The 57453-nt window shown below is 70.4% G+C and carries 45 protein-coding genes, 1 tRNA gene and 2 pseudogenes (1 of these 48 running past the window's edge); 25 read left to right on the plus strand and 23 right to left on the minus strand.

Annotation, left to right across the window (positions count from 1 at the left end):
* Positions 1-26, minus strand: the 5' end (the start) of a protein-coding gene (locus OHB41_RS24980; RefSeq protein ID WP_266700418.1) for a hypothetical protein. Its footprint begins 238 nt before the window's first position; the window shows 26 of its 264 coding nt (coding positions 1-26); it begins with the start codon at positions 24-26; its stop codon lies off the left edge, out of view.
* 630 nt (positions 27-656) lie between these two features.
* Between OHB41_RS24980 and OHB41_RS24985 the strand changes: the two genes are divergently transcribed.
* Entirely contained in the window at positions 657-860 is a 204-nt protein-coding gene (locus OHB41_RS24985; protein WP_010986199.1) for a cold-shock protein, read from the plus strand.
* Between the two features lie 222 nt (positions 861-1082).
* Positions 1083-1361, plus strand: coding sequence for an SCO5918 family protein (locus OHB41_RS24990; RefSeq protein ID WP_266700419.1), 279 nt, complete (start codon positions 1083-1085; stop codon positions 1359-1361).
* 137 nt (positions 1362-1498) lie between these two features.
* Here OHB41_RS24990 and OHB41_RS24995 read toward each other — a convergent pair whose 3' ends face one another.
* A complete protein-coding gene (locus OHB41_RS24995) occupies positions 1499-2344 on the minus strand; it encodes a hypothetical protein (RefSeq protein ID WP_266700420.1) in 846 nt (281 codons plus the stop codon).
* Positions 2345-2671: 327 nt separating this feature from the next.
* Positions 2672-3094 carry an ATP-binding protein gene (locus OHB41_RS25000; RefSeq protein ID WP_248002027.1) on the minus strand — a complete coding sequence of 141 codons (423 nt, stop codon included), beginning with the start codon at positions 3092-3094 and terminating at the stop codon, positions 2672-2674.
* Positions 3095-3409: 315 nt separating this feature from the next.
* On the opposite strand from OHB41_RS25000, the gene OHB41_RS25005 reads away from it, so the two are divergent.
* Positions 3410-4426 carry an FkbM family methyltransferase gene (locus OHB41_RS25005; protein ID WP_266700421.1) on the plus strand — a complete coding sequence of 339 codons (1017 nt, stop codon included), beginning with the start codon at positions 3410-3412 and terminating at the stop codon, positions 4424-4426.
* 21 nt (positions 4427-4447) lie between these two features.
* On the opposite strand, the gene OHB41_RS25010 is transcribed toward OHB41_RS25005, so the two are convergent.
* From OHB41_RS25010 to modA, 3 genes are read right to left on the minus strand one after another with little or no spacing between them, the layout of a single operon-like run.
* On the minus strand, positions 4448-5788 hold the full coding sequence (locus tag OHB41_RS25010; protein WP_266700422.1) for an ABC transporter ATP-binding protein: 1341 nt from the start codon (positions 5786-5788) through the stop codon (positions 4448-4450).
* A complete protein-coding gene (gene modB / locus OHB41_RS25015; RefSeq protein ID WP_451288789.1) occupies positions 5785-6684 on the minus strand; it encodes a molybdate ABC transporter permease subunit in 900 nt (299 codons plus the stop codon). Before modB ends, OHB41_RS25010 begins: the two co-directional genes overlap by 4 nt.
* Positions 6681-7505: a molybdate ABC transporter substrate-binding protein gene (gene modA / locus OHB41_RS25020; protein ID WP_266700423.1), complete on the minus strand. Its 825-nt coding sequence runs from the start codon at positions 7503-7505 to the stop codon at positions 6681-6683. Before modA ends, modB begins: the two co-directional genes overlap by 4 nt.
* Positions 7506-7680: 175 nt before the next feature.
* Here modA and OHB41_RS25025 point away from each other — a divergent pair, with 175 nt between their 5' ends.
* From OHB41_RS25025 to OHB41_RS25035, 3 genes are all read left to right on the plus strand, one after another.
* Positions 7681-8166, plus strand: coding sequence for a molybdopterin-dependent oxidoreductase (locus tag OHB41_RS25025; protein ID WP_266700424.1), 486 nt, complete (start codon positions 7681-7683; stop codon positions 8164-8166).
* Positions 8167-8273: 107 nt separating this feature from the next.
* Positions 8274-9209, plus strand: coding sequence for a LysR family transcriptional regulator (locus OHB41_RS25030; RefSeq protein ID WP_266700425.1), 936 nt, complete (start codon positions 8274-8276; stop codon positions 9207-9209).
* A 106-nt stretch (positions 9210-9315) separates the two neighbouring features.
* Complete coding sequence (locus tag OHB41_RS25035) at positions 9316-10512, plus strand: NAD-dependent formate dehydrogenase (RefSeq protein WP_266700426.1); 1197 nt, start codon at positions 9316-9318, stop codon at positions 10510-10512.
* A gap of 47 nt (positions 10513-10559) precedes the next feature.
* Here the strand turns inward: OHB41_RS25035 and OHB41_RS25040 are convergent, their stop codons facing one another.
* Together OHB41_RS25040 and OHB41_RS25045 are read right to left on the minus strand one after the other, a co-directional pair.
* Positions 10560-10952 carry a TOBE domain-containing protein gene (locus tag OHB41_RS25040; protein WP_266700427.1) on the minus strand — a complete coding sequence of 131 codons (393 nt, stop codon included), beginning with the start codon at positions 10950-10952 and terminating at the stop codon, positions 10560-10562.
* A gap of 186 nt (positions 10953-11138) precedes the next feature.
* Complete coding sequence (locus OHB41_RS25045; RefSeq protein WP_266700428.1) at positions 11139-11675, minus strand: universal stress protein; 537 nt, start codon at positions 11673-11675, stop codon at positions 11139-11141.
* Positions 11676-12054: 379 nt separating this feature from the next.
* Here OHB41_RS25045 and OHB41_RS25050 point away from each other — a divergent pair, with 379 nt between their 5' ends.
* Positions 12055-13533, plus strand: coding sequence for a glycosyltransferase (locus OHB41_RS25050; protein WP_266700429.1), 1479 nt, complete (start codon positions 12055-12057; stop codon positions 13531-13533).
* Positions 13534-13587: 54 nt separating this feature from the next.
* Here OHB41_RS25050 and OHB41_RS25055 read toward each other — a convergent pair whose 3' ends face one another.
* Positions 13588-14397 carry a L,D-transpeptidase family protein gene (locus OHB41_RS25055; RefSeq protein ID WP_266700430.1) on the minus strand — a complete coding sequence of 270 codons (810 nt, stop codon included), beginning with the start codon at positions 14395-14397 and terminating at the stop codon, positions 13588-13590.
* Between the two features lie 654 nt (positions 14398-15051).
* Between OHB41_RS25055 and OHB41_RS25060 the strand changes: the two genes are divergently transcribed.
* From OHB41_RS25060 to OHB41_RS25075, 4 genes are all read left to right on the plus strand, one after another.
* Positions 15052-15714 carry a fasciclin domain-containing protein gene (locus OHB41_RS25060; RefSeq protein ID WP_266700431.1) on the plus strand — a complete coding sequence of 221 codons (663 nt, stop codon included), beginning with the start codon at positions 15052-15054 and terminating at the stop codon, positions 15712-15714.
* Positions 15715-15996: 282 nt separating this feature from the next.
* Entirely contained in the window at positions 15997-16581 is a 585-nt protein-coding gene (locus tag OHB41_RS25065) for a sigma-70 family RNA polymerase sigma factor (protein ID WP_266700432.1), read from the plus strand.
* A complete protein-coding gene (locus OHB41_RS25070; protein ID WP_266700433.1) occupies positions 16578-17324 on the plus strand; it encodes an anti-sigma factor in 747 nt (248 codons plus the stop codon). The genes OHB41_RS25065 and OHB41_RS25070 overlap by 4 nt, the downstream gene beginning before the upstream one ends.
* Before the next feature lie 281 nt (positions 17325-17605).
* A complete protein-coding gene (locus tag OHB41_RS25075; RefSeq protein WP_323138397.1) occupies positions 17606-18637 on the plus strand; it encodes a chitinase in 1032 nt (343 codons plus the stop codon).
* Between the two features lie 125 nt (positions 18638-18762).
* Here the strand turns inward: OHB41_RS25075 and OHB41_RS25080 are convergent, their stop codons facing one another.
* Both OHB41_RS25080 and OHB41_RS25085 read right to left on the minus strand, forming a co-directional pair.
* Positions 18763-19155, minus strand: a complete 393-nt coding sequence (locus tag OHB41_RS25080) for an STAS domain-containing protein (protein WP_266700434.1) — start codon at positions 19153-19155, stop codon at positions 18763-18765.
* Positions 19137-19424, minus strand: coding sequence for a hypothetical protein (locus OHB41_RS25085; RefSeq protein ID WP_266700435.1), 288 nt, complete (start codon positions 19422-19424; stop codon positions 19137-19139). Before OHB41_RS25085 ends, OHB41_RS25080 begins: the two co-directional genes overlap by 19 nt.
* A gap of 381 nt (positions 19425-19805) precedes the next feature.
* Here OHB41_RS25085 and OHB41_RS25090 point away from each other — a divergent pair, with 381 nt between their 5' ends.
* The 3 genes and pseudogenes from OHB41_RS25090 (at position 19806) to OHB41_RS52055 (ending at position 20921) form a co-directional block, all read left to right on the plus strand.
* On the plus strand, positions 19806-20141 hold the full coding sequence (locus OHB41_RS25090; RefSeq protein WP_323138398.1) for a hypothetical protein: 336 nt from the start codon (positions 19806-19808) through the stop codon (positions 20139-20141).
* 401 nt (positions 20142-20542) lie between these two features.
* Positions 20543-20668: pseudogene (locus OHB41_RS52050) on the plus strand (DUF5994 family protein); the annotation flags it as partial.
* 97 nt (positions 20669-20765) lie between these two features.
* Positions 20766-20921 (plus strand): hypothetical protein, encoded by a 156-nt coding sequence (locus tag OHB41_RS52055; protein WP_323138399.1) that lies wholly within the window; start codon positions 20766-20768, stop codon positions 20919-20921.
* 127 nt (positions 20922-21048) lie between these two features.
* On the opposite strand, the gene OHB41_RS25100 is transcribed toward OHB41_RS52055, so the two are convergent.
* The 4 genes from OHB41_RS25100 to OHB41_RS25115 all read right to left on the minus strand — a co-directional run bounded on the left by OHB41_RS25100 (position 21049) and on the right by OHB41_RS25115 (position 27800).
* Positions 21049-22044 (minus strand): NAD-dependent epimerase/dehydratase family protein, encoded by a 996-nt coding sequence (locus OHB41_RS25100; RefSeq protein WP_266700436.1) that lies wholly within the window; start codon positions 22042-22044, stop codon positions 21049-21051.
* Between the two features lie 844 nt (positions 22045-22888).
* Positions 22889-24193 carry a HEAT repeat domain-containing protein gene (locus OHB41_RS25105; protein WP_266700437.1) on the minus strand — a complete coding sequence of 435 codons (1305 nt, stop codon included), beginning with the start codon at positions 24191-24193 and terminating at the stop codon, positions 22889-22891.
* A 359-nt stretch (positions 24194-24552) separates the two neighbouring features.
* Complete coding sequence (locus OHB41_RS25110; protein ID WP_266700438.1) at positions 24553-25326, minus strand: polysaccharide deacetylase family protein; 774 nt, start codon at positions 25324-25326, stop codon at positions 24553-24555.
* Between the two features lie 317 nt (positions 25327-25643).
* Positions 25644-27800, minus strand: coding sequence for a serine/threonine-protein kinase (locus OHB41_RS25115; RefSeq protein WP_266700439.1), 2157 nt, complete (start codon positions 27798-27800; stop codon positions 25644-25646).
* 587 nt (positions 27801-28387) lie between these two features.
* Here OHB41_RS25115 and OHB41_RS25120 point away from each other — a divergent pair.
* The gene (locus tag OHB41_RS25120) at positions 28388-28933 is read left to right on the plus strand and encodes a DUF4232 domain-containing protein (RefSeq protein ID WP_266700440.1); all 546 of its coding nucleotides are present in this window, start codon (positions 28388-28390) and stop codon (positions 28931-28933) included.
* 241 nt (positions 28934-29174) lie between these two features.
* On the opposite strand, the gene OHB41_RS25125 is transcribed toward OHB41_RS25120, so the two are convergent.
* Entirely contained in the window at positions 29175-32225 is a 3051-nt protein-coding gene (locus OHB41_RS25125; protein ID WP_266700441.1) for an FG-GAP-like repeat-containing protein, read from the minus strand.
* An 839-nt stretch (positions 32226-33064) separates the two neighbouring features.
* On the opposite strand from OHB41_RS25125, the gene OHB41_RS25130 reads away from it, so the two are divergent.
* Positions 33065-34027 carry an NADP-dependent oxidoreductase gene (locus OHB41_RS25130; protein WP_266700442.1) on the plus strand — a complete coding sequence of 321 codons (963 nt, stop codon included), beginning with the start codon at positions 33065-33067 and terminating at the stop codon, positions 34025-34027.
* A gap of 1222 nt (positions 34028-35249) precedes the next feature.
* On the opposite strand, the gene OHB41_RS25140 is transcribed toward OHB41_RS25130, so the two are convergent.
* Positions 35250-36776 carry an FAD-binding oxidoreductase gene (locus OHB41_RS25140; protein WP_266700443.1) on the minus strand — a complete coding sequence of 509 codons (1527 nt, stop codon included), beginning with the start codon at positions 36774-36776 and terminating at the stop codon, positions 35250-35252.
* A 505-nt stretch (positions 36777-37281) separates the two neighbouring features.
* Positions 37282-38160: an IS3 family transposase gene (locus tag OHB41_RS25145; protein ID WP_266700444.1), complete on the minus strand. Its 879-nt coding sequence runs from the start codon at positions 38158-38160 to the stop codon at positions 37282-37284.
* Between the two features lie 34 nt (positions 38161-38194).
* Here OHB41_RS25145 and OHB41_RS25150 point away from each other — a divergent pair.
* Positions 38195-38542 (plus strand): annotated as a pseudogene (locus OHB41_RS25150) (replication initiator); the annotation flags it as partial.
* 306 nt (positions 38543-38848) lie between these two features.
* On the opposite strand, the gene OHB41_RS25155 reads toward OHB41_RS25150, so the two are convergent.
* Positions 38849-38922: transfer RNA gene (locus tag OHB41_RS25155), tRNA-Gly, on the minus strand.
* A 514-nt stretch (positions 38923-39436) separates the two neighbouring features.
* Here OHB41_RS25155 and dcd point away from each other — a divergent pair.
* Together dcd and OHB41_RS25165 are read left to right on the plus strand one after the other, a co-directional pair.
* Positions 39437-40012 (plus strand): dCTP deaminase, encoded by a 576-nt coding sequence (gene dcd / locus OHB41_RS25160; protein ID WP_266700445.1) that lies wholly within the window; start codon positions 39437-39439, stop codon positions 40010-40012.
* Positions 40013-40022: 10 nt separating this feature from the next.
* On the plus strand, positions 40023-40532 hold the full coding sequence (locus OHB41_RS25165; protein ID WP_266706106.1) for a phosphoribosyltransferase: 510 nt from the start codon (positions 40023-40025) through the stop codon (positions 40530-40532).
* Between the two features lie 507 nt (positions 40533-41039).
* Here the strand turns inward: OHB41_RS25165 and OHB41_RS25170 are convergent.
* Positions 41040-43631: a helix-turn-helix transcriptional regulator gene (locus OHB41_RS25170; RefSeq protein ID WP_266700446.1), complete on the minus strand. Its 2592-nt coding sequence runs from the start codon at positions 43629-43631 to the stop codon at positions 41040-41042.
* Positions 43632-44173: 542 nt separating this feature from the next.
* Here OHB41_RS25170 and OHB41_RS25175 point away from each other — a divergent pair.
* Positions 44174-44911, plus strand: coding sequence for a hypothetical protein (locus OHB41_RS25175; RefSeq protein ID WP_266700447.1), 738 nt, complete (start codon positions 44174-44176; stop codon positions 44909-44911).
* 839 nt (positions 44912-45750) lie between these two features.
* On the opposite strand, the gene OHB41_RS25180 is transcribed toward OHB41_RS25175, so the two are convergent.
* The 3 genes from OHB41_RS25180 to OHB41_RS25190 form a co-directional block, all read right to left on the minus strand.
* Complete coding sequence (locus OHB41_RS25180; protein WP_266700448.1) at positions 45751-46779, minus strand: Yip1 family protein; 1029 nt, start codon at positions 46777-46779, stop codon at positions 45751-45753.
* Between the two features lie 317 nt (positions 46780-47096).
* Positions 47097-48602 carry an FG-GAP and VCBS repeat-containing protein gene (locus OHB41_RS25185; RefSeq protein ID WP_266700449.1) on the minus strand — a complete coding sequence of 502 codons (1506 nt, stop codon included), beginning with the start codon at positions 48600-48602 and terminating at the stop codon, positions 47097-47099.
* Positions 48603-48890: 288 nt separating this feature from the next.
* Positions 48891-51173 (minus strand): (Fe-S)-binding protein, encoded by a 2283-nt coding sequence (locus tag OHB41_RS25190; RefSeq protein ID WP_266700450.1) that lies wholly within the window; start codon positions 51171-51173, stop codon positions 48891-48893.
* A 233-nt stretch (positions 51174-51406) separates the two neighbouring features.
* Here OHB41_RS25190 and OHB41_RS25195 point away from each other — a divergent pair, with 233 nt between their 5' ends.
* The 5 genes from OHB41_RS25195 to OHB41_RS25215 all read left to right on the plus strand — a co-directional run bounded on the left by OHB41_RS25195 (position 51407) and on the right by OHB41_RS25215 (position 56694).
* Positions 51407-52426: an MraY family glycosyltransferase gene (locus OHB41_RS25195; protein WP_266700451.1), complete on the plus strand. Its 1020-nt coding sequence runs from the start codon at positions 51407-51409 to the stop codon at positions 52424-52426.
* 95 nt (positions 52427-52521) lie between these two features.
* On the plus strand, positions 52522-54363 hold the full coding sequence (dnaK, locus tag OHB41_RS25200; RefSeq protein WP_266700452.1) for a molecular chaperone DnaK: 1842 nt from the start codon (positions 52522-52524) through the stop codon (positions 54361-54363).
* The gene (gene grpE / locus OHB41_RS25205) at positions 54360-55022 is read left to right on the plus strand and encodes a nucleotide exchange factor GrpE (RefSeq protein ID WP_266700453.1); all 663 of its coding nucleotides are present in this window, start codon (positions 54360-54362) and stop codon (positions 55020-55022) included. Before dnaK ends, grpE begins: the two co-directional genes overlap by 4 nt.
* A 33-nt stretch (positions 55023-55055) precedes the next feature.
* Positions 55056-56243, plus strand: coding sequence for a molecular chaperone DnaJ (dnaJ, locus tag OHB41_RS25210; RefSeq protein WP_266700454.1), 1188 nt, complete (start codon positions 55056-55058; stop codon positions 56241-56243).
* Positions 56244-56247: 4 nt separating this feature from the next.
* Complete coding sequence (locus OHB41_RS25215) at positions 56248-56694, plus strand: heat shock protein transcriptional repressor HspR (protein WP_148012414.1); 447 nt, start codon at positions 56248-56250, stop codon at positions 56692-56694.
* Positions 56695-57453: the final 759 nt, after the last annotated feature.

Consider the following 57453-nt stretch of genomic DNA (forward strand, 5'->3'; position numbering starts at 1 on the left):
GACACCGCACCGGGCTCGCTCGTCATGCACTCTCCTGCGTCGTACGGACCGTCCCCCCGGCGTCCGAGGTGCGTCCCGTCTCGAACCCGTACGAGGTGGATCCCGTCGGCCGGGCGGCCGACGGCCGGTCTCCAGCGCACACCGGTCGTCGCGGGGCGGCAACTCGGAGCGGGGGCGCGGGCGGGCGGGACGGCACGCCACGCGATCTCTTCGGCCGCCGACCGCGACACGCCGACCGCGACACGCCGGGCGGGGACCGTCTGCCGCGTCGGTTCGGCGGCTGACCGCCTCGACGACGCGTCGTGCCGCAGGGCCCGCCTCACGAGCCGTCCGTAAGGGCGGCCCGGTCCCGGCACGGGGAATCCGGTGCGGGAGGGCGTGGAATATCTGTCATGGCCGCGATAGAAAATGGCTCGGCCGAGGGGGTGGTTCCTTATTCCCCGCAGTGCGGTGAGATAGTGCGCCGCCCTTCCGGGGCCGTGGCGTGCTAGTGTCGATATCAGTTGCAGTTGTGGTTCCCAAAGTCTTGGAGCGTCTTTCCGGTCCATACCGGTCGGCCGCTTCTGAATTTCCGGTTTTATCCGGAGGGGGCAACATCGCGGCGACGCGGACCCGCACAGTGTGGGTCCTCGAGCTTTGCCCCGAAGGAGATTGACATGGCTACTGGCACCGTGAAGTGGTTCAACGCGGAAAAGGGCTTCGGCTTCATCGAGCAGGACGGCGGCGGCGCCGACGTCTTCGCCCACTACTCGAACATCGCCACCCAGGGCTTCCGTGAGCTCCAGGAAGGCCAGAAGGTGACCTTCGACGTCACGCAGGGCCAGAAGGGCCCCCAGGCGGAGAACATCGTCCCCGCCTAGTCCGGGACCCGCTGACGCCTGACTTCTGAGTCGGCCGATGCTTACAGGTGGCCGGGACCTGCACCCTGAGGTGCGGGCCCCGGCCACCTGCTTTTTTGGTTTCGTCCCCCGGCTGGTTTCGTCCCGGATTGAATTTCCGGCGAATTTTCTGTCCGCCGTGCCCACTTTCCGGCCCGACTCGCCCACTTTTCGGGCCACGAAACTTCATCCCGCGGAGGCGCCATGCGTTGTGTGATCGCCCGTTTCCCCTTCGACCTCATCAAGAGCGAGGTCGAGCACTCGATGGCGGGCGTCGAGCCCGAGTCCGTCACCAGCGCGTCCGTGGTCGTCGGCCCGCACGCCTACCCCGTCAAGCAGGTCGGCGAGGTCATCACCAAGCAGGACCGTCGTGACTTCACCGAGGCCGAGGTGGCCCGTGCGCTCGTCCGGCTCGGCTTCGTGTGCCGGGCCGCCGCCGCGCCGGCGGTTACCGCCGTACCCAGCTGGGCCGAACCGGCCTAGCCGTCCCGGCCCCGTCTCCCGACGCCGGCACGGAGCCCGTCCCACCCGCGCGGTCGACTCCCCCGGTGATTCCTCCCGGGGCGTTTCCCCGGAATCCGGCGCGGCGCTGCGCTGCGCTGCTTCCCCTTCCCCGCTCCTCACTTCTTCTCCCAGGGCGTGCCCGGCACCCCTGTGGGCACCCTGGCCGCCACGAAGTCCACCGTCGCGTAATGGCCCGGGGTGACGCGGGCGGTGATGCGGCGGAGGTCGCCCCCGGTGCCGATCCAGTAGGTGAGGGGCGAGGTGTCGGCGGGCGAGGCCGTGGGGTGCGGGCCGGAGAAGACGTCGTAACCGTGGCCGTCGAGGTCCTCCTCGCGCAGCCACAGCGGACCCGACCGGGCGAGCCGCCGCGCGTCATCGGGACGGTCCGCGGCCACGGAGAGCACCAGGCGCAAGGCGCGGTCCAGCGGGCTGGTGGAGTAGGGGCGGCGGGCCCACCGGCCGGACTTCAGGGTGCGTGCCCTGCGGACGGCCTGCGCGGCGGTCGTCACGGCGTCCCGTTCGGGGGGCCGTGTCCTCCGTCCGGGTGCTCCGCCGGGCACCGGAGCCGGCGGCCGGGCCATGGCGACGCCGCCCGGGTCCCAGGAGAGCAGGCCCCGTAACGTGCGGGCGCCGTCCACCATTTCGTACGCGCCCACCGCCCGGCGTACACGATGGTCGACCACCGCGCGGACCGTCACGGTCCCCGTCTCCTCCCCCACCGGGGGCAGCCGCACCGTCACTTCCGCGGGGCTGGCCTCGTAGGCGCGGAACCGGGCCAGTGCCATGCGCCGGGCCTCGTCCGCCGAGAGGGCACGGGGTGTCGGGTCCTCGCCTCCGGAGGACAGGAGCAGCAGCAGAACGGTCAGGGCACCCGCCGCGATCGCCGTCGCGCCGGCGGCCGCGCGCCGGCTCCTCGGCGGCCTTTCGTGGGTGGGGCGCGGGGAGTCCGGGGAGAAGCGCATGGCACGTCTCTACATCCGGGCGGTCCGTCCGCCGGCCGACTCCTGAGGACGGGCCGCCCCGCGTCACCCTCCCGGCGGACCGCCCGAGGGGCAGTCCGTTTCCCGTTCCCGCTGAGCGGGCGCCGGCCGTGGTGCCCGCGCGGGCCTCGCCGCCCGTCGGAGAGAGGGGGACGGTGAGGGGCATCGCGGGGCGGGGCAGGAGACCGCGGTCACCGCTCGTCGCAGGGGGCGAAGACCGGGTGTTGGGGCGGACACCCGGGGGCGGTGCGGGTTGGGGTGGGACGGACGCCGTGGGTCGGGAACGGGCGCCGCGGGTCGGGAACGGGGCTACACGGCCAGGACCGCGCGGACCGTCTTGCCGCCGATACCCGTGCTCACGACCTCCAGGCGGTGGGCGAGGTGCTGCACCATCGCGAGACCCCGGCCGCTCTCCGCGTCGGTGTCCACCAGGCCGACCCGGGGCCGGCCCGGACTGTCGTCGTGGACCTCCACGGTCACTTCGCCGCCGTGCCCCACCTGCAGACGCAGCCGGCAGCCGGTACGCCCGTGCCGGACGGCGTTGGCGACGAGTTCGGACGCGATGAGCGTGGCGTCGTCGACCTGGTCGGCGGTCGGCGGCACCGTCCGCGGACGCGGCCGGGTCAGGAACGCCGACGTCAACCTACGGGCCCTGCCTGCCGAAACGGCCGTGCGTGGCAGGGTGTACTCCACGCGGGCGGTCTGCCGGACGGCGCGCTGCTGCGCACGCATGACAACCTCACTTCCCCTCCCAGGACACCAGGTACCCGGCGGCCGGACCCCCGCCGGCCGGGCCCCGCGCGAAACGGCGCGCGGCGGTCCTGCCCCCGGGTGATGCCCGCCCCCGGCGATCGGCAACCGGCGATCGGGGTCACAAACCCGCCAACGGTGTACAGGAGGCGGTCACGGCCGGTCCTCCCGTGCTAAGAGGTGCGGGTGCGGCGATCGCGACGCGCGCCGGTACCGACGACTGTCACCCGATGTTCGTTCGCGCGAAAGTTGTTCGAGCAACTCCCGTGACCCGCGTGATTCTGAAAGGGTGTGGGGATGCCGACCCTTTACAGAAGAATGCTCGGTCTGCTCCCCCGGATAGGCGTGCAGGTTCTCGACCTCGGTTCGGGCGCGGCGGTGGTCTACCGACGCGGCAGGCGCACCCGCGTGCCCGTGGGCCGTGCGGCCGATCTGATCGCCCGCGGCGGAGGACGCTACGAGGTCACCCCCGTCGGCCCGGAGAAGAAGGCCGACATGTGGGTGGTCGCCCGCGAGTCCTCGGCACAGGGCGACGCCTGGGGAAGCGTGCCCTTCGGCGAGTCCGGCGGGCGGCTGCTGGTCGACGAGACGGCGTCGGCGGCCGACGAGCGCCGCTTCCAGATCGCGGCCGCCGAGTATCTGTGCACCCAGCATGTGACCGCCCTGCTGGAGAAGTACCGGGTGAACTGCGTCTTCGACGTGGGTGCCAACGCCGGCCAGTACGGTCGTCGGCTGCGCAGGCTCGGCTACACCGGCCGCATCGTCTCCTTCGAACCCACCGCGGACGCCTTCGAGAAGCTGGTGCGTGCGGCGGAGAAGGACGACGACTGGCGGGTGTTCAACGTCGGCCTGGGGCGCGAGGACTCCGCGCAGTCCATCCACGTGGGCTGGAACACCATGAACTCCCTTCTTCCGCCCAGCGATTACGGGAAGGACCGCTACCTCCGGTTCGCGAAGACCCGTACCGAGGACATCGAGATCCGCCGGCTGGACGGGATGCTGGAGAAGGCGCTGGACGGCATCACCGATCCCCGCCCCTACCTGAAGATGGACACCCAGGGCTACGACCTGGAGGTGTTCGCCGGCGCGGGCGAGCGGATCGCGGAGTTCGTCGGTATGCAGTCGGAGGTCGCCGCCTTGCGGCTCTACGAGGGCAGCCCCCGGATGCGGGAGGCGATCGCCACGTACGAGGAGGCCGGGTTCGAGATCACGGGCATGTACCCGGTGACCCGCGAGGAGACGACCGGGCGGGTGGTCGAGTTCGACTGTGTGATGGTGCGGGCCGACGCCGTGCCGCAGGTCCCGTCCGCGTAACCGGCACCGGCGCCGTACGCCCTATGCCGGATACGCGTGTGTCTGGGCGGCTTTGACCGTCGCCCAGACGCACGCGCCCGTGTGCAGGCCGAGTTCGGCCGCGGCGACGGTCGTCAGGTCTGCGGCCAGGGGGAGTTCACCGGTGAGGTCCACACGGATCTGGTCGCCGTGCGTCTCCAGACCGGCGACCTCGCACTGCCACAGGTTGCGCGCGCTGGAGCCGGTCGGCCGGTCGCGGTACAGGGTGACGGCGCCGGGCGGGAAGGCCACGAAGACAGGGCCGGACAGCTCCTCGGTGGTGGTGATCGCCGGGCCCGCGTCCAGCCGTACGGTGTGTCCCCCGGCCGTGCCCCGGTAGAGGTTGAGGCCGACCAGCTGGGCGATGTAGTCGGTGCGCGGGTGGCGGGCGATGTCCGAGGGGGATCCCTCCTGGACCACCCGGCCGTGCTCGACGACGACCAGGCGGTCGGCCAGCACCATCGCGTCGAGCGGGTCGTGGGTGACGAGTACGGCCACGGCCTCGAACTCGGCGAGATGGCGCCGGAGTCCGGCGCGCACGTCGAGCCGGGTACGGGCGTCCAGCGCGGCGAGCGGCTCGTCGAGCAGGAGCAGCCGCGGGCGGATGGCCAGCGCGCGGGCGAGGGCGACGCGCTGTGCCTGGCCGCCGGAGAGCCGGCGCGGTTTGGCGCCGGCGTGGCCGGCCAGGCCCATCCGGTCGAGCCAGGCGGCTGCCTGCGCCCGTGCCTCCGCCTTCGGCACGCCCTGACAGCGCGGCCCGAACGCGACGTTGTCCAGGGCCGTCAGGTGCGGGAAGAGCAGATAGTCCTGGAAGACGACGCCGACCGGACGGGACTCCGGCGGCGTACGGTCCAGGGCGACGCCGTCCAGCCGGAGCCGGCCGCCGCGGGAGAGCGGGGTGAGACCGGCCAGGGCCCGGAGCGCGGTGGTCTTCCCGGCGCCGTTCGGCCCGAGGAGCGCGACCACGTCGCCGGGAGCGACACTCAGCGTCACGTCCAGGTGGAAGCCGCCGCGGTCGACGACGAGGCGGGCGTCGAGGCCCTGGGCCGACGCGGTGTCCTCGTCCGGGGCGGTGTTTCTGGCAGGCGAGGGGGTCTGGTCCGGGGCGATGTCTTCGACAGGCGCGGGGTTGGAGGCCTGGGCGGGGGGGTTGGAGGCCTGGGCGGGGTCCTGGTGCGGTGCGGGGGCCCGGGGCCGCGCGGGGTTCTGGTCCGGCGCGGGGTTCCCGGTCCGTGTCGGGCCGTTGCCGGAGGACGGCCCGTCGCCGGGAGCGCGGCCACCCTCCGCGGCCGGCCCGTTCCCGGGTGCCGGGTTCTTCCCGGTCGCGGGGTTCACGCCCGTCATGACGCCCCTGTCATCCAGCGGTCCCGCAGTCCGGCCAGGACCGCGATCGACACGACGAGCAGTACCAGGCTCAGCGCGATCGCCGCGTCGGGGTCGCTCTGCAGGGCCAGGTAGACGGCGAGCGGCATGGTCTGCGTACGGCCGGGGAAGTTGCCCGCGAAGGTGATGGTCGCCCCGAACTCGCCGAGCGCGCGGGCCCAGGCCAGGACGGCGCCGGCCGCGATGCCCGGCGCGATCAGCGGCAGCGTGACCCTGCGGAACGCGGTGAACCGGGAGGCGCCGAGCGTCGCGGCCGCCTCCTCGTAGCGCGGATCGGCCGCCCGCAGCGTGCCCTCCACACTGATGACCAGGAACGGCATCGCCACGAACGCCTCCGCGACCACCACCCCCGCCGTGGTGAACGGCAGCGTGATCCCGAACCAGGCGTCCAGCCACTGCCCGACGACACCGTTGCGCCCCAGCGCCAGGAGGAGCGCGACACCGCCCACCACGGGCGGCAGGACGAGCGGCAGGGTCACCAGCGCGCGGACGAAGCCCCGTCCGGGGAAGTCGGTGCGCGCGAGGAGCCAGGCCAGGGGTACGCCCAGGACCAGGCTCACGCCGGTGGCCGCGGTCGCGCAGACCAGGGAGAGCTGCAGCGCCTGCCATACCGCGGTGCTCGTCAGCAGGTTCGGCAGGCCGCGCCAGGGAGCCCGTACCAGCAGAGCGAGCAGCGGCAGCAGCAGAAACGCCAGACCGACGAGGGCCGGCAGCAGCAGCGGCAGCGGCACCCCGCCCCGGAGGCCCGGCCGGACACGCGGCCGGGTACCCCACCGGACACGCGGCCGCCGAGGTCCGTCGTCGGGGGCGTCGCCCCGCGCGAGAACCTCGGCGCCCGCCCGGTCCGGCTCGGTCACGGCTGGAGGAACCCGGCCGAGGTCAGTACCTTCTGGCCCTCGGGGGACCGCACGAGCGCGATGAACTCCTTGGCCGCGGCCGCGTTGGGCGCGTCCTTGAGCAGGACGATCGGGTAGTCGTTGATGGCCTTGGCCGACTCGGGGAACTCCACGCCCTCGACCTTGTCACCCGCGGCGTTCACATCGGTCCTGTAGACGACCGCGGCGTCCGCCTCCTTCAGCTCCACCTTCGTCAGGGCGCTCTTCACGTCCTGTTCGTAGGAGACCGGGGTGAGCTTGAGGCTGCTGGCGTCCAGTGCCTTCTGCGCGGCGGCGCCGCACGGCACCGTCCTGTCGCACAGCACCACCTTCAGGCCGGACTTGGTGAGGTCCTCGAGGGAGGCGACCTTGTCCGGGTTGCCGGGCAGGGTCGCGATCTCCAGCTGGTTGCGCACGAAGGTGGCCGGAGTGCCGGCCGCGTCACTCTTGTCCGTCACGATGGCCATGGTCTTGGGACTCGCGGCGGCGAACACATCGGCCGGGGCGCCTCCGGTGATGCCGGCGGCGAGCGTGTCGCTGCCGCCGAAGTTGAAGGTCACCTTCGTGCCCGGGTGGGCCTTCTCGAAGTCCTTGCCCAGGGTCGTGAAGCTCTCCTTGAGGGAGGCGGCGGCGAACACCGTCACCGTGCCCGACAGCTTGTCGGACTTCGCGGTGGAACCGGACTTCGTGGAGCTGTCGGAGTCGGAGGAGCAGGCGCTCAGGGCCAGCACCGCGGCGGCGCCGACACCGGCCACCTGCAGCATCCGGCCGGTGCGGCGGGTTCGGCGCGCGGATCGGGTCATCACGGGTGTACTCCCTCGGAGGCCTCAGGCATGCTTGCGCTGATCATACTTCCGCAGATGCGAGCCATAAGTCTTTTGGCGCATCGCATGAGCCGCACGATCAACGACCCAGTGTCCGCATGTGCGTTTGTACGGGACGGCGCTCTGGGTACGGTTTTCCGGGAGGTGGAGCCCGGTGAGCCGGTCCCTGACACATCCGCCCGCCCACTCGCTCGCGTCGGTCGCCCTGACCGGGGACCTCGCCCGCCCGGCCCGGCTGACCGTGCCCGATCTGCTGGCGTGGCCCCAGCACCGGGCCCGGGTCAGCTTCGAGTGCGCCACCAGCGGCGTACAGCACCACCGCTTCGAGGGCCCGCTGCTGCACGACGTGCTGCGTGACGCGGGTCCCGGCTTCGACCCCGCCCGCCGCAAGGACCGCCTGCGCTTCCTCATCGCGGTGGGCGGCGCGGACGGCCATCACGCCCTGCTCACCCGGGCCGGGATCGACCCGGACTTCGCCCACGCCCCGGTCCTCCTCGCCGTCGGCGTCGACGGCACCCCGCTGGACCTGGCGGGCCCCCAGCTCGTGCTGCCCCAGGACCGCTGCGGCGCCCGGCACATCAGCGGCATCGACACCATCCACGTGGACGGCCACTACGGTCCCTCCCGCCCATGGACGTGACGCGAACCCGTCTGCGACCCTGACCCGCCGGTGGCCGGTGGCCGGTGGCCGGTGGCCGGTGGCCGGTAGTCGGTAGTCGACGGGTCGCCGTTCGCGGGAGGTCGCGCATGCTGCTGCGTCAGCTGGAGTACCTGGTCGCGCTGGCCCGGGAGCGGCACTTCGCCCGCGCGGCGGCGGCCTGCTTCGTCTCGCAGCCCTCGCTGTCCGCCGCGATCCGCCGCCTCGAACACGAACTGGGCGTGCCGATCGTGCGCCGGGGACGGCGGTACGAGGGGCTGACCCCGGAGGGCGAAGTGGTGCTGGCCTGGGCGCACCGCATCCTCGCCGAGCGCGACGCCCTGCACCAGGAACTGTCGGCGCTGCGCGGCGGCCTGACCGGCACCCTGCGCCTGGGCATCGTGCCCACCGCCCTGCCCGCCGCCTCGCTCCTGACCACCCCGTTCTGCGAGTGTCACCCGGGAGCCCGGGTCAGCCTCGAGTCCCTGTCGTCCGCGGACATCACCCACGGACTCGCCGAGTTCGAGCTCGACGCGGCGATGACGTACCTCGACGACGACGGACTGCGGCACGTACGGCGCTTCCCGCTGTACGAGGAGCGGTACGTGCTGCTGACCCCGGTGGACGGCCCACTGGCCACTGCGTCCACGGCACGCTGGTCACGGGCGGCGGACCTGCCGCTGTGCCTGCTCAACCCCCGGATGCGCAACCGGCGCATCATCGACGAGTGCTTCGCCGCCGACGGTGCGACGGCCGTGCCCACGATCGAGTCCGACAGCGTCGCCGGGCTGTACGCGCAACTGCCGAACGGCCGTTGGTCCAGCGTGATCTCGCATGCGTGGCTCCACATGTTCGGCGTACCGGAGGGCATGCGGGTGGTGCCGCTCGAAGGGCCCGCGCACGGACCGCGGGTGGGCCTCGTGGTGGCGCGGGACGACCCCCCGTCCGTACTGGCGGAGGCACTGCTGAAGGTGGCGCGTGAGGCGGGCGTGCGGGACGCGCTGGACGCTCTGCTGACCAGCTACCTGGGTGGCGGCCGGAGTTGATAGCCGCCGGCTATCTCCGCATAGCGACGTTCGCTTTGACCTGCGGAATCGACCCCGAGGATGGTGAAGGGGACCTTCCGTAACCGGAGTTGAGGAGAGCCGCGCCATGGCCAAGGTGCTCTGTGTGCTGTACGACGACCCGACCGACGGATACCCGACGACGTACGCCCGCGACGACCTCCCCGCCATCGACCACTATCCCGGTGGCCAGACCACGCCCACCCCCAAGGCGACCGACTTCACGCCCGGCCACCTGCTCGGCAGTGTGACGGGCGAACTGGGCCTGCGGCGCTTCCTGGAGGACCGCGGACACACCCTGGTCGTCACCTCCGACAAGGACGGCGACCGCTCGGTCTTCGACCGTGAACTGCCCGACACGGACGTGGTGATCTCGCAGCCGTTCTGGCCGGCGTACCTGACCCCCGAGCGGATCGCCGCCGCGAAGAACCTGAAGCTGGCGATCACGGCGGGCATCGGCTCCGACCACGTCGACCTCGACGCGGCCATCGAGCACGGCGTCACGGTGGCCGAGGTGACGTACTGCAACAGCATCAGCGTCGCCGAGCACGTGGTGATGATGACGCTCTCCCTCGTCCGCAACTACCTGCCCTCGCACCAGGTCGTCCTGGACGGCGGCTGGAACATCGCGGACAGCGTGGCCCGTTCGTACGACCTCGAGGGCATGCACGTCGGCACGGTCGCCGCCGGGCGCATCGGGCTCGCGGTGCTGCGCCGCCTCGCGCCCTTCGACGTGAAACTGCACTACACCGACCGGCACCGGCTGCCGGAGGCGGTCGAGCGGGAGCTCGGGCTGACCTTCCACCCGACCACCGCCGACATGGTGCCGCACTGCGACGTCGTCACCGTCAACGCGCCCCTGCACCCCGAGACGGAGGGGCTGTTCGGGGACGAGCTGCTCGCCACGATGAAGCGCGGCGCGTATCTGATCAACACGGCACGCGCCCTGATCGTGGACCGCGACGCCGTGGAACGCGCGCTGCGCAGCGGGCAGTTGGCCGGCTACGCGGGTGACGTCTGGTATCCGCAGCCCGCGCCCGCCGACCACCCCTGGCGCACCATGCCGCACCACGGCATGACCCCGCACATCTCCGGCTCCTCGCTCTCTGCCCAGGCCCGCTACGCGGCGGGCACCCGCGAGATCCTGGAATCGTGGCTGGAGGGCACACCGATCCGGGACGAGTACCTGATCGTCGACGGCGGCGGGCTGGCGGGCACGGGGGCGCACTCCTATTCGACGTCGACGTCGACGTCACCGACCCCGGCCCCGACGACCACGTCCTGAGAACGCGGGGCCACCGCCCCCCGGCGCCCTCCCGGCGTCCCCCGCGCCTACGTGCGGTCGATGTGCACGTTGGTGGACTTCACTCGGGCGGTGGCCTCCATACCGACCTCCAGGCCGAGTTCCTCGACGGCCTCCCGGGTCAGCAGGGAGACCAGCCGGTGCGGACCGGCCTGGATCTCCACCTGAGCCGCCACGTCGCCGAGCTTGACGGCGGTGACGATGCCCGGGAACGCGTTGCGCACCGAGGTGTAGGAGGTCTCGTCCTCCTCGCCGGTCTTCGCCAGGTCGACGGAGAAGGCCGCGAGATCGCGCCCGTCGATGACGCGCCGCCCGCCCTCGTCGCGCTGCGTGGTGATGCGCCCGGCGTCCGCCCACCGTCGCGCGGTGTCCGGACTCACGCCGAGCAGCCGGGCGGCCTGGCCGATGGTGTAGGACTGCATGCGCGCCAACATAGGCGCGAGATCCTTGCATCTGCAAGCAAGGCCGGCCGTACGTCGGTACAGGTCGCGCACGTCACGCCCCCGGGCGCCGTCGACGGGGCCGAGCGGGGTCGGCCTTCCCGGGCCTCACGGGCGGTCCATCGGCCGGACTGTCGGTCGCTCTCTCGGTCGGGCTCTCGGCCGGCCTCAGGGGCGGTCGTCCGTCAGCTCGCCGGCGTTCAGGGGCAGACGCAGGCTGACGCGGCGTCGTACCGCGGCGAGTTCACGGTGCAGGGGGGAGCGGGGCACGGCCAGCACCGGACAGGCGGCGTGCGCGAGGCAGTAGCGCGCCACCGAGGGGAACAACGCGCGCTGCACCCTGCCGCGGCGTCCGGCCCCGATCACCAAGAGGTCGCCGGCGCGGTCCGCGGCCCGCACCAGGGCACGCCCCGGCCGGTCCCACACGGCCACCACCCGCAGGGGGACTCCCGGCCCGTCGATGCCGAAGGCCGTGTCGAGGGCGGTGAGCAGCCGTTCGTCCGCCAGCTGCCGGAACTCGGCCACGGGCGGCGTGAGCATCGAACTCGGATGGGTGAGCGCCCCCCGTGGCGGTTCCCAGGCGCCCACGGCCACCAGCCCGGCACCCCGGCGGTGCGCCTCGAACGCGCCCCGGTGCAGGGCCGCGAGGCTTCCCAGCGAGCCGCTGACCCCGACCACGACGCGTCGCCGCTGTCCCTCGCTCATCGCAGGCTCACCTCTCGGCGTACGTCCACACGGGCATCCGGATCCCATGGAACGCGCGAGGAGGGCGACAGGTCACGGTGTTGGCCTTCACCTGACGCGCGGACGACAGTTCCTGACACTCGCGACACGGCTCTGAAGCGGGTGCCGGGGGTGCGCGGCATGCGCCGTGCGGCGTGTGAGGCGTGCGCGAGGGGCGCGACCATATCCGCGCAACCACCCGTATGTCGCGAAACGGCAACAAGGGCCCTCCGTGACCCGGCCGCTGTTGAAGCCTTGGGCGGGTAACGAGGGGGAAGTGGAAGTGTGAATATCTTGTTCGCTGTCGTGCTGATCATCGCGGGCGGGTTGGGCCACCGCCGTGCCGCAGGGAAGAAGCGGCATGCCGACTGAGCCATGGGCCGTCCTGCCGGCGGTGTCCGTCCTGCTCTGCACGGTTCTCGCCGCCTTCTCCGCGGGCAGCAGACACAAGCGCGCGGCGCCGGGACGCGTGGTGGCGATCGTCTCCGCGCGCGTCGACGAAGGTCATCGCGGAGGCGATGGCGCAGGGGACGCGAGGGACGGTGCCGAGAGTGCCGCCGAGCGTCTGTACGCGACCGTCCGCTCGCTGACCGGCCAGTCCCGGCCGGTCGACGCCGTCCATGTCGTCGACGACGGATCCGTAGTCCCCGTCGTCCCCGTCGACCACCCTTCGGTCACCTGGCACCGGCTGCCCGGCGGCGGCAGGCGCGCGGGCCGCGCCGCGGTGGTCCGTCAGCTGCGCGGCCACGGGCGGCCGTTCGACTACGTCCTCACCGTGGACGCCGGCTCCGAGCTCCACAAGGACGCGGTGTGGCAGATGCTGCGCGTCCTGAACGACCCCCGCGTCCAGGCCTGCACCGGAACCGTTCTCACCCGGGACCGCCACGCCGGCCTCACGGCCCGTCTGACGGACCTCAGGCTGTTCGTCCTGTGCGTGCTCGGCCGCGGACTGCGCTCGGCCGTGGGAGCGGCACGCCCGGCCCCGGGCGGGATCGCGCTGTACCGGGCGCCGGTCCTGTCCGACCATCTGGAGCACTACGTGGCCTCGGCCGTGGCCGGGGGCGACGACGACCGCCAACTGTGCGGCTACGCCCGCTCGCGCGGCCGGGTGGTCTCCGTGCCACGCGCCTACGTCACCGCCGACGCGCCCGGCACCCTCGGCGACACCTACCGGCAGCAGTTGCGCCGGGCGGGGGCGGTCCGGCGCCTCATCCCCTGGGAACTCGTCGCGCTGCCGGCAACCGCCAGGACGGCCCGGCTGGTCGAGCTGGGCGCGGGGGCCCTGCTGCCCCTGCTGTCCCTCGGCCTCGTGGCCGACGTCCGGCGCACCGGGTCCGCCGGCCTGCTGCTCCACGCCCTGGCGGGCGTCGGGGTGTTCACGCTCGCCGAGGCGCTGTCGTACGCGGTCCTGCGGCCCGGGCTGAGCCGTACGGAACGGCTGGCGGCTCCGCTGCTGGCCCCGCTGCATGCCGCGATGATGTTCTTCGTGGTCCACCCGGCGACGTACCGGTCCCTCATCGGGACCCGCCCCACGGACAGACGCACCCGCGACGTTCCCGCCGTGGAGCCGTACCCGTCAGGGAGCCCAGACGCTCCGAACCCCGTCGGCCCTCCGAGGACCCCGGGGACTCCAGGAACCCCCGGAGCTTCGCAAACCGGGCACATCCCGAACGGTCCGAACGGTCCGCACGGTCCGAACGGCCCGAAGGACCCGAAGGACCCGTACACCCGCCGCCCCACGCCGCCGCGGGGTCCCGCCGAACCCGCCAAACTCCTCGACCCCCTGACCGAGCAGACCCTCGAAACACCCTTGAGGACCCGCACGGCGCGACCCGGTTGACCGCGGGCAGGGGAATCCCTGTCCGCGCGACGGACCTCGGGGAACGCCCCGGCGTCAGCGTGTGAGGGACTTCGCGTCACCCATGACGACCACGGGATGCTGGGCGGGGTCGAGCGTGAGCAGGAGTTCCTTCATGTGCCGCTGGGCGAGGCTGACGCAGCCGTGCGTCGGGCCGCCGTGGTCCACGTGCAGCCAGATACCGCCGCCGCGGCCCGCGCCGAGCGGACGGGTCCAGTCGAGGGGCGAAGTGCCGGGCCTGCGGTTGTAGTTGATCGCGACGACGTAGTCGAAGGAGCCCACGAGCGGTTCGCCCTCGAAGCCGGTGCCGACGGTGGTGAAGCCCCCCGAGCGGTCGTACGGCAGCTTGCTGCCGGGGTCGGCCAGCAGCCCTCCGGCGTCGGTGAGGGCGAACACGCCTATGGGGGACCGGAGGTCGCCGGCGTGGTGGTCGTCCGTCCAGCCCCTGAGCGCGTTGTGGGCGGGCCACTCGGCGCCCGGTTCCCAGCCCGCGTCCGTACGCCGGTACAGCACCACCTTCGATGCCGAGGAGTTCCTGCCGCGGCCGGTGACCAGGACGACCTGCCGCGCCTGCGCGGGAATGGCGGCCAGCGTACGGGGGCCCAGGCCCGGCAGCCGTGCCGAGTCGCCGGTGCCGGACGCTCCGGTGTCCGCGGACGGGCGCGAGGGGCGGGCCTGTGTCGTGCCGGACGTGGCGGCCGGGGCATCCGTGCCGGCGGCCGACGCCCGTGCACCGTCCGCGGGTTCGGTCCCGCCCCCGCATCCGGTGAGGGCGACGGACAGGACCAGGACCAGCGCGGACAGCGCCGGGCGGACACCGCCCGTGCGGTTGATGGAGAAAGACATGATCATCATCCTGGACGGGACATGTGAGGAAGTGGTCAGCAGGCCGGAGAGGCAGGGCCGCGCTCCGCGCCCCGTATGCCGGGGTGAAGGTCTCCGACCGCGGCGAAGTCCGGATGTGACACCCCGTCCGTGTCCGCTCCGCGTTCTTCCGGCGAATCCACAGCTCTTCCGTGGCCTTTTCGCCTCTTCCGCACGTCCTCCGGGGCTCTTTCGGGGCTATTTCGAGCTTCCTCAGAGGTTCGTTCGTGGGTCCTTCGTGGGTCCTTCGCGGGTCTTTATTCGAAGCGGGAAGGCACGCGGATTGGTCGCGGAACGAAAATTCCCCCGATGTGCTGAGCGACCAATCCGCGGCACCGTTCTGCTTCGGATTCCGGCCGTGAGACAAGATCCGAGTACGTCGAGGCGCGGCATCCGGTGGGAGCGGCGGGCGCGGGCGCGGGCGGCGCCGAGCGGGCTGCCGGCCGGATGCGCGGCGCCGGCGTTCGCCGAGCCGGTGTCCGCGTTCGTGCGTGCGGCCGCGATTCGCCCTTGGGACACCGACGACACGACAAGACCTACTCGCGGCTCGGAATTCTCGACGGCCGCCCCCAATTCCCCTTCGGTATTTCCCCCCTTGCACGCGGCTTCCCCGCTGCGTCGTCCTAGGAGAACTCCATGAACACCCGTTTCCGCCGTGCCGCCCTCGCCGTCGCCGCGGCCGCCGTTCTGCCCCTCGCCCTGAGCGCCTGCTCCGACAACAGCAAGGACCGCGCCGCCTCCGACAACGGGAAGTCCTCGACCGCCGCGAGCGACACCGCGACCGACAGCGCCACCAGCGGCTCCGGCGACATGGCCGGCGCCGACCAACCCTTCGGACCCGCCTGTTCCACGGTGCCCAAGAACGGCGCGGGCTCCTTCGACGGCATGGCCAAGGACCCGGTGGCGACCGCCGCGTCCAACAACCCGGCCCTGTCCACGCTGGTCACCGCGGTGAAGAAGGCCGGTCTGGTCGACACGCTCAACACCGCCCGGAACATCACCGTGTTCGCGCCGACCAACGACGCCTTCGCGAAGATCCCGAAGGCCACCCTGGACAAGGTACTGGCCGACAAGGCGCAGCTGACGAAGATCCTCACGTACCACGTCGTGGGCCGGAAGCTCGCGCCCAAGGACCTGGAGAGCGGCTCCTACGCCACGCTGGAGAAGTCCAGGCTGGCCACCGCCGGCTCCGGCGAGTCCTACACGGTCGACGACGCCTCCAAGGTCGTCTGCGGCAACGTCAGGACCGCCAACGCCAACGTGTACATCGTCGACACCGTGCTGATGCCCAAGAGCTGACGCCGGAGAACCGATGACGAAGAGCCGGCGTCGACGTGCCGACACCGCACCACGACTCCCGTGACGGGGAGGAGAAGGCGGATGGCCGGGCCGGACACCCGTCCCGGCCATCCGCCATTCGGCGACCTGGCGGGCCACCCGCCATTCGGCGCCCCGGCGGGCCACCCGCCACTCGGCGCCCCGGCGGGTTACCCGCCACTCGGCGCCCCGGCGGGTTACCCGCCATCCGGTGGGCCGTCCGGCCGCGTGCCCGCGTGCCCGCGTGTTCCGAAGGATGCCCAAGTGAAAGAAGCCGTGTACATCGGGAGCGACCCGTCCCGGCGGCCCGACCTGGAAGCGCTGATGCGGTCCGTGGCCTGCGGCGACGAGCAGGCCTTCGCCGGCCTCTACGACGCCGTCGCCGGTCCGGTGCTGGGCGTGGTGCGGGCGGTGCTGCGGGACCGGGCCCAGTCCGAGGAGGTCACCCAGGACGTCCTGGTCGAGGTGTGGCGCACCGCGCCCCGCTTCGAGGCGGCGCGCGGCACCGTCATCAACTGGGTGCTCACCCTGGCCCATCGCCGTGCGGTGGACCGGGTCCGCTCCGCCGAGGCCACGGCCGCCCGGGACCACAGGGCGGCACTGCTCGACCGGCTGCCCGAGTACGACGAGGTGACCGAGCAGGTCGAGATCCGGCTCGAACACGAGCAGGTACGCCGCTGTCTGCGCACGCTCACGGAACTGCAGCGCCAGTCCGTGACGCTCGCCTACTACCGGGGACTGACCTACCGCGAGGTGGCCGCCCAACTGTCCGTGCCGCTGGGGACGGTCAAGACCCGTCTGCGCGACGGTCTCATCCGACTGCGTGACTGCCTGGGAGTGAGCGCATGACGACCACCGCCGACCTGCACACCCTGACCGGGGCGTACGCCCTGCACGCCCTTCCGGACCAGGAGCGCGCGGAGTTCGAGGAACACCTCGCCGACTGCGCGGCCTGCGCCGACGAGGTGGGCGAACTGGCGGCCGCGGCGGCCAGGTTGGGGCTCGCCGCCTACGCTCCGCCGCACCCCGCGATGAAGGCACGGGTGATGGCCCGGATCCTCGCCGTCCGGCAGGACGTTCCGCGGGTACGCCTGCCCGCTCCGTCCCGCGCGCTCACCCGGCGGCTCGGACGCTGGGCGCTGGCCACCTGTGTCGCCGCCGCCGCGGGGCTCGCCGGGACCACGGTCTGGCAGCACACCAGGGCCGACGACGCGGGGCGGCGGGCGAGCGCGTCCCGGCAGCGGGCGGACGACCTCGCGGCTGTGCTCTCGGCCTCCGACGCGACCTCCCGCCACGTACGTCTCCCGGGCGGGGCGACCGGCACGCTCCTCGTCTCCAGGAGCCGTGACCGGGCGGCCTTCGTGGTCTCCGGGATGGCGGCACCGCCCCGCGGCAGGGTCTACCAACTGTGGTTCGACGACTCCGGAACCATGCGGCCGGCGGGGCTGATGGAATCCCACCGGGCCACGCAAGCCGTGGTGTTGGACGGTTCGCCCCGCGGGGCCTCCGCGGTGGGCATCACGGTGGAACCGGCCGGCGGCTCGGCCCGCCCGAGCTCGACGCCGGTCGCCCTCATGGCGTTGCCCGTCTGAGTACGGGCGGGGCCGCCGTGGCGCCGGCGGTCCGGGGTGCCGCTCCCGCGGTCCGGAGCATCGCCCCCGCGGTTCGGGTCAGTTCACCGTAAAGAACCTTGACAGTCGATTGGTCTAGTCCAACGATGGTCGCTGTTCGCCTCTGGTCCAGCGGGAGCCCCCGGCGCGCTTCGGCCGGCAGGCCTCCCGCGGTTATGCCCTTCCGCTGTTCCCGCCTGCTCTTTTCCACCATGGGAGCGTCAATGAGACGACCTGGTCCGCTTCGCACCTTGCTGTCCTGCATGACCGTGACCGCCCTGTCTGCCGGGCTGGTCGCCCTCGGCGGAGGTGGCGCGCTGGCCGCGGCACCGGCCCGCTCGCACGCCCCGAAGCCGCTCCCCGCGCATGTGGCGGCGCCGTACTTCGAGGCGTGGACCGGCGAGAGCCCGGCCGCGCTCGCCGCCGCGTCGGGCAACAAGTACCTCACGATGGCCTTCCTCCAGACGGACGCGCCGGGCTCGTGCACCGCGTACTGGAACGGCGCCACCGCCCAGCCGATCGACAAGGCGTCCTTCGGCGCGGACATCGCCCGGATCCAGGCCCGCGGCGGCAACGTCATCCCGTCCTTCGGCGGCTACGGCGCCGACACCACCGGCACCGAACTCGCCGACAGCTGCACCAGTGTCGACGCCATCGCCAAGGTGTACGAGAGCCTCGTCACGACGTACGGCATCACCCGGATCGACCTCGACATCGAGGCCGACTCGATCAACAACACCGCCGGGATCGACCGCCGCAACAAGGCCATCGCCAAGGTCCAGCGCTGGGCCGAACGCACGCGTCACCCCGTGCAGTTCTCCTACACGCTGCCCAGCTTCGCGACCGGTCTCGCGCCCAACGGGGTGGCCCTGCTGCGCAACGCCGTCGACAACGGCGCACGCGTGGACGTCGTCAACATCATGACCTTCGACTACTGGGACGGCGCCACGCACGACATGGCGGCCGACACCAGGACGGCCGCGACCGGCCTGCACGACCAACTGGCCGCGCTGCACCCGGAGAAGTCCCCGGCGAAGCTGTGGAACACGATCGGCGTCACCGAGATGCCCGGCATCGACGACTACGGCCCCGAGGAGACCTTCACCACCCAGGACGCCGTCGCGGTCGAGAGGTGGGCCGCCGCCAGGGGCATCAACACGCTCTCCTTCTGGGCGCTCCAGCGTGACAACGGCGGCTGCGTGGGCACCGCGGGCGCCAACACCTGCTCCGGAATCGCCCAGGACACCTGGTACTTCAGCCACACCTTCGAGCGCTTCACCCACGGCGTCCGCTGACGTTTCACCCACGGTGTTCGCCGAGCGGCGTGGGAAGGCGGCCGTGGCGCCTCGGGGCCCGCCCGGAATCCGGGCGGGCCCCGAGGGCCTGGTGCCCCGTTCTGCCGTGCTCCGGCCGTCCCGCGTCACATGCCGTACGGACTCGACGGGGGAGCTGTCGTACGGAGGTCGCGCGGGAGGTGCGGCGCCACCGGAGCCCTCGGCGCGCCGAGGAGCAGGGGAGCGGCGCCGGTGCGGGCCAGGAGCTGTGAGGTCTGCGGGGAGGGGTGGTGCAGCTGCAGCGACGCGTGCGCCGTGGCGGCGTGCTCCGACGCGTCCAGGAAGACCTTCAGGCCAGTGCCGTCGCATGATCCGAGAGGGGTCAGATCGACGTCGATGGTCCTGATGCCGTCGTCCAGGCACCGTTCCAGGGCGTCGCGCACCCGGGGCGCCGTGGCCGGATCGATCTCACCGGCCAGGGTGATCAGTGACCGGTTCCTCCGGTCGTGCCGGTAGATGGTCAGACGCGGTAGGGACATGACGCCTCCGTTCTGGGGACTCGCCGGGCTTCTCGGGTCCGGCCGGTACGGACGAGGTCCGGGCCGAGGTCGGGCCCGAGGTCCGGCCCGAGGTCCGGGCGGTGCCCCGGCCAGGCCGGAGCGCGGGCGGACGGCTGCTGTACGGGCGGCCGGCTGCTGTACGGGCGGTCGGCGATTCGCTCGGCGTGCTGGATGCCGAGCCGGTGGAGCACGTAGGCCCCGACGGCGACAAGCACCAGACAGAGGGAGACGGTCACGAAGGCGTCCATGGCAGCCGCCTCATTCGCCGATGACCGGAAGGCGGCGGGGCCGCAGGTCGTGGCGCGTCGCTTCGAAGATCGCGGACATGGGGCCGACCCGTCTCCGGGCCGCCCTGGGACTGCGGTCCGGGTCTCGTCACTCACCGGGAACGACCCGGCGTGGAAGCCGGCGCACGAAATACTCTCGGTACACCAAACGTACTCCTCCCGTCCCCCGGCTTCCCCGTGCCCGACGCTCCCCGTGCCGGAAGCGCCCGGCGTCGCGGCGGCCGAGGCGACCGGCAGGAGTACGGTGGAGCCGAGGGCACCTCGTATGCCGGTGATCGGACCGGTCTCGTCCTCGCCGCGCAGCAGACACGGGCCGCTCCGGTCCGGGGCAGGTTCCGCCCTATGACATCCGAGGCCACGCATCAGCCGCCCGGTCCGCAGCGCGCAGACTCCCCCGGCGCAGATTCCTCCCGGGCCCCCGGCACGCGGACGGACGCGCCGGGCCGGGTGGAGGTCCGTATCGTCTCCGGGGACCCCGAAGCGGCCCGGCGTGTCGCGGACGCGCTCCGGGTGCTGTTCGCCGGCGACGAGCAGCGCAGTTACCCGGACGGCCCCGCGGGAACGGGCACGCGGCTGCACCTCACGCTCGACGCCTCGGACACCGCCCGCCCGCTCCGCCCCTGGCTCGACACCAGCAGGCCGCCCGCGGACCGCACCCACCGGGGCGAGACGGTCTGACGGCCCCGCCGTCGAGCCACCCGGATCCCCGCCCGTTCCCCGGAAACCGTCGAAGAGGCGCAGCCCAGGACCCTGGCCGCACCGTCACCGAGGCCGAGGTGCCCCCGATGCCTCCCGGTCTCCGTACTCGGTTCCCCGCACTCCGGTCGTGGCGCACCCCGCCCGCGGCCGGTCGGATGTTCCGCAACGACCCCTGGTCCGCGGAGCGTTACGCACCCCGACGCACCCGGCGCCCCCGACGCACGGACCCGTCGGCCGACCGCGACCACTGCACTTCACCCGCCCGCCGCCTCGCCCTCGCCACCCCTCCAGGAGCTCCGATGACTCTCGCCCCGCCGCCCCTGCTCTTCTCCCCGGTCGGTGTCCGCCTGCGCCTGGCGGCCCAGCCCGAGCACGGCCGTATGCCCCGGCCCATCGACGGCGCCTGGTGGCCCCGCTCGTACGACCTGACCTCGGAACTGCCCTGGCTGCTCGACGGACTTCCGCGTTCCTGGGGGCAGATCGAGGGCGTTCTGGTGGACGGGGCCGAGTGGTCCCCGTTCCCGGGCCGGCTGCTCGTCGCCGAGGGAGTCGTGCGCCTGCGCCGGACGACCCCCCCGGCACGCCCCGTCCACCGTCTGTCTGGTGGCTCCCGGCCGGGGCCGCTGGGACCTTCTGGTGGTGCCGCCCACCGCCACGGAGGAGGAGGCCGGCCGGCTCATGGAAGGCGCCGTGGGGGACAGCTTGGAGGACAGCCTCGGGGACCACGTGCCGGACCACGTGGAGGACCGTGTGGTGTGAGCGGACGGCAGGACGCACGCGGGCGCGGTCGGGGCCCGTGAACCGGCGTGACGGAGCGGGGCGTTCCCTCGACAGCCCTGTGCGCCCCCGATCCCCGATCCCTGATCCCTGATCCTCGATCCCGTCGTCACTCCCCGCGGAGCTTCGCCGTGGCGAACTCCCGCATCCCCTCCTCGAAGGCGACCTCGGCCTTCCAGCCCAGTTCGGCGCGGAGCCGGGAGGAGTCCGCCGTGATGTGGCGTACGTCGCCCAGGCGGTACTCGCCGGTCACCACGGGCTCGGGCCCGCCGTACGCGGCGGCCAGTGCCCGTGCCATCGCCCCGACCGTGTGCGGTTCCCCGCTGCCGGTGTTGTACGCGGTCAGCGCGCCGTCCCGGGACTCGGCCATGAGCGCGGCCACGTTGGCCGCCGCCACATCCCGTACGTGCACGAAGTCCCGTCGCTGGCGCCCGTCCTCGAAGACGCGCGGCGCCCGGCCGTGGGCGAGGGCGGACCGGAAGAAGGAGGCGACGCCCGCGTAGGGGGTGTCGCGCGGCATGCCGGGGCCGTAGACGTTGTGGTAGCGCAGCGACACCGCCGAGCCGCCGGTGGCCCGGGCCCAGGCCGCCGCCAGATGCTCCTGTGCCAGCTTGGTCGTCGCGTACACGTTGCGGGGATCGGCCGGCGCGTCCTCGCCCACCAGTCCCGGGGTCAGTTCCTCACCGCACCGCGGGCACCGGGGTTCGAACCGTCCCGCGTCCAGATCGGCCACGGTCCGGGGCCCCGGCCGGACCACCCCGTGCCACTCGCACGCGTACCGCCCCTCCCCGTACACCACCATCGACCCGGCGAGCACGAGCCGCCGCACCCCCGCCTCCGCCATGGCGGCCAGCAGTACCGCCGTACCGAGGTCGTTGCGCGACACGTACTCGACCGCGTCCCCGAACCCCGTTCCCAGCCCGACCATCGCCGCCTGATGGCAGACGGCGTCCACGCCCGGCAGCGCGGACGCGACCGCCCCGGCGTCGCGCACGTCCAGACCGTCGCGCAGGTCGAACACGACGGGTTCGTGCCCGTGTTCCCTCAGCGCCTCGACGACATGGGACCCGATGAACCCGGCACCGCCGGTGACCAGTACACGCATACCGGGCACGCTAGGCCCCGGACCTGCGCCATCACAGCGCCGCGCCGTGCATGTCACCGCTCCGTAAGACCTCGCCCGTCCCCGGCGGCCGGAACGGGCGCGAGGGAGCGCGGGTTCACGGGAGGCCGTCGCGTGAGGAGCGCGCGCGTGGCCGCCGGCATCCGAGGCGCGCGGCGCACGGGTCCCCCGCGGAAACACCCCGCCGGACAAGTGGCCGGGCCGTGGCGAAAGACCGAGGTCAACCGTGCGGGCCGATGGTCAACCGTGCGGGCCGATGGTCCTGGCCCACCCCACCGACAGCCCCCAGGATCCAGTTGTCCTGGAGGTGACCGTTACGGCGACGTTCTCGTGGGTGTTCCTGGAAGCCAGCTGGTCCAGCTGCCGAGGTCCCCTGTCCGAGCACGCGACGGATTGGCTCATGAACGAGCCGACCTCGACGTCGATGGTCCCGGAACCCGAGCAGATCACCGCGACTTCCAGAGTTCCCCGTCGAACCAGGGGGATTTCCGGAAACGTGTAACCACCCGTCATTCCGCCCGTTCTGATGAACGTTTCCTGCGCGTCCGGAAGTTGGGGCGGAGTACGCGGGTCCGCGGTGACGGAGGATGCGGGTGAAGGGGCGGCGGAAGGTCTGTCGGGTGAAGCTGATTCGACCGGCACCTCACCCGCGGTCGCCCGACCGTCGGTCGACGTCGTACCGGTGCAGCCGGTCAACGCCAGCAGGGCGACTGGAACGGCCATCGCTATGCGCCGCATGTGACCACCCGGGCCATGGCACTTGCGAGCACTGTGGAGCTGGGAGCAGACACACTTCTCCCCCTGGTGTCCTGGGAATGGAAGTGGCTCATATGCGGTGGGCGCCTGCCGGTACGCCGTGGGCGACGCCGTACGGAGTCAGGGCGACGACGCCGGTTCCCCGCGAGGGTGTGTCGGCACTGATGTCGAGGGGGCTGACGCCGAACGAGCGGGCGACGTCGGGGGCGAGGTCGTGGGCGGTCCACCGCCATTCGTCCTCGTCGTCCTGGCTTTCCCGCGCTGCGTCCCAGTCGGGGTGCAGGCCCAGTTCCGCACGGCGTGCTCGCTCGTACGGCAGGGGGTCGCCGAGGGTCAGCAACTCGTCGTCCCCCTCGCCGGTCTCGCAGTACCGCCGGACCACCGTGCCGTGCTCGGCGACGAGCCAGGCGGAGCCGTCACCCTGGCCGCCGTAGTAGTACGCCTGGGCCCCGCCGTAGCGTGCACTGAGCTCGGCGCACAGGCGCAGCACGTCCTCGCTCCGCTCCTTGCCGCAAGGGTCGCACCAGGCGCCGAGGACGAGGGTCCAGCCGTCCAGCTCGGGTGTGACGAAGACCCGCTCGTAGCCCGTGTGGTCGTCCGTGTCGCAGCCGTGGCCGTCACTGTCGACGATGTCGTTGCCGAGAGCGAACGTCACGGGTCTGGGATCGGTCAGGCCCAGGGTCCGCATGATCCCGGCCTGGTCCCCACTGGGGACGGCGATCCAGTGATTCCAGCACGCCCACAGTGGTTCGGGCCGGTCTTCCAGGAGCTTGACGCGGATGAGCCGTTCGATCGCGGCCACGTCGGTACGGGACAGCACCGGTTCGCCGCCCAGCTCGGCGAGCACCGTCAACGCCCGTGCCCGCTGCCGGCCCGGTCCCCGCTCCCGGATGCGCTGGAGCGGCGGAATCACGTGCGGCCCCTGGAGGACCAGGGCATCCTGTGCCTGCCGGGCGACCTTCGGGTCCGGGTCGCCGAGCAGCGTCAGCACAGCGGCGGCAGCGGACCGGCCGGCCTCGCCGCAGTGCTGGATCCCGCGGACCGCCTCGTACCGCACGAGCGGCAGGGGATGGGAGAGGGCCGTGGTGTAGCGGTCGAGGGCGGCTGCGCCGAGGTGGGAGAACACGAAGCCGATTTGCTTGCGGGAGCGCTCGTCGGTGGCGGAGGCGAGACCTCGGAGCAGGCCGTCGAAGCCCGCGTCTCCGATCCGTCCGAGGACGGCGGCGATCGGCCGCCGGTCCACGGGGGACTCCTGGTCCATCACCTCCCGCACCAACCCCTCGACCCCGTCGGCGCCGAGCGCGACCAGCGCGTCGGCCGCCGCCTCGCGTCGGTCCGGTATGCCGAGGCCTCGTATCAGGTCGGCGTTCACCACGTGCCCCTCCACCATGGTCGACCGTGCTTCCGGGCGTCATGTTCCCGCAAGGGTCTGACATCGGCTGAGCGGTTCCGGCGTCCGGTCCGGGCTCAGTGGGCGTCGCGGATGCTGGTCGCGATGCCGTTGCTGATCACGACCTCGGCGCTGAAGCCAGGGCGGTGACACGGCAACACTTCGGCTGCGGAGGGCGGTTGGGCGACGCGCCGCCCTGCGGGGGTACGCGAGGGAGGGCGGGCCAGGGTGTACCCGGCGCGCAGGGCCGGTGCGGTCGTGCCGTCGCGGGACCGCGGACGCGCGCACCGGCCAGGGTCGGCGGCCCCGGTGGCTCGAGGGCGCCGGTGGCCTGCCCGGCTCGCTCAGCGCACGGGGAAGCCGAAGGAGTACCCCTGCCCCTTGAGCCAGGGCAGGACCCGGCGCAGCGCTTCGACGGTCTGGGAGCGGTCGCCTCCCGCGTCGTGGAAGAGGAGCGTCGGCCCGTTGGGGAGCTCCCGCTGGACGGTGGCGACGATGGCGTCCGTGCCCGGCCGCTCGAAGTCCTTGGTGTCCACGTTCCAGCCCAGCGGGCGCATGCCCCGGGAGGCGGCGAGCTTGCGGCTGTCGGGGGTGAAGGCGCCGCCGGGGGCCCGGTAGTACATCGGCCGGACGCCCCCGGACGCCTTGGTGATCATGCGTTCGGCGTCGAGGATCTGCTGGGACCGGTAGGCCGGGGACTTCTTGTCCATGGTGGTGTCGTGCGACACCGTGTGGTCGCACAGCCGGTGCCCGGCCGCGACCACCTTCTTCACGAGGTCCGGGTGGGCCTGCGCCTGCGTCCCCACCATGCAGAACGTGGCCTTCACCCCGTACTCCCGCAACACGTCGAGGACTTGGGGGGTCCATTCGGGGTCGGGACCGTCGTCGATGGTGATGTTGACGCCGCGAGCGCCCTTGTCCGAGGCGTGCGCGATGGTCACCGCGACCGTCTTGACTGCGCTGCTCCGCGCGGCCGGCGCGGACGCCTTCGACGAGGGGGCGCCCACGGCACCGGCCTGCGCGGTCCACAACGAGGCGCCGACGGCGAACACCGTCACTCCGAGGGCCGCCCCGACCACCTTGCCGTACCAGCCCCGCGCTCCGCCGTGCCGTGCCATGTCCGCCCCGCTTTCGCCAGTGCCCCGTCGATCCCCGGTCGTGTCGCGACCACTTGGCAGGACGAAGGATCCTGGCCGCGGGATGCGTCCGTTACCGATCACGGACAATCCCGGAGGAGTTCTCGGACAACCGGGCCGGCCCCGGACGACGGAGAGCCCCGGGTCATCGAGCTGGGGGTGCAGTTGGAAGGGCTGGGTTCGCGCGCTGTTCGCAGTGGTCGTCCGGTCTTGTGGGCACGCTTTGGGCACGCCCCACAGGGGGGCGCTGCGCGGGGACCGGACGGTTCCGCCGCGGTGGGACACCTGTGGGTGCGGGATCAGGTGGGCCCGTCGGGACGCCGGGAGAAGACCGTGTAGCCGGCCATCGCCACGACCGCGTCCTTGACGAGCAGCACGCGTGGCGGATAGCTCTGCACTTTGTCCCCGGGGTCGTTCAGTGCGGAGGTGCGCCAGACCTCCGCGCCGGTGCGGCTGTCCAGTGCCAGCAGACGGCCGAAGCGGTTGGAGAAGTAGACCCGCTTGTACGTCGCCGACACCGCGGGCGCGGACAGACTCTCCACGTCCGTCGTCTTCCGCCAAAGTCGTCTGCCGCTGTCCGCCGACACCGCGGTGACCGACCCGTCGGACCGGACGAAGTAGACGACGCCGTCGACAAGGGTGGCCGCGCCGGTCAGTGGATGCGCCAGCGGTATCCGTCTGACCTCTCCGGTTTCCGGGGCCACCCGCAGCAGTGCGTTGTACGGCCGTTCGTACCCGGCTTCGTACACGTCCTTCGCGGTCTGGGGGGCGAGGAACAGGGGCTGGCCGCCGACGGCGCCGAGCGCCTCCGCCTTCTTGGGCAGTGTGGCCATTTCGGTCAGGCGGCCGGGCCCGAGTTTCATCAGCTCGACCGGGGTCTGGCCGGGCTCGTTGCCCTTCGAGCACAGGGCGTAGGGGACGCCACCCAGTGCCGACGGAGTGCAGTACTCGTCCAGCGAGGGTGCCCGCCACAGTTCCTTGCCGGAAGGCCCATAAGCCACGAACGACGAGTAGTCGGGGGACAGGGTCAGCAGTCCGCCGTCGTACAGGACCGCCCCCTCGGACGGGTTGATGTCGCGTTGCCACCGCCGGTGCCCGGTACCGGCGTCGAGGGCCACCACGTGCCTGTTCCTGTCGTCCGGTTCCTCGTACATGTAGACCAGCCCGTCGCGAACGCCGACCGGCTGTGTCCCCTGGGGGCGGGTGCCGGTCCGCCACAGGGTGCGGCCGGAGGCCGCGTCGATCCTGGCGGCCGTGAAACCCGTACCGCCACAGAACAGGGCGCTTCCCTCCGCCAGACATCCAGGGCTGTCGTAGTCGAGAGGGACACCCTTCACGTCGTACCGCAGCTTCGTCCGCCACGGCCGCCAGCCGTCGGGCAGTGACGCGGCCCGGGTGGTGGCCGTGGCCGTGGCGGTGGTGGTGGCCGTGGCGGTGTCCGAACCGGACACGAAGACACCCACCCCGACGCACAGCCCCGTGACGGCCAGCACCGCACCGAGGCCGGTGAGCAGCATCCGGGCCCGGCGCCGCTCGCCGGTACCGATGCCGGTCGCGGCGCCCGCGGAGGTGGTGGCCGCGCTCCGAGAAGCGGGGCGGCGCGGGGGTTTCGCGGACTGCCCGGTCATCGGGGGCCCGGTGGCGTCGGACTCCGGCAGCGCCTGGAGCATGCGGTGGATGTCCGTCAGTTCCGGCCGTGCGAACGGGTCCTTGTCCAGGCAGCGCTCGACAATGCCCAGGAGCGCTTCGGGTACGCCGCCGAGGTCCGGGGTCCCGAACACCACCTGATAGCCGGTTATGTACGGGCTGTCGGCGTCGAACGGTCCCGTGCCGACCGCCGCGAACACCAGCAGCGACCCGAGCGAGAACACGTCCGAGGCCGGGGTGACGTCCCGGGGAGAGGCCAGTTGCTCCGGTGACATGAAGGGCGGAGTGCCGATCATCCGCCCGGTCGTGGTGAAGCTCTGGTGGTCGGAAGCCCGCGATATGCCGAAGTCGATGACGCGCGGCCCGTCCTCGGTCATCAGGACGTTGCCCGGTTTGAGGTCCCGGTGCACCAGGCCCGCCCGCTGGATGTCGCGCAGCGCCTCGGTGAGCCCCAGCCCCAGTGCGCGGAGTTCCCGCTGGCTCAGCGGGCCGTTCTTCCGCACGACTTCGGCGAGGTTCTGCCCCGGCACGTAGAGAGTCGCCATCCACGGCTGGTCGGCGTCCGGGTCGGCGTCCACGACAGGCGCGGTGAAGGCGCCGCTCACTCTGCGCGCTGCCTCGATCTCCTGCCGGAAGCGTGTCCGGAACTCCTCCTCCTGGGCGTACGGCCCGCGTACGAGCTTGACCGCGACCTGCCGTCCCGTGGCGGAGACTCCCAGATAGACGACTCCCATGCCGCCCGCCCCGAGCCGACCGAGAAGGGTGTACCCGCCTATGGACTCCGGGTCCCCGGTGCTCAGGGGCGTCATCGCCGATCATCCTTCCCAGCGCCTGCCTGCCTCACGGGGATCAGAGTAGGGCCTGCCGCTCCGGAGACGGAGGCGCGCCCGTCACGCACCGGTGTGCCTGTGCCCTTGAGTCGCGCGACGGGCCATCCGCCCGGATGAGGACTCAACTCCCGGCCGTCCAAGCCGATTCGAAGTCGAGCCGGTGCCGACTCCGATGCCGGTGTGCGTCGAGGTGTTCATGTGCGCACGTTTCGCGGGAGCCGACGGTCTCGTCGGCCGCCCCCACGGTCCTCCGTTCCATTCGGCATCCCAGGAAGGCCGCGTTTCTGCAGTTCAGAGCTGGTGCGAGCGTTCCAGCATCCCGAAATCCCGAGGGGAACGGCTGACGGAACGCCGCATGGCGCAGGCTTGGGTCGTCCGAACGCGGCGCCTCGCCGGACACGGTGATCGGCCCCGTGCGACCGCGTGTTCATGGCGCGCCCCTCCGGCGCACCGGCGCACACCACACGCGGCACGACCAGGACAAGACCGAGCGGCACAGCCCGCAAACGGATGATCGTATTCCGGATATTCAGAGAAACCGGATATTCAGAGAAAGCAGTCCAGTCATGCCTGTAGCCACTCGTTTCGTCTCCCGCGCGGCCGCCTCCTCCATGGTCGTCGCCGCCCTCACGCTCGCCGGCTTCCAGGCCACCGGGCAGACCGCCTCCGCCGCCGCCGAGAAGGCCCCCTCGGTCGTCGCCTGCACCACCGCGAACACCGAGCTGACCGTCACCGAGGTGTCCCGACCGATCAACCACCTGCTGCTCAAGGCCACCAACACCGGCAGCAAGCCCTGCTACGCCTACATCGCCCCCTACCTGAGGGCAGGCGCTGACGCCCAGGCGCCGCTTCCGTGGGCCGAGGAGACCACGCCGCAGGCCGTGGTGACGCTCGAGCCCGCCCGGTCCGCGTACGGGGGCATCACGACGTCCACCCCCGACGGCGAAGGCGGCACCAGGGCGAAGACCCTGGGTGTGTTCTTCGCGGACAGGAAGGGCGACGCGACCGGCAAGGAGAAGACCCTGAAGCTGCCGAAGGGCGGTGTCTTCTTCAACAGCACCGCCACCGTCACCTACTGGCAGGACAACGCGAACGACGCCCTCTCCTGGTAACCGCCCGGTAGCCCGCCGCCGGTCCGACGCGTCTAGTCAGGCCGCGATTTCCCACCGCCGATCATTGTCGGAGTGCCGTCGGAGTGCCGTCGGAGTGCTGAGGGATCAGCGCGGTCTTCTTCGGTGTCGGGGTGGGTGCCGCCGAGAGCCTGTTCGTGCCCGAGGACGGCTGGCGTTCGGCATGGAACGGGCCCGGACGAAACGTGTCGTCCGGGCCCGTCGTGCGGCGGTGAAGCCGGGCTCAGAACAGGCCCTTGTATCCCTGCCAGCCAGTGGCGATCTTCGTACGGCCGCCGAAGGAACCCGTGCCGTTGCCGTTGTTGCGCCAGACGGTGCCGGAGGTGTCGCGGGAGACCAGGTCAGCTCTGCCGTCGCCCGTGATGTCTCCCACGCCCACGATCACGTTGTACGACGAGCCCCAGTCGTTGAAGACCTTCACGCGGGCCTTGAACGCGCCGGTCGCCGTGCCGTTGTAGCGCCACAGCTCGTTCGACTTGTCCTGGGCCAGCAGGTCACCGTGTCCGTCGCCGTTGAGGTCACCGGCTCCCACGACCTTCTTGTACCCCGTCCACTTGGACGCGATCCTCACCCTGGCGGAGAACGTGCCCGTGCTCGTCGCCTTGTAGAGGTAGACGTCGCCGGTCGAGGACTGGCGGGCGATCAGGTCGGCCCGGCCGTCGCCGCTGACGTCGCCGGGCGAGGTCAGCACGTCGTACTGGTTCCAGCCCGTGCCCAGCGAGGTGTACGCGGTGGACGGCGTCACCGCCGCCCCGCACGCGGGCCGGTAGGCGCGCAGCGAACCGCTGCTGAACCGCACGAGCACGTCGTTGCAGCGGTCGCCGCTCAGGTCGCCGAAGGGCACCGCCTTCACCGTCGTCGGCCACCCGGAGCCCGTCACCTTGCCGGTGAACGTTCCCTTGCCCGTCCCGTACTGGTACGTCAGCCCGCCCGAGCCGTTGAGCGTCACCAGCTCGCCGAAGCCGTCCGACCCGACGAAGTCGCGGCGGACCGCGGCGGCTCCGGTGACCTTGACCGAACCCGTCCTCGTCAGCGCCGCGCCCTGCCCGTCCGCGGGGGTGACGGTCAGTTTCCAGTTGTAGGCGCCGTTGGGCACCAGCCGGGCGGAGCCGTCCTTGCCGTTCCAGGCCGGGCTCACCACACCGCGCGTCAGAGCGCCGGTGAGCGTGCGCACGGTCTTACCGGTCTTGTCGCCGATCACGAGGGTCCAGGAGGCCGCCGGCTTGTTCAGCCACCACTTCGGGGCCCACTGCGCGCTGCCGCCCTTGACGTCGATCGAGGCGGCGACGGTGGCGTCGCGCTGGGCGAGGGCGGAGACGGGCACGTCGCTCGAGGTCAGACGGATGGAGTTGTCGGAGCGGAGCTGGGCGATCACACCGGTGTACGGGTCGACGTCCCAGGCGTTGCCCTCGAACTTCCCGGCGGTGTGCGCCACGGGTGTCCCGCCGCGCACGTCGATCACCTTGAGCCGTCCGGCCGCGGCCGTCGCGACGAAGCCGTCACCGAGCTGCGCCTGCTCCCAGCCGGAACCCTGCACGAGCGTCACATTCCGCTTGGTGACGGTGTCGTAGACGCCCTGGCCCTCCGAGTTGAGAACGCAGTTCCACAGCAGCCACCGGCCGACCGCCTGGAAGTCGTTCAGCAGGCAGCCGCGACCGAACCACACGGACTCGCCCTGCTTCCCGGTCAGCAGGTCGTAGGGGACCACGGTGTCGTTGCCGGACATCACCCACACGGTGGTGCCCCATATCGCCCGTACGCTCTCCGTCGTCGTGAACACCGTGCGCCCGGAGTCGAGGTCGACGATCCGGGTCTCCATCTTGCCGGCGCTGTCGTACGGCGTGGCCAGGGCGGCGAAGCGGCCGTTCGCGGCGGTCGCCGTCTGGTAGCTGCGGGAGCTGTCGATCCGGGTGCCGGGCAGCGACTGGGTGGACCCGAGGAGCCGGGGCTGCTGTGCGGCGCTCGTGCCGAAACCGGAGACGACCGTCCGGCCGTCGCCGGTGTCGAGGAGACGCGGGCGGCCCCCCGCGTAGTCCTCCAGCACGATGCGGCCGCGCGGGGTGCGCGCCCCTGCCGTGGGGGAGCCGGCCACGCCGGTCTCCCGGGTGTGGAGGTACGACCAGTCACCCACGGGGTCCAGCTCCACGGTGGTCAGCCGGCCCTGGGCGAAGGTGAGCTGAGAGACCGTGTGGGCGGTCTTCTGCGGGTACGCGTCCGCGATCCGGCGCACGGTGACCCCGCCGCCCGCGGCGGCCTCGACGAGGGAGACGCCCCAGTGGTCCGTGTCGGCGCCCCCCGCCACCAGGAGCCCGCCGTCCGGAGTCGCCACGGCGCCCCGGGACGTCCGGGCCAGCAGCGTCCGCCGCGCGGAGCCGTCGAGGGGGACGGCCTCCACGCGCGAGACGGCCCGGTAGGTGTCGCTGCTGCCCAGGGAGCGGTCGTACCGGGACACGATCACGGTGTCGCCGACCATGCCCAGCACTTGCGCGATGTCACCGACCGCCACGGTCCGCAAGGCGGCGGCCGGGTTCTGGCGGGAGGCGACGTACAGGGTGCCGTCGTAGAACCACACCAGGTGGGTGGGGCTGAGCGCGACCAGGTTGTACCACGCCTGCACGGTGTACGGCAGGGCGGTGAAGCGCGCCTGCTCGATGTCGAGCCAGCCGGTGACCTCGTCGTCGCCCTTCCGGTACTGCACCACCTGTCCGCGCGCGTCGCCCAGCCCGGCGGCGGACTCCGTGACGACGCCGGAGGGCACGCCTTCCACCGTGCGGTCGGAGAGGGCGCCGTCGTCCCTGGCGTCGAGCAGATGCCACTGGGAGTCGCCCGGGGTTCCCGTCGTCGTGACGACCGTCGACCCGAGCGTGCTGAAGTAGAGGTGCCCCTCGGGCAGCGCGACCGTACTGACCTGACCTGAGGTCATGTTCCGCAGGGTCACGACCCGGGCAGAGCTGTCGAAGTGGGCGACGACGTCCGAGCCCGCGCCGGCACTCGTCACGCCGTACGCGTCCGTACCTGAGGCGTCGACGACGGTGTCGACACCGTCGTACGTCGTCCACAGCTGGCCACGGCCCTCCTCGTACCGGAGGAACCCCGAGGGCCCCGCGCTCAGCAGACCCGTCCGGGGAACCATGGACGTGGTGGCCGGCACGACGACCTCTCCGGTGACCGTCTCCCCCTGCGCACTGGCGGCCGTGAGCGGGCCGAGCCCGAGGGCGAGCGTGAAGGAAACAGCGGCGGCGGTGGCGCCTCGTACGAGCGCACGTCTGCCCATGCAGGACCTCTCCGGGGTGGTGGGCGAAGGCTTGGAGAGGCTTGTGCGCGTGCGATGGAGCCGCAGGTCATGGACGCGCGGCACACGTGACGTTCAGACACCCCCCAGGCGAGTGGCCGGATCGTAGCACTTTACCTGCGCATGACCTGCGGGTCGGGTGGTGTGGCGGCGGCGACTGATCAGCACGCACAACAAAGAACCCCCGGGTCGTCGACCTGGGGGTTTCATCGGTTCACATGGAGCGGGTGACGAGAATCGAACTCGCACTCTCAGCTTGGGAAGCTGCGAGCTTTAGAGGGCGGTTCGGGCGCTGACCTGGGCGAATGATTGCGCTGGGGCCTCGTCGCGCTTGGTTGCGTTCACCGTGGTTTCCCGCTGTTCCCCGCTCGATCTGGTGCGCCTGTGGTGCAGGTCGGTGGTCGTGTGGCTGCTCGTCGCCGACATCCGAGTTGGGCAGCCCATGGGCTCTGGATGATGGGTGATGGTGTCTTCGTGGGAACGCGAAAATCGAGCACACGATTGAATTTGGTCATGCGATCGTTCCCCAGGGACTCGACGTGATCGGCCCGCTCGGCCTCCGTGGGGCTTGAAACCGCTGCCTCCACGGCAAAGATGATCTTGCATGCTCCCCGCGCCTGCGGGGGCGACTCGAAAGGTGATCCGAGGTGTCCCGCACAACCACACAGCCACGTCGTGGGAGGCGTGTTCCTGGTGAAGCGGGGTCATGGTGCTCACCTTCAGGGGTACGAGGTGTTGACTGGTGAAAGGCTGCCACGCATGCAGCTCATATCGGGTCATCTGGCTTGCGTGGCGTTCGCATACCCCGGAGGGTCGAACCCATGAAGGCGATCAGCTACAGCCGGTACGGCGGCCCCGAGGTGCTGGAGTACGGCGAGGTCCGCGATCCCAAGGTCGGACCCGACACGGTTTTGGTGAAGGTGCGGGCCGCGGCGGTGAACCCCGTCGACTGGAAGTGCCGCGAGGGCCATCTGGACAGCATCCTCGACGCCGTCTTCCCGGTGATCACGGGCTGGGACGTCTCCGGGGTGGTGGTGCAGCCGGGCGCCTCGGTCACCGAGTTCGCCGTCGGCGACGAGGTCATCGGCTACGTGCGCGAGGACTTCCTCTCCCGGGGCACCTTCGCCGAGTACGTGGCCGCCCCCGTGCGCACGCTGGCCCGCAAGCCGCGCAACCTCCCCTTCGAGGAGGCGGCCGGGCTGCCGCTCGCCGGGCTCACCGCCTTCCAGGCGCTGACCAAGGTGATGGAGGTCAAGGGGGGCGAGACCGTGCTCGTGCACGCCGCCGCGGGCGGGGTCGGCTCGATCGCCGTCCAGCTCGCCGCGCACCTGGGCGCCCGGGTCATCGGTACGGCGAGCGAGTACAACCACGACTACGTGCGCTCGCTCGGCGCCGAACCGGTGAAGTACGGCGAGGGGCTGGCCGAACGGGTACGGGCGCTCGCGCCCGCGGGCGTGGACGCGGCGTTGGACACGATCGGCGGCCAGACGACGAAGACCTCGGCGGACCTGCTGACGCCGGAGGGCCGCCTGGTCTCCATCGCCGACCCGGAGGTGGTCAGCCACGGCGGCCTGTACTACTTCGTCCGCCCCGACACCGACGACCTGACACGGCTGTCCGAGTTGGCCGAGGAGGGCGTGGTGTCCGTGCACGTGTCGCAGACGTTCCCGCTGGAGCGGGCGGCGGAAGCGCAGCGGCTGAACCAGGAGGGGCGGACCCGGGGCAAGATCGTGGTGAAGGTGGACTGGCCCGAACCCGCCCCCGACTACGAGGGCGCCCTCTAGGGCGTGTTGCGAAAGTCCCGTCGTCCGCCCGGAGGGCGTGCCAGGCGCCGCGAGGCAGGCGGGACTTTCGCAACACGACCTAGCCCGGCTGGCCCGGCTGGACGACCAGAGCCGCCGCGCACACCGTCAGGGCGACCGCGTACAGAGCCGCCGCCGTGGCGAGCGACGGCGTGGGGGCCGGGGGCACCGCCCTCCTGCGCCAGGACGCGGATGCGGTACTGGGCCAGGAGCAGAAAGCCTGGCCAGAGCACGCAGCACAGGGCGCAGACGGCGAGGCCGGCGGGTCTGGCGCCGTCGTGCAGGGCCGTCTTCACGGCGGGGACAGCGGCGACCGTGCTGGACAGTGTCGTACGCCGCCTCCACCACTCCTCAGCCCGCGACAGCGCCGCCAGCACCGCGCACAGACCGACCAGGTCCCTCCGTTCGAGCAAGGCCTGCGCCGTCTCCTGCGTAACTGCGGGTGTTGTGGGCGTCCAATAGGAGCCGCTCAATGATTGGGCAGACCTCTTGCCGCTCGGCCTACGCCGCAAGCTGTCGGCCGGCCGCGGCTCTTCGAGACCACGATTCCGATTCCGAGTCACGAAGCGCTGCCGTCAATCGGTCCGCCCCCTGGTCCTGGCTCACATAGCCGTACTTCCTGTAGCGAGATCGTGCAGGGAGAGACCAAAGCACAGCTCAAGCGCCGGGAGAAGGCTTGAAAACCGTCGTGGCAGCGATGTCACCGTGGGTTCAAATCCCACACCCACCGCAGATGAACGGCCGCTGACCAGGCAAGTCGGTCGGGGGGCCGTTCTCATGGGTGCTGCCCGTCAATCACCGTGGTTCCCCGTCGGATACCGGGCGATCGGGCACGGCAGGGCACGTGCACCTTCTGATCCGTAGCTCTATGTGGATCGGTCGGTGACGTTCATACCGGTCGGGCGACGGCCGTACGAGGACGCTGCCGGACGGGGCCGGTTGCTGTACTTCGCTGCTGTATTGCAGTCGGTCGGGCAGATCCTTAAGGGCGGGCCCCGAGAACCCGGCGCCCACCCGGCACGACAGCCGGACCATCAGCCCCGCCCGCAAGCAGAAATTCACTCTGAGCGAGCAAAGGGATCGTCAGCAAGCTGACGATCCCTCATGCAAGATCGAGGCTAACGACACCCCTTCGACTGCGTCGGGCCCTTCTGCGTGAAAGGCCGAGCCTGACCGGGGCGGGGCCCCGACGGCGCACTGTCGATCAGCGTGACGCGGGCGGGATGCTCTGCTCGTACTGGAAGACGTTGTAGGGGTCGTACTTCGCCTTGATCTCGCGCAGCCGCTCGAAGTGGCGTCTCCCCCAGTAGGCGGTCTCCCACTCCTGCATGCCGACGTTCGGCACGTTGACGTAGGCGCCGTCCACGAATCTGCGCATCGCCTGGCTGAATTCGGCGGTCCAGGCCTGGCACGTCGAGGTGAGCGGGTCGCAGACGCCTGGTGTCGTTGAAGGAGTCCCCCAGGCTGCGCCGATCTCGCCGTAGAAGATCGCGTCGCGGTGCACGAACGCGGTGCCGCCGCGGGGCTCCTTCTTGATCGCCCCGCCGAAGGCATCGACGAAGTAGTTGCTGTCCTCCGTGGGAGCGTTTCGCATGTAGTAGCCGATGACGTCGATCGCCTTCTTCGGGAACAGCTTCTTGGCGAACTGTGAGAAGAACTTCACGTTGGCGGGCTCCTGCGAGCGCGGGACCTGGGCTCCGGCAAAGATGGGGCCCCAGTTACCGACCTGCACCTGCACATCGGGCGTGCCGATCGACAGGATCGGGGCCAGCAACTTTTTGGCCTCTGCCGCCGTGCCCTCCGCGAGCCACGCGAACAGCAGGATCTGGGACTTGTGGATCTCGACTTCGGATCCGAGGCGGTTGTCGGCGAACGGTACCGTACGCTGCCATGCATCGAAGATCCCATGCAGGTCCGTAAGGCCGTCCCAGGTCGCCTGCACATAGGCGATGCGCTTGAGCGGGCGCACCTTGTAGGTGAGTTGCGTGACGATTCCGAAGTTGCCGTTTCCCGCCCCACGGAGCGCCCAGAGCAGGTCTGAGTGGTCCTTCAGGTCGGCATGGATCACCTTGGCGCAGTCGCGACCCGACGGGACGACGACCTCGGTCCCGATCAGGCTGTCGCAGGCCATGCCGAGCCAGCGGTTGAGGGGGCCAAGGCCGCCGCCGACCGTCGCACCGACCAAGCCGACGCTGCCCTCGCTTCCGGTCGTGACCGCGAGGTCCTGCTTGGCGAGCGTCGTCACCGCTTCCAACTGGGTCAGGCCGGCGCCGACCTTCGCGATACGAGCGTCGGTGTCGACGTGGACCGACTTGAGCTGGCTGACGTCGATCACGATGCCGTTGTCGATGTTCGACCAGCCCTCCAGGGCGTGGCGGCCGCTGCGTACCCGCAGTGCGACGTTGTGCTGCCGCGCCCAGGTGAGGGCGTTCACCACGTCCTGGGTCTTCTGGGCGAAGACGATGACCAGCGGGTAGTGAGAGAACAGTTGGTCGTAGTCGATGCGATCATCCGTGTACGTGGCGTCACCGGGGCGGACGATGTGACCGGTCAGCTTCGCCGGCGGACGTCCCGACGACCCTTTAGTCGGGTCGCTCGCGGCCAGAAGGCCCGAGGTGCTCGCGGCCGCAATGTCCGGCGCGCCTGCGGCCATAAGGCCCGGGACGACGACCGCCCCGGCGCCGGCGGCCGCAGACGCCCTGAGCAGGTAGCGGCGGGAAAAATCGCTCAAGGTCCAGATCCTCTCGATCGGACTGCGCCGGTACGCGGCTGAGGGAGTCCTTACCCGCCAGCCGCCGGGCAGTCCTTTGTGGTCGACCCCCGCACGGTAACGGGGCGACCATGCGGTGTTTCCCGACACGCCAATTGAGGACGATGACGACAGTCTGAAGGAGTAACTCAGCGGGATCCCGTCATAACCGGTTTGGGATGCACCGCGCCCTGCTCGAAGCTATCCCTCGGCCCAAGCGGTCAGAATACGCGGGTGCTCTCAAAGATGATGGGCTCGCCGATGTCGCTAGTCAGGTCAGCATCTCGCAATGGCCCGACGAACCGCCTTTCTGATAAGAATTTGTGGGCGTGCCCCCGTAATCACCCCTCTCCGCCTGGAAACCCCGGCTGGTCACTCGCGGGACTCATCGTGCGAACGGTGTGCCGCTGGGCGCACGTGTACGCCGGCTGGTGTCGGCCGCTGATGTCAGGCCGCCTGTCAATCCCCTCTGATCGTGGAGAGCTTCCTATGCAGCCAGCCCCTCACCGAGGCTGGCCCAGTAGCCGTGTTCGTAGTCGATCGGGCTCTTGAAGCCACACACACTGTGGAGCCGACGGCTGTTGTAGAAGTCGGTGATCCAGGACGCGATCCGGATCCGGGCCTCGGTGCGTGCGGCGAAGGCGTGCCGGTGGACGTACTCGACCTTCAGCACGCTGTTGAACGCCTCGCTGACGGCATTGTCGACGCACGAGCCGACCCGGCCCATGGACTGGAAGACGCCCAGCCGGCGACAGGCCCGGCGGAACCTCCGAGAGCCGTACTCGCTGCCGCGGTCCGTGTGGAAAAGAACGCCGCGGACGTCCCCGCCGCGGGTCGCCGCGGCCATGTGCAGAGCGGCGACGACCAGTTCGGCATCGTGAGGGGCACCCATCGCATAGCCGAGCAGGCGGCGGGAGAACAGATCGATGACCGTGGCCAGGTACAGCTTGCCCGCACCGGTTTCGATCTCCGTCATGTCCCCGCACCAGACCTTGTCGGGTGCCTCGGCGGTGAAGTCGCGGCGCACGAAGTCCGGGGCGGCCGGCCGTTTGCCCGGCCGGGTCAGCCCCCGCCGTCTGCGCACCTTCCGCGCGACCGGGCCCAGCTCGGCCATGATCTTCGCGATGGTGTTCACCGAGACCCGCCAGCCCTGCCTCATCAGCCTGATCCAGATCTTTGGCGAGCCGTAGGTGCCGCCGGACGTGTCTAACTCTCCCTTCACCGCTTCGAGCAGGTGCTGTCTGCGCAGCTCACGCCTGGTGGGCTGACGGGTGCGGTGTTTGTAGAACCACGACTCGCTCACGCCCAGGGCGCGGCAGGAGACGCGGTGCGAAATGCCGTGCTCGGTCCTGAAGTCGCTGATCATCCCGACGACGGACGCCGGGTCCGCCACGGGTACTTCACCCACCTTCGTCTTCGGCCGCCAACTTGACGTGCGCCCGATCCGTTCTGCCGACTTCGACGACGACCAGGAGCTCACCGAGCGGGCCGTCGCGTCGTACATCGCGAAGTACGCCACCAAGGGCGCCGAGACCACGACTTGCAGCCTCGACCGCCCGCTCAGGTTCCTCGCCGAGCTGGCCCCAGCCAGGCTCACCGAACACGCCCGCTGTCTGATCCGCACCGCGTGGACCCTCGGCGCCCGCAAGGACCTGGAACACCTCCGCTTACGCGCCTGGGCTCACATGCTCGGCTTCCGCGGCCACTTCTCCACCAAGTTCCGCTGCTACTCCACCACCCTCGGAGCGCGAGCCCGAGACGACGTACCGCCTAGCCTTCGGACGGATCCCAAGGGGAGTGCCGCATCCGTGGCGGAGGTCACTCTTGCCATGTGTCCGGTCTGGGCAGGTCGGGCTTTCGATGAAATGATCAACGGCAAGCCGCGCAAGCAGTTCTTGCGTTCGGTTGCGAGGGAGCTCCGATTGGCTCCGGTCCTGCCCCCACTGAGCTAGCTGAGCGGTTTGGTCGACCGTAGTGGTGCGGATATGGTGCGCGCACCGCTTACAGGTCTAGACAACAAAGAACCCCCAGGTCATCGACCTGGGGGTTTCACATGGAGCGGGTGACGAGAATCGAACTCGCACTCTCAGCTTGGGAAGCTGATGTTCTACCACTAAACTACACCCGCGTAAGACGCCGGCCGGGCCGGTGTCGAATGCCCGCTCACTCTACCTCATGCCCGACCCCCGGCGTTGAAGCCGCGGGGCCGGTGCGCGTTTCGGGGAGTGGACACGGCTGCGGGGGAACGGAGTTGGGGCGTACGGTGGGGCCGTGAGGGAGGGTCCCGGCGGGGCCGGAGTGCCGCCTGGAAGGCCGTCCCATTCATCCCGTAATGTGGCTTTCGTCGTCGGCCACGCCAGTGCCTGACGAAGGCTCTTGGGGAAGGGACTCTGTGGACTTGATGGAGCGCACCGTCGTCCGATGTGCCGAGGGGCACGTGTTCAGCACCACTACGTTCCCGATGCAGAAGGCCGAGCGGCTCGGACCCGGTCGATTGATCCGGTGTCCGCGGTGCGCGCGGCTGCGGAACGTCGTTCCGGTGGCGTTGGAGAACCGGTAGCGGAAGGTGCTGAGTGGTCTCGGCAGGAGGTAGACGTGGGGCTGTCCACAATTGTGGGCAGCCCCACGCGTATCCTCGGGGCGTGCTTCTCTCAGACAAGGACATCCGGGCCGAGATCGACGCCGGACGGGTGCGGATCGCTCCCTACGACGAATCCATGGTGCAGCCGTCGAGCATCGACGTGCGGCTCGACCGCTATTTCCGGGTGTTCGAGAATCACCGCTACCCCCACATCGACCCCTCCATCGAGCAGGCGGATCTGACGCGGCTGGTCGAGCCCGAGGGCGACGAGCCGTTCATCCTGCACCCCGGGGAATTCGTCCTCGCCAGTACGTACGAGGTCATCACGCTGCCCGACGACCTCGCCTCGCGGCTCGAGGGCAAGAGCTCCCTCGGGCGGCTCGGCCTCGTCACGCACTCCACGGCGGGGTTCATCGATCCCGGTTTCTCCGGGCACGTGACCCTGGAGCTGTCCAACCTGGCGACGCTGCCCATCAAGCTCTGGCCGGGCATGAAGATCGGGCAGCTGTGCATGTTTCAGCTCAGCTCGCCGGCCGAGTTCCCGTACGGCAGTGACCGGTACGGCTCCCGCTACCAGGGGCAGCGCGGACCGACCGCCTCCCGGTCCTTCCTCAACTTCCACCGGACCCAGGTGTGAGGGCGTGACCATGACCGAAGCGCGCGAGAACCTCACCTACGAGCGGTTCGGGACCGCCGTCCGTGAACTCGCCCAGACCATCGCCGACGACGGATACGAGCCGGACATAGTGCTCTCCATCGCGCGCGGGGGTGTCTTCGTCGCGGGCGGCCTCGCCTACGCCCTGGAGTGCAAGAACATCCACCTGGTGAACGTCGAGTTCTACACGGGCGTCGGAACCACCCTCGAGATGCCCGTCATGCTCGCCCCCGTCCCCAACGTGATCGACTTCTCCGACAAGAAGGTCCTGATCACGGACGACGTCGCCGACACCGGCAAGACGCTCAAGCTCGTGCACGACTTCTGCGTCGACACCGTCGCCGAGGTCCGCAGCGCCGTGATCTACGAGAAGCCCCACTCGCTGGTGAAGTGCGAGTACGTGTGGAAGCGTACCGATGAGTGGATCAACTTCCCGTGGAGTGTTCTGCCTCCCGTTCGTAAGGCGGGGGAGCCGATCACGCCGTCGAAGGACGCGCTCTGAGCTGTCCGCCGAGCCATTGTCGAGCGGCGCGTCGGTCAGCCAGGACTCGTGGCGGCGCTCGGACGTATGTCGTCCAGACTCTCGACGAGCATCACGGACGGCGGGTGCGAAGGCGCGGGCACCTGAATGAGAATGGGGATGTAGACCACGTCCCCGTGCCGGAACTCGGCCTTCCATGAATTCCGGTAGCACACGACATCATTCGGGCTGCCGTGCGTCGCATAACACTGAAGTGCCGACTTCGTGGATGCGGCCCGCGAATTCTGAGAAAGGGCGCCCGCTTCACCCACCGAGGCTCCCCATGCGCCCCACGCCATACAGCAGCAGGCCACGGCCAGACCGACACTCCGCAAGGCTGCTTTCTTCATTCTCATCACCCTGAAAGCTGAAGCAAGCTGCGAGTGCGCTGATTTGTTCCCATTGTCGCACGCCGGGGGGATGCGTGTCGGATGATCTCCGCCTTCCCGGAACGTCATACAGCGGGACGAAAATCAGGTCGAGGCCGCTCTATCGGCGGTCGGAATCGTGGAGTTTGCGAGCGGCCTCGTGGCGGGTGTGGACGCCGAGTTTGTTCAGCACCGCGCCGACATGATGCCCGGCGGTCTTGGGGGTGATGTAGAGGCGGGCCGCGATCTCGGCATCCGACAGGTCCTCGTTCAGCAGCTTCAGGACGTCCAGCTCCCGGTTGGTCAGCCCGTACGGATTGGCCCGGGTGGCCGCCCGCGGGCCCCGTCGGATCGGGCGGACGCCACGGGTACGCATCACAGCGCGGGTGCGCGCCACGGCCGGCCGGGCGTCGAGGGCCTCGAAGGCGGCCAGGGCCTGGTGGAGCGCGGGACCGTCGCCGGAAAGCCGGGCCAGCGCGGCGTCGTACGGGCAGCCGAGCGCGTCCCATCGTGCCGCGGCCCCGGCCCAGTCGCCGGCCAGCTCCAGCGCGTGGGGTTCGGCCGCCGGCACCTGCGGGGGCGTCCCTCCGGCACGGCGGATCCAGCAGGCCAGCGGCCCCGACAGCCAGGGATGGGCACGGCCTGCCAACGCGTCCAGACCGCGCACCGCCTCCGCCCGCACCCGCTCGGGGTCGTCGGCCAGCCAGGCCGCCTCGACCCGGGCTTCCCACCCCAGCCCCGTGGCCATCAGGCAGTCCGTGTCGACCAGGCTCGCGGCCTGCTCGAGCAGTGGCCACACCTGGGCTCTGCCCTGGCGGGCCCGCACCAGGCCCAGGACGGTCAGGGCCAGGGCCCGGGCGACCGGTGGTGCGTCCGGATGGGACAGGACCTCCTGCGCGGCATCGGCCGCCTGGGTCCACGCGCCCCGGTTCAGCAGCCCCCAGCTGCCGCAGGCCCTCGTACACAGCAGGTGGAACAGCAGGTCGTGATCGAGGCAGTGGGCTTCCGCCCGGCGCACGGCCGCGGTGGTCCGGTCGACGTCACGCTGCAGCGCGGCGAACCAGCACAGGACGAGCGCACAGGTGCCCGCGTCCACCGGCAGATCCTGGGCCATCGCGCTGGACACCGCCTGTTCGCAGTCCTCCCAGCCGCACCCTTCGCTCAGCATCCGTGCCGCCGCGGCATGGAAACGCGCCTGGACGACCACGCCCGCGTCGCCGAAGCCCTCACCGAGAGCGATCGCCTTCTCGGCGTGGGCGGCGGTCAGGGCCACCGCCTCGTGCTCGTAGCAGGCCAGTCGGCAGAGGTTCAGATACGCCCGGGGCAGCTCCCGGTTCGGTCCCAGCCCTTCGAGCACCCGCACCGCGTCCAGGGCGGTCTGTCTCGACTCGGCGGTGCGTCCGGACGGCCACAGCGAGTACGACAGCCGGCGCAGGTTCTCCCCCTCACGCAGCGGGTCGCCCGCCGCACCGCGCAGCCGCACCGCCGCACGGAGAGACTCGACCCCCTCGTCCAGTCGGCTCGACAGGAGACAGGCTCGCGCATGTCCTTCCAGCAGGGAGGTCTGCCGGTCGAGCGGCAGGCGGTCGGCGTACCGCAGGGCGCGGGCGTACTGGGCGGCTGCCTCCCGGTGCGCGCCCGTCGTGGCAGCACGGGCGGCCGCCGCGGGCGCGTACTCCAGGACGGCGGCCGGATCCCCGGCGGCCTCGGAGTGATCGGCCAGCAGCGCCAGATCGTCCGCGGTGACCGGGCCGGACCGCATCACCTCCAGCACCTGCCGGTGTACGCGCAGACAGCAGGCGGCGGGGACGGCCTCCAGCACCGCCAGCCGGGTCAGCTCGTGGCGGAACTCGGTCTCCTGTCCGTCGGTGCGCACGATTCCGCATGCCACGGCCTCCTCGAGGGCTTCCTCCGGGGCCGGCAGGACACCGGCGAGCAACTGCGGCGAGACCCGGTGCCCCAGCACGGCCAGCACGTCGACGACCGTGCGTGCCGCGGCCGAGAGGCCGGCCAGACGGCCGGCCACGGCCTCGCGCACCGTGGCCGGGATGGTCTCGGTGGGGGCGGCCAGGATCTCGGTGACGATGAAGGGGTTGCCGGCGGAGACGTGGTACAGCTGCTCGACGTCGATGGAGTGTCCGGTGGCCAGCCGGGCCACGGCCGGGCGGCTCAAGGGGGCCAGGTCGTGGCGGTACACCCACTGATAGCCCGCCAGAGTGCCGAGGAGAGCGGTCAGAGGGTGGGTGCGGCCGACCTCGTCGTCCCGGTAGGTGGCCACCACCAGGGCGGGAACGCTCGGCAGACGCCGCGCCAGGTGACGCAGCAGATCCATGGTGGCCTCGTCGGCCCAGTGGACGTCTTCCACGACCAGGAGGCTGGGACCGGCGCTCAGGTCGGCCAGCAGACAGTCGAAGACCTCGTCGGAACGGCAGGTGCCGGCCAGCGCCCCGGTCAGGCCGGTGCGCACCGTCGGACCCAGGCGCGGAGCCAGGTCCATCAGAGGGCCCAGGGGGCGGGGTGTGGCCAGCGGGTCACAAGCGCCGACCAGCACCCTGATGCGGGGATCGGCCAGCTGGGCCAGCTGGCGGACGACGGTGGTCTTGCCGATGCCGGCCTCGCCTCGCACAAGTGCGAGGCGTCCAGGTCCGCTCACGGCCGCCTGCAGGTGACCGGCGAGGTCCTGGAGTACGGCCTCTCGCTCTAGTACGTCCATCACCAGCCATTTTCCCTCCGTGGGTGGAGCCGCGCAAAAGATCCAGATCGACCGGGACAGGTCGGCGGGTGGGGTGGTGTCGCGGAAAGGCGGAGGGGATGTGGGGTGTGCCGGGAGGGGATGTGGGGTGTGCCGAGGTGGAAGTTGGGGTGTTCGCCCGATGTGCCCCCGGCCGGGGCAGAGCATGCTGGCCAAGGAGTTCCAGAAACCGGGTCTACCGGTTCGCGGCTCAAACCGACCCGCGCCGAGAATGTCGCGTGACCGCGCCTCCGAAATGTCTCTGGCAATGAATCCGGCCAATACACGAAAGGCGAAAGTCTTCCGTCGTACGTCGAGTCATGAGATTCCGAAGGGCGGAGCAGGCGTGCCAGGACCGGCCCACTGAGCTGGCGGCACTTTTTACGGAGAATTACGTCCGTAATCCAATTGGGCCGCGAATCGAAGGAACCCACACTCATCGGAAAGGGATCATCATGCTCAACAAGATCGCAAAGCGCGCTGCAATGCTGACCGCATCGGTTGCTCTGGCTGCGGGAGGCGCAATGGTGCCTTCTGTCGCATTCGCTGCTCCGGCGCCCACAGGAACTCACGCGACGGCGCCGAGCGACAACAACAACAACAATAACAACAACAACAACCGGGGCCGGGCGAACAACAACAACAATAACAACAACAACAACGGAGGCCGAGGCGGGAACAACAACAATAACAACAACAACGGAGGCCGCGGGGCCAATAACAATAACAACAACAACAACGGCGGAGGCGCGAACAACAACAATAACAACAACAACAACGGAGGCCGCGGAGCCAACAACAATAACAACAACAACAACGGCGGAGGCGCGAACAACAACAATAACAACAACAACAACGGAGGCCGCGGAGCCAACAACAACAATAACAACAACAACAACGGCGGAGGCGCGAACAACAACAATAACAACAACAACAACGGAGGCCGCGGAGCCAACAACAACAATAACAACAACAACGGCGGAGGCGCGAACAACAACAATAACAACAACAACAACGGAGGCCGCGGAGCCAACAACAACAATAACAACAACAACAACGGCGGAGGCGCGAACAACAACAATAACAACAACAACGGAGGCCGCGGAGCCAACAACAATAACAACAACAACAACAACGGCGGGGGCGCGAACAACAACAATAACAACAACAACAACAACGGCGGGGGCGCGAACAACAACAATAACAACAACAACAACAACGGCGGGGGCGCGAACAACAACAATAACAACAACAACGGCTGAATTTCAAAGGCCGGAGGTCGGGTGGATTAGGTCGCCCGACCTCCGGACTTTCACGTGCGCGCCATGCCGTGGGCGCGAGGCGCTGCCGGGAGGGCGTCGCAGGCGCCCGGATTCCGGGCGCTCAAGCTTACGGTGCGCCCGATCCGGCGGCGACGCCCCCGTCACCTCAGCTCTGGTTACAGTTGATGTTCTGAGTGCCGGCGGTGTTGCCCCGGCCGACCTGACCGCCGGATAAAAGGCCTGAAGGTTGAAGAGTCGTGTGATGCCCAGAAACGAGAGGAGACCCTCGGCGTTCGAGGTCCGGGCGCCACCATTGTTGTTGTTATTGTTGTTGTTCGGGCCGCCGCAGTTGTTGTTATAGTTGTGGCTTTTTTTCGTACCCCCACCATTGTTCGTGGTGTCCGGAGTTCCGATGAGGGTGGCGCCCTGTCGACCGACCTCATCGGGTAAGGGATGTGGAGAAGTGACGCGTTACCGAGAACCGGGAGGGCCCCCGTGGCCTGGGCGCCGCAGACGCTGAGGAGAACCGTCGTCGCCGCAGCGCTGATCGTGACAATCCGAGCTTCACTCGACCAACCGTTCATCGTCCCCGCTGCCGAATCCTGAGTCTCGACGGACAGGAGGGCGACGGCAGGCGTTGAACGATTACCGGGCACGCTTGGGGAGCCGCCCTTTCCTCCGACAGCCCCGGAGCCGCACGGGGCCTGCCGGGCCGCGACGACGTCCGTCACGATGTCGACGCCTCGAAGGAAGTGAGAAAGGGGCCCCTCCCGTGCCGTCTGGCGTGGGAGGGGCCCCTTTCTCGTGCGTGGCGCGCCGCGCCCGCCGTAAGCCGTCCGTCAGAACGTGCCCAGCTTGATGATCGACAGGATCGCGATCAGCTGGATCGCCGACGCGGCCAGGGCCTTCGGCCAAGGGAGGTCGTGGGACCTGCTGACCATGAGGGTGAGCAGGGCGCCCGCCGCCACCCACGTCACCCAGCCGAGGAGCTGGACGAAGGACGCGTCGCCGCCGAAGAACATGGCGACGATCAGGCGCGGGGCGTCCGTGATGGACATGATCAGCATGGAGAGGCCGACCGTCGGCTGCCAGGCACCGTCGCCACCGAGCTGTCGGGCCAGGGTGTGGGTGACCACGCCCAGGATGAACGTGCTGATGACGATCGCCACGGCCGTCGTCAGGACGATCGGGACGGCGTTGGAGAGCGTGGCGTTGATGACGTCCTCGCGCGCGCCGTCGAAGCCGAAGACCGCCAGCAGGCCGTAGAGGAACGTCACGATCAGGGCCGGGGCCCACATCGTGTAGTCGCGCATCTGCAGGAAGGTCTGTTTGGGGCTGGTGACGATGCCCCTCAGCAGGTCCTTCCAGTGCAGGCGGGGGCCCACGGGCGGGGCCGCGGCCTGGCCCGCGCGGTAGGTCTCGCCCTGGCTGTACGGGTCCTCGCCGACCGAGAAGGCCTGCGTGTGGCCGGGGCTGTTCGCCGCGTACGGGTCCGGGCCCTGCTGCGGGTGCCCGTCGCCGAAGTACTCAGGCTCACCACCACCGGGGCCGCCGGCCTGGGGCCAGCCGCCCTGCTGTCCGCCGCCCTGCTGTCCACGGCCGTAGGGCTGCTGCCCGCCGCCGTAGGGCTGACCCCCGTACGGCTGCTGCCGCGAGGGCGCGGGCGGGTAGCCGTACGGCTCCCGGCCTCCCTGCGGGGCCTGCTGCCCGTACGACGGTTGGTGTTGTTGCGGTCGCGCTTGCGGGGCCCGGTTGTCCCGGCCGCGCCCGATCCTGAATCCAGCCACGTAATCGAACGTACCTGGTCCCGCACAGTGACGTGCCGGGCCTGGGGCCACGGGGCGGCCTTTGGGTCCGAGCTGTGACATCCCGTAGGGGATCGCACAAGAGCCGAATGGGGGTTTTCTGGGGGGTGTACCGGGGCCCAGTGAGGGATGTTCGGCGGGCCGGAAGAGGCGGCGCGGAGGCCGGGCCCGCGTGTGCGGGCCCGGCCTGGGACGCGTGAACGGTGCGTGCGGTGCGTTGGGTGCCCTCCGCATGGGCCGTTCGAGTCACGCAAGCCTCGCGGCTCGGGCCCCGCAGGGCTCACGGGCCAGGCCGCGCGAGCCGTACGGAGCCATGCGTGCGGAGTCATGTCGGACGAGCAGCCGTACGACCGGCCCACGCGCCCACCGCCGAAGCGGACTCAGTCCGCGAAATTGGAGCCGAAGGCCGGGGCACCCGTGGTCGAGACGCCCGCGTCGGCCGGCCAGACGGAGCGCGAGCCGGTCGTGGTGATCTTCGTTCCGTTGGAGGGCAGGTAGGTGACCGTGCCGTCGCCGGCGTTCTCGTACGAGCCCACCAGGAGGTCGGCCCTGCCGTCGCCGGTCACGTCGTCGAGCTTCACGTCCAGGCCGAAGAGGTCGCCCTTCTCGTCGTTGCCCGGGACACCAGCGGTGCTCTGCGTGAAGGCCTGCGCGCCGGACGAGGTGTTGACGCCGTGCGCGGAGCCGTACAGGACGGTGACCATGCCGGCGTCCGCGTGGCCGTCGATGTCCTCGTACGCGGTGCTGACGACGAGGTCCTGGTAACCGTCGTGGTTGACGTCGCCGAGGTCCAGCTCGTAGCCGAAGCTGTCGTTCTTCTCCGCGGTGCCGGGCACGCTGCCGGTGTTCTGGCTGATCCCGGTGGTCGAGGCAGGACCGGCCGCGGAGCCGTAGGTGATGTTCACCTTCCCGCCGTACGCGGAGTCCGGCGGGGTCGTGCCGTCGCTGAGCTTGGTGTTGTCCCAGGGCGCGCCGCTGACGATGTCGCCGAAGCCGTCGCCGTTGATGTCGCCGATGGCCGTGATGATGCCGGTCTTCAGGGTCTTCGCGGCGGAGACGTTCAGGCCGTTCGCCGTGCCGGGCACGTAGTAGTTCGTGTTCCAGCCGTAGTCGGTCTTGGTCTCGAAGCCGTCGACCACCAGGTCGGTGCGGCCGTCTCCGTTGATGTCACCGGCCGTGAGGTTCATCGGGCCCTGGGCGCCGCCGCCGGACTGGATCGGGGGCTTGATCGTGGTCCGGGCGAGGCCGGCCGCGCCGTTGGAGGTGATGCCGCCTTTGTAGACGTAGATCGTGCTGGACGTGTTTCCGACGGCCAGGTCCGCCTTGCCGTCGCCGTCGAAGTCGCCCGCGGCCAGGTTCTTGCCCCACAGGTCGTGCGAGGAGGAGGCCGGGTCGGCGAGGGCCACACCCTTGCCGGTGAGGCCGCTCGGGGAGCCCCAGAGGACGGAGAGGCCACCGGCGTCGACGTCGGTGCCGAACTTCTCGTGCGGGGAGGACACGGCGAGGTCGTCGTATCCGTCGCCGTTGAAGTCGGCGTACGCCGTCTCCGCGCCGAAGGCGTCCCCGGCCTCGGCGGTACCGGGGACCCCGGCGGTGTTCTGGCTGATCGTGGAGCGCTTGGCGGCCGACACACCGGTGGCGGTGCCGTAGAGGGCGACGACCTGGCCGGCGGCCTTGTGGCCGCTCACGTAGGCGCCCTGGGCGGAGAAGGCGACGTCGCCGATGCCGTCGCCGTTGAAGTCGGCCACCGGGACGACCGTGGAGTCGGCGGCCGTGGCCGTCGCGGCCGAGAGCGTGAGCAGACCGCCGGTCAGGGCGGCGGCGGTCGCTGTCGCGAGGGCGAGCTGCAGGGCGCGTGGGCGGTGGTGCGGGTGCTGCTTGTGCATGCGGGGTTCTCCTGCGGCATGCGGGAATGCCTGGCGGGCACTCCCAGTCAATGGGGTGCGGACGATTCACGTTCGCCGGGAGTTGTCCCGGCGTTCATGGCAGGTCGGCGAACAGGAGACCCACGGGCAGGCATGAGGGTTGTACGTGAGTTCGGATTTCTTGCGGGAGGCGTGAGGCCCCCGGGCCAGGAGTTCATCGCCGGGAACCCGGACGCGGAGAGCCGGGGGAACGCGAAACGCCGGAGGCGCTGTCACCAGCTCCTCCGGCGTTCGTGGGACTGCCCCGGTCTACTTCACCGGTTCGGGCTCCGGCTCGCTCTCCGCCTCCGCGGCCCCCGCCGGATCGACCGGCGTCCGGACGGAGTCGAGCAGCAGCTGCGCGACGTCGACGACCTGGACGGACTCCTTGGCCTTGCCGTCGTTCTTCTTGCCGTTGACCGAGTCGGTCAGCATGACGAGGCAGAACGGGCAGGCGGTGGAGACGATGTCGGGGTTGAGGGAGAGCGCCTCGTCGACCCGCTCGTTGTTGATGCGCTTGCCGATCCGCTCCTCCATCCACATCCGCGCACCACCGGCACCGCAGCAGAAGCCGCGCTCCTTGTGGCGGTGCATCTCCTGCTGGCGCAGGCCCGGGACGGCGGACATGATCTCGCGCGGCGGCGTGTAGATCTTGTTGTGACGGCCCAGGTAGCAGGGGTCGTGGTAGGTGATCAGACCCTCGACCGGGGTGACCGGGAGCAGCTTGCCCTCGTCGATGAGGTGCTGGAGCAGCTGGGTGTGGTGGATGACCTCGTAGTCGCCGCCGAGCTGCGGGTACTCGTTGCCGATCGTGTTGAGGCAGTGCGGGCAGGTGGCGACGATCTTCTTCGCCGACTTCGGCTTCTTCGACTCGGGCGTGGTGTTGCCCTCGTCGTCCGTCTCCTCGCCGAACGCCATGTTCAGCGCGGCCACGTTCTCCATGCCGAGTTCCTGGAACAGGGGCTCGTTGCCGAGGCGCCGGGCGGAGTCACCGGTGCACTTCTCGTCGCCGCCCATGATCGCGAACTTGACGCCCGCCATGTGGAGCAGCTCCGCGAAGGCCTTGGTGGTCTTCTTGGCGCGGTCTTCCAGGGCGCCGGCGCAGCCGACCCAGTACAGGTACTCGACCTCGGTGAGGTCCTCGATGTCGCGGCCGACGACGGGGATCTCGAAGTCGACCTCCTTGGTCCACTCCAGCCGCTGCTTCTTGGCCAGGCCCCAGGGGTTGCCCTTCTTCTCCAGGTTCTTGAGCATCGTGCCCGCCTCGGACGGGAACGCGCTCTCGATCATCACCTGGTAGCGGCGCATGTCGACGATGTGGTCGATGTGCTCGATGTCGACGGGGCACTGCTCGACGCAGGCGCCGCAGGTCGTGCAGGACCACAGCACGTCGGGGTCGATGACGCCGTTCTCCTCGACGGTGCCGATGAGGGGCCGTTCGGCCTCCGCCAGCGCCGCGGCGGGCACGTCCGCGAGGGCCTCGGGAGAGGCCTTCTCGTTGCCCTCCATGTCCTTGCCGCCGCCGGCGAGCAGGTAGGGGGCCTTCGCGTGCGCGTGATCCCGGAGGGACATGATCAGCAGCTTGGGCGAGAGCGGCTTGCCCGTGTTCCAGGCAGGGCACTGCGACTGGCAGCGGCCGCACTCGGTGCAGGTGGAGAAGTCCAGCAGGCCCTTCCAGGAGAACTGCTCGACCTGGGAGACGCCGAAGACGTCGTCCTCACCGGGGTCGGTGAAGTCGATGTCCTTGCCGCCGGAGGTCATCGGGAGCAGGCCGCCGAGCGCGGTCGCGCCGTCCGCGTTCCGCTTGAACCAGATGTTCGGGAAGGCGAGGAAGCGGTGCCAGGCGACACCCATGTTGGTGTTGAGGCCGACCGTGATCGCCCACCCCATGGTGACGCCGAGCTTGATCATCGCGGTCAGGTAGACCAGGTTCTGCAGGGTGCCGAGGCTCAGGCCCTTGAAGGCGGCGACCAGGGGGTACGACGCCCAGTACGCGGCCTCGTAGTGGTGGACGCCGTGGAGCGCGCCCTCCAGACCGCGCAGGGTCATGATGGCGAGGCCGATGACGAGGATGACGGCCTCGACGAAGTAGGCCTGGCCGGTCTTGGAGCCCGCGAAGCGCGACTTGCGGCCCGGCTTCGACGGCCGGTTCAGCTGCCGGATCGCGATCAGTACGAGGATGCCGAGCGTCGTGAACAGCGCGATGAACTCGGTGTACAGCTCGTACGGCAGCCAGCCGCCGAGGACGGGCAGCGTCCAGTCGGCCTTGAACAGCTGACCGTAGGCCGTGACGATCGTCAGGCCGAGGGTCAGGAAGCCGACGGCGACGAACCAGTGCGCGACGCCGACGATCCCCCACCGGTTCATCCGGGTGTGGCCGACGAACTCCTTGGCCAGCGTGATGCTGCGGGCCTTCCAGGCGTCGGTCCGGGAACCGGCCGGTACGGGCTGGCCGAGCTTGATGAACCGGTAGATCTGCGCGACGGCTCGGGCGATGAGCGCAACGCCGACCACGGTCAGGGTCAGCGACACAATGATCGCGGCGAGTTGCATTGGGGGCTCCTCGGGCCTGCGAGGTGGGGCTTTGTGTGATTACTAAGCGGTAACTTATGCAGTCCGTCTGAGACTACCCACTTCTTGCGCCGCACTGTAGCCAGCGGTGCGGTGATCTGCGTCGCTGAGGGTTGCCTGACGGGGGTGTCCCTTCCCGGGGTCGCGAGGTCGACACGTAAACCCGATCGTCCTATCTGCGGCACATTTCAGACATTCAACCCTAAGTTGGCGCTGTGTTGTACGGAATCGCCGCCGCCCTCGCCGCCCTGTTCCTCGCCGCCCTGCTCTCCGCACTGCTGCGGACGCTCGCTCTGCGCCTCGGCGCGGTCGAGCGGCGGCAGGGACGGCTGGTGGCGCTGCTCGGCGGTCCGGCGGTGATCGTGGCGACGGCGTTCGTCGCCGGGGCCGGTGACTGGACGGACGTGGCCCCGCTCGGCCCCGCGGCCGGGCGGCTGCTGGTCGCCGGGGTGGGGGTCGGTGCCCTCGGGCTCGTCGCCGACCTGAGGCCCGTACCGCTCGCGGTGCGGGGGGCCGTCGTGACCGCCGCCGCCGCGCTGACCGTGCCGTTCGACGAACTCGGACTGCCCGTGGGAGTCGTGGCCGTCGGGTGGATCGTCCTCATCGCGCACGCCTTCACCTCGCTCGATCACGCCGATGGAGTGATGGGGACGGTCGCCGTGGTCACCGCGTTCGCTCTGAGCGGGTCCGCGGCCGCGGAGGTCATGGACGGGCTGGCGACGCTGCTGAGCGTGCTGGCCGCCGCGCTGACCGGATTCCTGATGCACGGCTGGCCGCCGGCCCGGATCGTGCCGGGGCGCTGTGGCGGCCTGTTCGCCGGGTTCGTGCTGGCCTCGGCCGCGGTACTGGTGCATGCCGGCCGGGAGACCGGGTCGAGCGTGGGGGCCGTGTTCGCGCTGACGGTGGTGGCGACCGCGGACGCCGTGCTGGTGCTGGTGTCGCGGCGGCGGGCCGGGCGTCCGCTGCTGTGCGGCGCTGCCGACCATCTCGTCCACCGGCTGCGGCACCTCGGTGTCACGCCACAGGGTGCCGCGGTCCTCGCCGGCGTCACCGGCTTCGCGGGTGCACTCGTCGGCATGCTGATCGACTTGGGGTGGGTGGGGGCTGCGGCGGCCCTGTGGGTGGCCGGCGGCGCCGTCGTGGGGGTCGTGGTACTCCTTCGTGTCCCCGTGTATGGGACGAGTTTCCCGGGGAAACCGCAGGTCGGCGCCTACCTGCGCGTAAGGAACAGATAAGACTTGAGCCCCCTCGACTCAGCTCTGTTGACCGGAAGCTGGACGTCGTGCACACTTGAGTCCGTTCCACTCAAGTCATTGCTGGAGGAATTGAAATGGCACGTGCGGTCGGCATCGACCTGGGCACGACTAACTCCGTCGTCAGCGTTCTGGAGGGCGGCGAGCCCACCGTCATCACCAACGCCGAGGGTGCCAGGACCACGCCGTCCGTCGTCGCCTTCGCCAAGAACGGTGAGGTGCTCGTCGGCGAGGTCGCCAAGCGCCAGGCGGTCACGAACGTGGACCGGACCATCCGCTCGGTGAAGCGTCACATGGGTACGGACTGGAAGATCGAGCTCGACGGGAAGCACTTCAACCCGCAGCAGATGAGCGCCTTCATCCTGCAGAAGCTGAAGCGCGATGCCGAGGCCTACCTGGGTGAGAAGGTCACGGACGCGGTCATCACCGTTCCGGCGTACTTCAACGACTCCGAGCGTCAGGCGACGAAGGAGGCCGGCGAGATCGCGGGCCTGAACGTCCTGCGTATCGTCAACGAGCCCACGGCCGCCGCGCTCGCGTACGGCCTGGACAAGGACGACCAGACGATCCTCGTCTTCGACCTCGGTGGCGGCACCTTCGACGTGTCCCTCCTGGAGATCGGCGACGGCGTCGTCGAGGTGAAGGCCACGAACGGCGACAACCACCTCGGTGGTGACGACTGGGACCAGCGGGTCGTCGACTACCTGGTGCAGCAGTTCAAGTCCGGTCACGGCGTGGACCTCGCCAAGGACAAGATGGCCCTCCAGCGCCTCCGTGAGGCCGCGGAGAAGGCCAAGATCGAGCTGTCCTCGTCCACCGAGACCTCGATCAACCTGCCCTACATCACGGCCTCCGCCGAGGGCCCGCTGCACCTGGACGAGAAGCTCACGCGCGCCCAGTTCCAGCAGCTCACGGCCGACCTTCTGGAGCGCTGCAAGACGCCGTTCCACAACGTCATCAAGGACGCGGGCATCAACCTGTCCGAGATCGACCACGTCGTTCTCGTCGGTGGCTCCACCCGTATGCCGGCCGTCGCCGAGCTCGTCAAGGAGCTGACCGGCGGCAACGAGGCCAACAAGGGTGTCAACCCGGACGAGGTCGTCGCCATCGGCGCCGCCCTGCAGGCCGGTGTCCTCAAGGGTGAGGTCAAGGACGTCCTGCTCCTCGACGTGACCCCGCTGTCCCTCGGTATCGAGACCAAGGGCGGCATCATGACGAAGCTCATCGAGCGGAACACGACGATCCCGACCAAGCGGTCCGAGATCTTCACCACCGCCGAGGACAACCAGCCGTCCGTCCAGATCCAGGTCTACCAGGGCGAGCGCGAGATCGCGGCGTACAACAAGAAGCTCGGGATGTTCGAGCTGACCGGTCTGCCGCCGGCGCCCCGCGGCGTCCCGCAGATCGAGGTCGCCTTCGACATCGACGCCAACGGCATCATGCACGTGACCGCGAAGGACCTGGGCACGGGCAAGGAGCAGAAGATGACCGTCACCGGTGGCTCCTCGCTGCCGAAGGACGAGGTCAACCGGATGCGCGAAGAGGCCGAGAAGTACGCGGAGGAGGACCACGCCCGCCGCGAGGCCGCCGAGTCCCGCAACCAGGGCGAGCAGCTCGTCTACCAGACGGAGAAGTTCCTCAAGGACAACGAGGACAAGGTCCCCGGTGACGTCAAGACCGAGGTCGAGGCGTCCGTCGAGGAGCTGAAGGCCGCGCTCAAGGGCGAGGACACCGCCGAGATCCGTACGGCCACCGAGAAGGTCGCGGCCGTCTCTCAGAAGCTGGGCCAGGCCATGTACGCCGACGCCCAGGCCGCGCAGGCGGGCGCCGGCGCCGAGGGTGCCGAGCAGGCCAGGGCCGAGGACGACGTCGTGGACGCCGAGATCGTCGACGAGGACCGCAAGGACGGTGCCGCGTGACGGAGGAGACCCCGGGTTTCGAAGAGAAGCCTGACGTCCCCTCCGGCGCCACCCCTGACGACGCCGAGCCGAAGGACGCCCCCTCCGCGGAGGGGGCGTCCCCGGCCGGGGACGCATCAGCCGCAGCACAGACCGCCGGTCTGACGGCGCAGCTGGACCAGGTACGTACGGCGCTCGGCGAGCGAACCGCGGACCTCCAGCGGCTCCAGGCCGAGTACCAGAACTACCGGCGCCGGGTCGAGCGGGACCGGATCGCGGTCAAGGAGGTCGCCATCGCGAACCTTCTGACCGAGCTCCTGCCCGTCCTCGACGACATCGGCCGCGCGCGGGAACACGGTGAACTGGTCGGCGGTTTCAAGTCGGTGGCCGAGTCGCTGGAGACCGTCGCGGCGAAGATGGGGCTTCAGCAGTTCGGCAAGGAGGGCGAGCCCTTCGACCCGATGATCCACGAAGCCCTGATGCACTCGTACGCTCCGGACGTCACGGAGACCACGTGCGTGGCGATTCTGCAGCCCGGGTATCGCTTCGGCGAGCGCACCATCCGCCCCGCGCGGGTGGCGGTCGCCGAGCCCCAGCCGGGCGCGCAGTCCGTCAAGTCCGACGACACGACGGCTGAGGCGGCCGAGGACAAGGAGAGCGGTGGCCCGGACGAGGGCTGACGTTGACACGATGAGGAAGGAGGGACGTCGGGGATGAGCACCAAGGACTTCATCGAGAAGGACTACTACAAGGTCCTCGGCGTCCCCAAGGACGCCACCGAGGCCGAGATCAAGAAGGCGTACCGGAAGCTCGCCCGCGAGTTCCACCCGGACGCCAACAAGGGCAACGCCAAGGCCGAGGAGCGCTTCAAGGAGATCTCCGAGGCCAACGACATCCTCGGGGACGTCAAGAAGCGCAAGGAGTACGACGAGGCACGCGCCCTCTTCGGCAACGGCGGCTTCCGTCCGGGGCCCGGAGCGGGCGGCGGCAACTTCAACTTCGACCTGGGCGACCTCTTCGGAGGCGGCGCCCAGGGCGGCGCGGGCGGCGGGGCCGGCGGCTTCGGCGGCGGCATCGGTGACGTCTTCGGGGGCCTGTTCAACCGCGGCGGCGCGGGCACCGGCACCCGGACCCAGCCCCGGCGCGGCCAGGACATCGACACCGAGGTGACGCTGAGCTTCACCGAGGCGGTGGACGGCGCGACGGTCCCGCTGCGGATGACCTCCCAGGCGCCCTGCAAGGCCTGCTCCGGCACCGGCGACGCGAACGGCACACCCCGGGTGTGCCCGACGTGCGTCGGCACCGGCCAGGTGGCGCGGGGTTCGGGCGGCGGCTTCTCGCTCACCGACCCGTGCCCCGACTGCAAGGGCCGCGGGCTCATCGCGGAGCACCCCTGCGAGATCTGCCAGGGCAGCGGCCGCGCCAAGTCCTCGCGCACGATGCAGGTCCGCATCCCCGCCGGGGTCTCGGACAGCCAGCGCATCCGCCTGCGCGGCAAGGGCGCACCGGGCGAACGGGGCGGCCCGGCCGGCGACCTGTACGTCACGGTCCATGTGGACGCCCACCCGGTCTTCGGCCGCAAGGGCGACAACCTCACCGTCACCGTGCCCGTCACCTTCGCGGAGGCGGCACTCGGCGGCGAGGTGCGGGTACCGACCCTGGGCGGCCCCCCGGTCACCCTGAAACTGCCCCCGGGCACGCCCAACGGCCGTACGATGCGGGCCCGCGGCAAGGGCGCGGTCCGCAAGGACGGCACCCGCGGCGACCTCCTCGTCACCGTCGAGGTCGCGGTCCCCACGGACGTGTCGGGCAAGGCGCGTGACGCCCTGGAGGCGTATCGCGAGGCAACCGCGGACGAGGACCCGCGGGCGGAGCTGTTCCAGGCCGCGAAGGGAGCATGAGCAGATGGACGGCCGTCGTCGAAACCCCTATGAACTGACGGAGGAGACCCCCGTCTACGTCATCTCGGTGGCGGCCCAGCTCTCCGGCCTGCACCCGCAGACCCTGCGCCAGTACGACCGCCTCGGCCTGGTCTCCCCGGACCGCACACCCGGGCGCGGCCGGCGCTACTCGGCCCGCGACATCGAACTGCTGCGCACCGTCCAGCAGTTGTCGCAGGACGAGGGCATCAACCTGGCCGGCATCAAACGCATCATCGAGCTGGAGAACCAGGTCGCCGCGCTTCAGTCCCGTGTCGTGGAGCTGGAGTCGGCCCTGGACGGCGCGGCGGCGACCATGCGGCAGCGCGAGGCCGCCGTCCACGCCTCCTACCGGCGGGACCTGGTCCCGTACCAGGAGGTCCAGCAGACGAGCGCGCTGGTGGTGTGGCGGCCGAAGCGGTCGCCGGAGTAGTTCCCCGAGCGTCGAAGGGGCCGGGAGGTGGATCACCTCCCGGCCCCTTCGCGTGCGCCGGCTGCCGGAGACCGTGGGGCATCGGGCGAAGGGGCCTGCCGGGCGGGCGAGTTGTCCGCGCAGGCGCGGGCGAACCCGACGACGGCGGAACCGGCCGCTGCGGCGTGGCCGACGCGAAAGTGTGTTTGCCGTCGGGAACGGTGAGGGTGACGGACCGTCTCAGGGGACGGTGACGTTCTGCCAGGGACCGGTCCCGCGGACGCGGTCGGGAAGGGGGCCGAATCGGCCAAGTCCGCGCCCTGGACCTAACGGTCCGTTTTTCTTCGATGTGCCCCGGAAAACGACGTTCAGGTCGACTGCCGTTCGTGGGCGGCGAGACATAATCGGTCATTGCGGCCGGAGTTGTGCGATGTGCGCGACGGACGGGTCGGCGAGTGACGCAGATCACTTCGGCCCTGGTGCGGGCCGTTCCGTCGCGTCGGACCGGGCTCGCGCTCGCCCGTCCGGAGCTGCGGTGATACTCGGCCATCTTCAAGTCTCCAGGTCGGAGGCGTGGGTTGTCCGGTCCTCACGAGGTGTGTGGGAACGAAGTGCTCCGCAGGGCTTACGTGGAAGTGGAGGTACAGCCTCTTCCCATCGTGTTCACTTGGGGAACACAGAATGCTGTTGCCATCTCGTTAAGTGGTTACTCCTTGACGCTGAGGTGATCGCCGCGTTGGCTTTCAGCCACCTGGGTCGCAATGCAGCTACCTCGCCCGG

The sequence above is a fragment of the Streptomyces sp. NBC_01571 genome, from assembly GCF_026339875.1.
Classification (GTDB): Bacteria; Actinomycetota; Actinomycetes; order Streptomycetales; family Streptomycetaceae; genus Streptomyces.

What these genes read in the sequence shown, in the direction of transcription:
- OHB41_RS24985 (WP_010986199.1), top strand. Translation starts at nt 657, where the DNA reads ATGGCTACTGGCACCGTGAAGTGGTTCAACGCGGAAAAGGGCTTCGGC.
- OHB41_RS24990 (WP_266700419.1), top strand. Translation starts at nt 1,083, where the DNA reads ATGCGTTGTGTGATCGCCCGTTTCCCCTTCGACCTCATCAAGAGCGAG.
- OHB41_RS24995 (WP_266700420.1), bottom strand. Translation starts at nt 2,344, where the DNA reads ATGCGCTTCTCCCCGGACTCCCCGCGCCCCACCCACGAAAGGCCGCCG.
- OHB41_RS25000 (WP_248002027.1), bottom strand. Translation starts at nt 3,094, where the DNA reads ATGCGTGCGCAGCAGCGCGCCGTCCGGCAGACCGCCCGCGTGGAGTAC.
- OHB41_RS25005 (WP_266700421.1), top strand. Translation starts at nt 3,410, where the DNA reads ATGCCGACCCTTTACAGAAGAATGCTCGGTCTGCTCCCCCGGATAGGC.
- OHB41_RS25010 (WP_266700422.1), bottom strand. Translation starts at nt 5,788, where the DNA reads ATGACGGGCGTGAACCCCGCGACCGGGAAGAACCCGGCACCCGGGAAC.
- modA (WP_266700423.1), bottom strand. Translation starts at nt 7,505, where the DNA reads ATGACCCGATCCGCGCGCCGAACCCGCCGCACCGGCCGGATGCTGCAG.
- OHB41_RS25030 (WP_266700425.1), top strand. Translation starts at nt 8,274, where the DNA reads ATGCTGCTGCGTCAGCTGGAGTACCTGGTCGCGCTGGCCCGGGAGCGG.
- OHB41_RS25035 (WP_266700426.1), top strand. Translation starts at nt 9,316, where the DNA reads ATGGCCAAGGTGCTCTGTGTGCTGTACGACGACCCGACCGACGGATAC.
- OHB41_RS25040 (WP_266700427.1), bottom strand. Translation starts at nt 10,952, where the DNA reads ATGCAGTCCTACACCATCGGCCAGGCCGCCCGGCTGCTCGGCGTGAGT.
- OHB41_RS25045 (WP_266700428.1), bottom strand. Translation starts at nt 11,675, where the DNA reads ATGAGCGAGGGACAGCGGCGACGCGTCGTGGTCGGGGTCAGCGGCTCG.
- OHB41_RS25050 (WP_266700429.1), top strand. Translation starts at nt 12,055, where the DNA reads ATGCCGACTGAGCCATGGGCCGTCCTGCCGGCGGTGTCCGTCCTGCTC.
- OHB41_RS25055 (WP_266700430.1), bottom strand. Translation starts at nt 14,397, where the DNA reads ATGTCTTTCTCCATCAACCGCACGGGCGGTGTCCGCCCGGCGCTGTCC.
- OHB41_RS25060 (WP_266700431.1), top strand. Translation starts at nt 15,052, where the DNA reads ATGAACACCCGTTTCCGCCGTGCCGCCCTCGCCGTCGCCGCGGCCGCC.
- OHB41_RS25070 (WP_266700433.1), top strand. Translation starts at nt 16,578, where the DNA reads ATGACGACCACCGCCGACCTGCACACCCTGACCGGGGCGTACGCCCTG.
- OHB41_RS25075 (WP_323138397.1), top strand. Translation starts at nt 17,606, where the DNA reads ATGACCGTGACCGCCCTGTCTGCCGGGCTGGTCGCCCTCGGCGGAGGT.
- OHB41_RS25080 (WP_266700434.1), bottom strand. Translation starts at nt 19,155, where the DNA reads ATGTCCCTACCGCGTCTGACCATCTACCGGCACGACCGGAGGAACCGG.
- OHB41_RS25085 (WP_266700435.1), bottom strand. Translation starts at nt 19,424, where the DNA reads ATGGACGCCTTCGTGACCGTCTCCCTCTGTCTGGTGCTTGTCGCCGTC.
- OHB41_RS25090 (WP_323138398.1), top strand. Translation starts at nt 19,806, where the DNA reads ATGACATCCGAGGCCACGCATCAGCCGCCCGGTCCGCAGCGCGCAGAC.
- OHB41_RS25100 (WP_266700436.1), bottom strand. Translation starts at nt 22,044, where the DNA reads ATGCGTGTACTGGTCACCGGCGGTGCCGGGTTCATCGGGTCCCATGTC.
- OHB41_RS25110 (WP_266700438.1), bottom strand. Translation starts at nt 25,326, where the DNA reads ATGGCACGGCACGGCGGAGCGCGGGGCTGGTACGGCAAGGTGGTCGGG.
- OHB41_RS25115 (WP_266700439.1), bottom strand. Translation starts at nt 27,800, where the DNA reads ATGACGCCCCTGAGCACCGGGGACCCGGAGTCCATAGGCGGGTACACC.
- OHB41_RS25120 (WP_266700440.1), top strand. Translation starts at nt 28,388, where the DNA reads ATGCCTGTAGCCACTCGTTTCGTCTCCCGCGCGGCCGCCTCCTCCATG.
- OHB41_RS25125 (WP_266700441.1), bottom strand. Translation starts at nt 32,225, where the DNA reads ATGGGCAGACGTGCGCTCGTACGAGGCGCCACCGCCGCCGCTGTTTCC.
- OHB41_RS25130 (WP_266700442.1), top strand. Translation starts at nt 33,065, where the DNA reads ATGAAGGCGATCAGCTACAGCCGGTACGGCGGCCCCGAGGTGCTGGAG.
- OHB41_RS25145 (WP_266700444.1), bottom strand. Translation starts at nt 38,160, where the DNA reads ATGATCAGCGACTTCAGGACCGAGCACGGCATTTCGCACCGCGTCTCC.
- OHB41_RS25165 (WP_266706106.1), top strand. Translation starts at nt 40,023, where the DNA reads ATGACCGAAGCGCGCGAGAACCTCACCTACGAGCGGTTCGGGACCGCC.
- OHB41_RS25170 (WP_266700446.1), bottom strand. Translation starts at nt 43,631, where the DNA reads ATGGACGTACTAGAGCGAGAGGCCGTACTCCAGGACCTCGCCGGTCAC.
- OHB41_RS25175 (WP_266700447.1), top strand. Translation starts at nt 44,174, where the DNA reads ATGGTGCCTTCTGTCGCATTCGCTGCTCCGGCGCCCACAGGAACTCAC.
- OHB41_RS25180 (WP_266700448.1), bottom strand. Translation starts at nt 46,779, where the DNA reads ATGTCACAGCTCGGACCCAAAGGCCGCCCCGTGGCCCCAGGCCCGGCA.
- OHB41_RS25185 (WP_266700449.1), bottom strand. Translation starts at nt 48,602, where the DNA reads ATGCACAAGCAGCACCCGCACCACCGCCCACGCGCCCTGCAGCTCGCC.
- OHB41_RS25190 (WP_266700450.1), bottom strand. Translation starts at nt 51,173, where the DNA reads ATGCAACTCGCCGCGATCATTGTGTCGCTGACCCTGACCGTGGTCGGC.
- dnaK (WP_266700452.1), top strand. Translation starts at nt 52,522, where the DNA reads ATGGCACGTGCGGTCGGCATCGACCTGGGCACGACTAACTCCGTCGTC.
- dnaJ (WP_266700454.1), top strand. Translation starts at nt 55,056, where the DNA reads ATGAGCACCAAGGACTTCATCGAGAAGGACTACTACAAGGTCCTCGGC.
- OHB41_RS25215 (WP_148012414.1), top strand. Translation starts at nt 56,248, where the DNA reads ATGGACGGCCGTCGTCGAAACCCCTATGAACTGACGGAGGAGACCCCC.